54 protein-coding genes and 4 pseudogenes (2 of these 58 running past the window's edge) are annotated in these 56,694 nt (G+C 70.7%); 27 read left to right on the top strand and 31 right to left on the bottom strand.

All coding sequences use genetic code 11. From position 1 onward, the window contains the following. Positions 1–396: the 3' portion of an alkene reductase gene (locus K1T35_RS35255; protein WP_220256066.1), read on the top strand. The gene continues 681 nt to the left of window position 1, outside the view; the window shows 396 of its 1,077 coding nt (coding positions 682–1,077); its start codon lies off the left edge, out of view; its stop codon occupies positions 394–396. A 399-nt stretch (positions 397–795) separates the two neighbouring features. Here K1T35_RS35255 and K1T35_RS35260 read toward each other — a convergent pair whose 3' ends face one another. The 3 genes from K1T35_RS35260 to K1T35_RS35270 all read right to left on the bottom strand — a co-directional run bounded on the left by K1T35_RS35260 (position 796) and on the right by K1T35_RS35270 (position 3,513). Then, entirely contained in the window at positions 796–1,659 is an 864-nt protein-coding gene (locus K1T35_RS35260; protein ID WP_220256067.1) for an oxidoreductase, read from the bottom strand. 70 nt (positions 1,660–1,729) lie between these two features. Beyond that, the gene (locus K1T35_RS35265) at positions 1,730–2,374 is read right to left on the bottom strand and encodes a TetR/AcrR family transcriptional regulator (protein ID WP_220256068.1); all 645 of its coding nucleotides are present in this window, start codon (positions 2,372–2,374) and stop codon (positions 1,730–1,732) included. Between the two features lie 185 nt (positions 2,375–2,559). After that, positions 2,560–3,513, bottom strand: a complete 954-nt coding sequence (locus tag K1T35_RS35270) for an NADP-dependent oxidoreductase (RefSeq protein ID WP_220256069.1) — start codon at positions 3,511–3,513, stop codon at positions 2,560–2,562. An 83-nt stretch (positions 3,514–3,596) separates the two neighbouring features. Here K1T35_RS35270 and K1T35_RS35275 point away from each other — a divergent pair, with 83 nt between their 5' ends. From K1T35_RS35275 to K1T35_RS35285, 3 genes are all read left to right on the top strand, one after another. Then, positions 3,597–4,169 (top strand): TetR/AcrR family transcriptional regulator, encoded by a 573-nt coding sequence (locus K1T35_RS35275; RefSeq protein WP_220256070.1) that lies wholly within the window; start codon positions 3,597–3,599, stop codon positions 4,167–4,169. A 549-nt stretch (positions 4,170–4,718) separates the two neighbouring features. Beyond that, positions 4,719–5,105, top strand: a complete 387-nt coding sequence (locus K1T35_RS35280; protein WP_220256071.1) for a nuclear transport factor 2 family protein — start codon at positions 4,719–4,721, stop codon at positions 5,103–5,105. A gap of 12 nt (positions 5,106–5,117) precedes the next feature. After that, complete coding sequence (locus tag K1T35_RS35285; RefSeq protein ID WP_220256072.1) at positions 5,118–5,903, top strand: helix-turn-helix domain-containing protein; 786 nt, start codon at positions 5,118–5,120, stop codon at positions 5,901–5,903. 516 nt (positions 5,904–6,419) lie between these two features. Here K1T35_RS35285 and K1T35_RS35290 read toward each other — a convergent pair. Beyond that, a complete protein-coding gene (locus K1T35_RS35290) occupies positions 6,420–7,400 on the bottom strand; it encodes an amidohydrolase family protein (RefSeq protein WP_220256073.1) in 981 nt (326 codons plus the stop codon). A gap of 32 nt (positions 7,401–7,432) precedes the next feature. After that, positions 7,433–7,597 (bottom strand): hypothetical protein, encoded by a 165-nt coding sequence (locus tag K1T35_RS49360; protein ID WP_255621071.1) that lies wholly within the window; start codon positions 7,595–7,597, stop codon positions 7,433–7,435. Between the two features lie 200 nt (positions 7,598–7,797). On the opposite strand from K1T35_RS49360, the gene K1T35_RS35300 reads away from it, so the two are divergent. Continuing rightward, positions 7,798–8,253: a MarR family winged helix-turn-helix transcriptional regulator gene (locus tag K1T35_RS35300; RefSeq protein ID WP_220256074.1), complete on the top strand. Its 456-nt coding sequence runs from the start codon at positions 7,798–7,800 to the stop codon at positions 8,251–8,253. Positions 8,254–8,726: 473 nt separating this feature from the next. Here the strand turns inward: K1T35_RS35300 and K1T35_RS49905 are convergent. Then, positions 8,727–9,089 (bottom strand): annotated as a pseudogene (locus tag K1T35_RS49905) (tautomerase family protein); the annotation flags it as partial. On the opposite strand from K1T35_RS49905, the gene K1T35_RS35305 reads away from it, so the two are divergent. From K1T35_RS35305 to K1T35_RS35335, 8 genes and pseudogenes are all read left to right on the top strand, one after another. Then, positions 9,055–9,936, top strand: coding sequence for a LysR family transcriptional regulator (locus K1T35_RS35305; protein WP_220256075.1), 882 nt, complete (start codon positions 9,055–9,057; stop codon positions 9,934–9,936). The pseudogene K1T35_RS49905 and the gene K1T35_RS35305 sit on opposite strands and share 35 nt — an antisense overlap. Before the next feature lie 180 nt (positions 9,937–10,116). Then, positions 10,117–10,275, top strand: a pseudogene (locus tag K1T35_RS35310) (IS630 family transposase); the annotation flags it as partial. A 205-nt stretch (positions 10,276–10,480) separates the two neighbouring features. After that, positions 10,481–11,131, top strand: coding sequence for a TetR/AcrR family transcriptional regulator (locus tag K1T35_RS35315; RefSeq protein ID WP_220256076.1), 651 nt, complete (start codon positions 10,481–10,483; stop codon positions 11,129–11,131). Between the two features lie 710 nt (positions 11,132–11,841). Further along, on the top strand, positions 11,842–12,510 hold the full coding sequence (locus tag K1T35_RS35320; RefSeq protein ID WP_255621072.1) for an NADPH-dependent F420 reductase: 669 nt from the start codon (positions 11,842–11,844) through the stop codon (positions 12,508–12,510). A 7-nt stretch (positions 12,511–12,517) separates the two neighbouring features. Then, positions 12,518–12,688 carry a transposase gene (locus K1T35_RS35325; protein ID WP_220256077.1) on the top strand — a complete coding sequence of 57 codons (171 nt, stop codon included), beginning with the start codon at positions 12,518–12,520 and terminating at the stop codon, positions 12,686–12,688. A 688-nt stretch (positions 12,689–13,376) separates the two neighbouring features. Next, the gene (locus K1T35_RS35330; RefSeq protein ID WP_255621073.1) at positions 13,377–13,910 is read left to right on the top strand and encodes a 2-keto-4-pentenoate hydratase; all 534 of its coding nucleotides are present in this window, start codon (positions 13,377–13,379) and stop codon (positions 13,908–13,910) included. Positions 13,911–13,915: 5 nt separating this feature from the next. Then, a complete protein-coding gene (locus K1T35_RS49365; protein ID WP_255621074.1) occupies positions 13,916–14,152 on the top strand; it encodes a fumarylacetoacetate hydrolase family protein in 237 nt (78 codons plus the stop codon). Continuing rightward, positions 14,149–14,925 carry a 2-keto-4-pentenoate hydratase gene (locus tag K1T35_RS35335; protein WP_220256078.1) on the top strand — a complete coding sequence of 259 codons (777 nt, stop codon included), beginning with the start codon at positions 14,149–14,151 and terminating at the stop codon, positions 14,923–14,925. The genes K1T35_RS49365 and K1T35_RS35335 overlap by 4 nt, the downstream gene beginning before the upstream one ends. A 215-nt stretch (positions 14,926–15,140) precedes the next feature. Here the strand turns inward: K1T35_RS35335 and K1T35_RS35340 are convergent. From K1T35_RS35340 to K1T35_RS35350, 3 genes and pseudogenes are all read right to left on the bottom strand, one after another. Next, positions 15,141–15,755 (bottom strand): annotated as a pseudogene (locus K1T35_RS35340) (IclR family transcriptional regulator); the annotation flags it as partial. Positions 15,756–15,816: 61 nt separating this feature from the next. Then, entirely contained in the window at positions 15,817–17,040 is a 1,224-nt protein-coding gene (locus tag K1T35_RS35345) for a cytochrome P450 (protein ID WP_255621075.1), read from the bottom strand. Positions 17,041–17,058: 18 nt separating this feature from the next. Further along, on the bottom strand, positions 17,059–17,985 hold the full coding sequence (locus K1T35_RS35350; RefSeq protein ID WP_220263046.1) for a PDR/VanB family oxidoreductase: 927 nt from the start codon (positions 17,983–17,985) through the stop codon (positions 17,059–17,061). A 129-nt stretch (positions 17,986–18,114) separates the two neighbouring features. On the opposite strand from K1T35_RS35350, the gene K1T35_RS35355 reads away from it, so the two are divergent. The 4 genes from K1T35_RS35355 to K1T35_RS35365 all read left to right on the top strand — a co-directional run bounded on the left by K1T35_RS35355 (position 18,115) and on the right by K1T35_RS35365 (position 20,449). Beyond that, positions 18,115–18,945 carry an IclR family transcriptional regulator gene (locus K1T35_RS35355; RefSeq protein ID WP_220256079.1) on the top strand — a complete coding sequence of 277 codons (831 nt, stop codon included), beginning with the start codon at positions 18,115–18,117 and terminating at the stop codon, positions 18,943–18,945. 38 nt (positions 18,946–18,983) lie between these two features. After that, on the top strand, positions 18,984–19,460 hold the full coding sequence (locus K1T35_RS49370; RefSeq protein ID WP_255621076.1) for a LysR family transcriptional regulator: 477 nt from the start codon (positions 18,984–18,986) through the stop codon (positions 19,458–19,460). Next, a complete protein-coding gene (locus K1T35_RS49375) occupies positions 19,457–19,984 on the top strand; it encodes a LysR substrate-binding domain-containing protein (RefSeq protein ID WP_255621077.1) in 528 nt (175 codons plus the stop codon). Before K1T35_RS49370 ends, K1T35_RS49375 begins: the two co-directional genes overlap by 4 nt. A gap of 249 nt (positions 19,985–20,233) precedes the next feature. Continuing rightward, positions 20,234–20,449, top strand: a complete 216-nt coding sequence (locus K1T35_RS35365; RefSeq protein ID WP_220256080.1) for a hypothetical protein — start codon at positions 20,234–20,236, stop codon at positions 20,447–20,449. A 197-nt stretch (positions 20,450–20,646) separates the two neighbouring features. Here K1T35_RS35365 and K1T35_RS35370 read toward each other — a convergent pair whose 3' ends face one another. Together K1T35_RS35370 and K1T35_RS35375 are read right to left on the bottom strand one after the other, a co-directional pair. Beyond that, positions 20,647–22,605: a primary-amine oxidase gene (locus tag K1T35_RS35370; RefSeq protein WP_220256081.1), complete on the bottom strand. Its 1,959-nt coding sequence runs from the start codon at positions 22,603–22,605 to the stop codon at positions 20,647–20,649. Positions 22,606–22,684: 79 nt separating this feature from the next. Next, positions 22,685–23,656, bottom strand: coding sequence for a helix-turn-helix domain-containing protein (locus K1T35_RS35375; RefSeq protein ID WP_220256082.1), 972 nt, complete (start codon positions 23,654–23,656; stop codon positions 22,685–22,687). Between the two features lie 182 nt (positions 23,657–23,838). Here K1T35_RS35375 and K1T35_RS35380 point away from each other — a divergent pair, with 182 nt between their 5' ends. From K1T35_RS35380 to K1T35_RS35405, 5 genes and pseudogenes are all read left to right on the top strand, one after another. Continuing rightward, entirely contained in the window at positions 23,839–25,263 is a 1,425-nt protein-coding gene (locus K1T35_RS35380) for an aldehyde dehydrogenase (RefSeq protein ID WP_304940833.1), read from the top strand. A 292-nt stretch (positions 25,264–25,555) separates the two neighbouring features. Then, the gene (locus K1T35_RS35385; protein WP_220263048.1) at positions 25,556–26,869 is read left to right on the top strand and encodes an aminotransferase class I/II-fold pyridoxal phosphate-dependent enzyme; all 1,314 of its coding nucleotides are present in this window, start codon (positions 25,556–25,558) and stop codon (positions 26,867–26,869) included. Between the two features lie 32 nt (positions 26,870–26,901). Beyond that, a complete protein-coding gene (locus K1T35_RS35390) occupies positions 26,902–28,509 on the top strand; it encodes an FAD-dependent oxidoreductase (protein ID WP_220256083.1) in 1,608 nt (535 codons plus the stop codon). 89 nt (positions 28,510–28,598) lie between these two features. Continuing rightward, positions 28,599–29,909: pseudogene (locus K1T35_RS49910) on the top strand (MFS transporter); the annotation flags it as partial. Positions 29,910–29,984: 75 nt separating this feature from the next. Continuing rightward, positions 29,985–30,767 carry an SDR family NAD(P)-dependent oxidoreductase gene (locus K1T35_RS35405; protein WP_220256086.1) on the top strand — a complete coding sequence of 261 codons (783 nt, stop codon included), beginning with the start codon at positions 29,985–29,987 and terminating at the stop codon, positions 30,765–30,767. A 94-nt stretch (positions 30,768–30,861) separates the two neighbouring features. Here K1T35_RS35405 and K1T35_RS35410 read toward each other — a convergent pair whose 3' ends face one another. The 11 genes from K1T35_RS35410 to K1T35_RS35460 form a co-directional block, all read right to left on the bottom strand. Further along, positions 30,862–31,515, bottom strand: coding sequence for an RraA family protein (locus K1T35_RS35410; protein ID WP_255621078.1), 654 nt, complete (start codon positions 31,513–31,515; stop codon positions 30,862–30,864). After that, positions 31,512–32,195, bottom strand: a complete 684-nt coding sequence (locus K1T35_RS35415; protein ID WP_255621080.1) for an RraA family protein — start codon at positions 32,193–32,195, stop codon at positions 31,512–31,514. The genes K1T35_RS35410 and K1T35_RS35415 overlap by 4 nt, the downstream gene beginning before the upstream one ends. After that, positions 32,192–33,391 (bottom strand): ABC transporter ATP-binding protein, encoded by a 1,200-nt coding sequence (locus K1T35_RS35420; protein WP_220256087.1) that lies wholly within the window; start codon positions 33,389–33,391, stop codon positions 32,192–32,194. The genes K1T35_RS35415 and K1T35_RS35420 overlap by 4 nt, the downstream gene beginning before the upstream one ends. After that, entirely contained in the window at positions 33,364–34,392 is a 1,029-nt protein-coding gene (locus tag K1T35_RS35425) for a hypothetical protein (RefSeq protein WP_220256088.1), read from the bottom strand. The genes K1T35_RS35420 and K1T35_RS35425 overlap by 28 nt, the downstream gene beginning before the upstream one ends. A gap of 11 nt (positions 34,393–34,403) precedes the next feature. After that, positions 34,404–35,408, bottom strand: a complete 1,005-nt coding sequence (locus K1T35_RS35430; protein ID WP_220256089.1) for an amidohydrolase family protein — start codon at positions 35,406–35,408, stop codon at positions 34,404–34,406. A 41-nt stretch (positions 35,409–35,449) separates the two neighbouring features. Next, positions 35,450–36,586 carry an ABC transporter substrate-binding protein gene (locus tag K1T35_RS35435; protein ID WP_220256090.1) on the bottom strand — a complete coding sequence of 379 codons (1,137 nt, stop codon included), beginning with the start codon at positions 36,584–36,586 and terminating at the stop codon, positions 35,450–35,452. Positions 36,587–36,626: 40 nt separating this feature from the next. Next, positions 36,627–38,435, bottom strand: a complete 1,809-nt coding sequence (locus K1T35_RS35440) for an iron ABC transporter permease (protein WP_220256091.1) — start codon at positions 38,433–38,435, stop codon at positions 36,627–36,629. Positions 38,436–38,538: 103 nt separating this feature from the next. After that, on the bottom strand, positions 38,539–39,459 hold the full coding sequence (locus tag K1T35_RS35445) for an SDR family oxidoreductase (protein ID WP_220256092.1): 921 nt from the start codon (positions 39,457–39,459) through the stop codon (positions 38,539–38,541). A 33-nt stretch (positions 39,460–39,492) separates the two neighbouring features. Beyond that, entirely contained in the window at positions 39,493–39,945 is a 453-nt protein-coding gene (locus tag K1T35_RS35450) for a MaoC family dehydratase (protein ID WP_220256093.1), read from the bottom strand. Further along, the gene (locus K1T35_RS35455) at positions 39,945–41,327 is read right to left on the bottom strand and encodes a 3-oxoacid CoA-transferase (protein ID WP_220256094.1); all 1,383 of its coding nucleotides are present in this window, start codon (positions 41,325–41,327) and stop codon (positions 39,945–39,947) included. The genes K1T35_RS35450 and K1T35_RS35455 overlap by 1 nt, the downstream gene beginning before the upstream one ends. 12 nt (positions 41,328–41,339) lie before the next feature. Then, positions 41,340–42,212, bottom strand: coding sequence for an amidohydrolase family protein (locus K1T35_RS35460; RefSeq protein WP_255622712.1), 873 nt, complete (start codon positions 42,210–42,212; stop codon positions 41,340–41,342). Between the two features lie 180 nt (positions 42,213–42,392). Between K1T35_RS35460 and K1T35_RS35465 the strand changes: the two genes are divergently transcribed. Both K1T35_RS35465 and K1T35_RS35470 read left to right on the top strand, forming a co-directional pair. Then, the gene (locus K1T35_RS35465) at positions 42,393–43,097 is read left to right on the top strand and encodes a TetR/AcrR family transcriptional regulator (RefSeq protein ID WP_220256096.1); all 705 of its coding nucleotides are present in this window, start codon (positions 42,393–42,395) and stop codon (positions 43,095–43,097) included. 199 nt (positions 43,098–43,296) lie between these two features. After that, positions 43,297–44,544 (top strand): cytochrome P450, encoded by a 1,248-nt coding sequence (locus K1T35_RS35470; protein WP_220256097.1) that lies wholly within the window; start codon positions 43,297–43,299, stop codon positions 44,542–44,544. On the opposite strand, the gene K1T35_RS35475 is transcribed toward K1T35_RS35470, so the two are convergent. From K1T35_RS35475 to K1T35_RS35490, 4 genes are all read right to left on the bottom strand, one after another. Next, positions 44,531–45,640, bottom strand: coding sequence for an amidohydrolase family protein (locus K1T35_RS35475; protein ID WP_220256098.1), 1,110 nt, complete (start codon positions 45,638–45,640; stop codon positions 44,531–44,533). The genes K1T35_RS35470 and K1T35_RS35475 overlap by 14 nt on opposite strands. 103 nt (positions 45,641–45,743) lie before the next feature. Continuing rightward, complete coding sequence (locus K1T35_RS35480) at positions 45,744–47,372, bottom strand: amidohydrolase (RefSeq protein WP_220256099.1); 1,629 nt, start codon at positions 47,370–47,372, stop codon at positions 45,744–45,746. Between the two features lie 70 nt (positions 47,373–47,442). Continuing rightward, a complete protein-coding gene (locus tag K1T35_RS35485; protein ID WP_220256100.1) occupies positions 47,443–48,864 on the bottom strand; it encodes a cytosine permease in 1,422 nt (473 codons plus the stop codon). Further along, positions 48,861–49,031 carry a hypothetical protein gene (locus K1T35_RS35490; RefSeq protein WP_220256101.1) on the bottom strand — a complete coding sequence of 57 codons (171 nt, stop codon included), beginning with the start codon at positions 49,029–49,031 and terminating at the stop codon, positions 48,861–48,863. Before K1T35_RS35490 ends, K1T35_RS35485 begins: the two co-directional genes overlap by 4 nt. Before the next feature lie 98 nt (positions 49,032–49,129). On the opposite strand from K1T35_RS35490, the gene K1T35_RS35495 reads away from it, so the two are divergent. Together K1T35_RS35495 and K1T35_RS35500 are read left to right on the top strand one after the other, a co-directional pair. Further along, a complete protein-coding gene (locus K1T35_RS35495; protein WP_220256102.1) occupies positions 49,130–49,750 on the top strand; it encodes a TetR family transcriptional regulator in 621 nt (206 codons plus the stop codon). A gap of 38 nt (positions 49,751–49,788) precedes the next feature. Beyond that, the gene (locus tag K1T35_RS35500) at positions 49,789–52,077 is read left to right on the top strand and encodes an aminotransferase class III-fold pyridoxal phosphate-dependent enzyme (protein WP_220256103.1); all 2,289 of its coding nucleotides are present in this window, start codon (positions 49,789–49,791) and stop codon (positions 52,075–52,077) included. A gap of 48 nt (positions 52,078–52,125) precedes the next feature. Here the strand turns inward: K1T35_RS35500 and speB are convergent, their stop codons facing one another. From speB to K1T35_RS35525, 5 genes are all read right to left on the bottom strand, one after another. Beyond that, positions 52,126–53,133 (bottom strand): agmatinase, encoded by a 1,008-nt coding sequence (gene speB / locus K1T35_RS35505; protein WP_220256104.1) that lies wholly within the window; start codon positions 53,131–53,133, stop codon positions 52,126–52,128. Between the two features lie 18 nt (positions 53,134–53,151). Continuing rightward, a complete protein-coding gene (locus K1T35_RS35510; RefSeq protein ID WP_220256105.1) occupies positions 53,152–53,712 on the bottom strand; it encodes an MBL fold metallo-hydrolase in 561 nt (186 codons plus the stop codon). A 14-nt stretch (positions 53,713–53,726) separates the two neighbouring features. Then, a complete protein-coding gene (locus tag K1T35_RS35515) occupies positions 53,727–54,482 on the bottom strand; it encodes an amino acid ABC transporter ATP-binding protein (RefSeq protein ID WP_220263051.1) in 756 nt (251 codons plus the stop codon). A 67-nt stretch (positions 54,483–54,549) separates the two neighbouring features. Next, positions 54,550–55,353, bottom strand: coding sequence for an amino acid ABC transporter permease (locus tag K1T35_RS35520; protein ID WP_220256106.1), 804 nt, complete (start codon positions 55,351–55,353; stop codon positions 54,550–54,552). A 4-nt stretch (positions 55,354–55,357) separates the two neighbouring features. Further along, a complete protein-coding gene (locus K1T35_RS35525) occupies positions 55,358–56,227 on the bottom strand; it encodes an ABC transporter substrate-binding protein (protein ID WP_220256107.1) in 870 nt (289 codons plus the stop codon). A gap of 214 nt (positions 56,228–56,441) precedes the next feature. On the opposite strand from K1T35_RS35525, the gene K1T35_RS35530 reads away from it, so the two are divergent. After that, positions 56,442–56,694: the 5' portion of a gamma-glutamyltransferase gene (locus tag K1T35_RS35530; RefSeq protein ID WP_220256108.1), read on the top strand. It continues 1,352 nt past the right edge of the window; 253 of the gene's 1,605 nt are visible here — the first part of the coding sequence; its start codon is at positions 56,442–56,444; its stop codon lies off the right edge, out of view.

The raw sequence follows: 56,694 nt of genomic DNA on the forward strand, positions 1-56,694 counted from the left end.
GGCACCGACATCTACGGCGTCGAGGAGACCGAGGTGCCGGAGCTGTACGCGGCCCTGCTCGCCGAACTCGCCCGCTTCGACCTCGCCTATTTGCACGTGGAGGCGACTGCCGAGGAGGAGGTGCTGGTCGGGCTGCGCCGCGCGTGGCCGGGCAGCCTCATCATGAACCCGGTGGCCCCGGAGAGCCCGAAGCCGACCGACAGGACCGCCGCCGACCACTGGCTCGGCCTGGGCGCGGATCTGATCAGCTTTGGCCGCGCCTTCATCGCCAACCCGGACCTGGTGGAACGGCTCCGCACCGGCCTGCCGATCGCGCCCGCCGACAGGGACACGTTCTACCAGGGCGGCGACGCGGGCTATGTCACCTACCCGGCATACCAGTACACCGCCGCCTGACCGAGCAGGCGTGAAATCCGGGCGGAACGGTGTGCTCCCCGCCCGGACTTCACGCTTCCGCGCAGGCAGCGCCCGGTCTCGCGCCTCCATGGAGCCCGGCTCGGCCTCACGCCTCATCGGGGTCCTGCGCACGGCCAGCAGCAGGCCGTCTCGGCCGGAATGGCGGCGCGGTGCGGGCGACGGTCCCGGGGCCGGCCACGAGAGTCGCCGGTGATGAAGCAGCGGGCGGTCGCGAGGAGGTTCGCGGCCAGGTTCGTCGTTGTCGACATTGGACAGTCCTCGTCCGGTGCGGGTACACGCCGGGTGCGTGATCTGGGTTCAGCCGCAGACCGATCGTGAGGTCGCGCCCGCCGGTTCGACAATCCATGTTGCAGGTGGTGCACCCAACGGCCGACGCAATCAGCCGAGCTGCATCCCGTCCGCGAAGTCGGTGCTCCGCGAGAGATCGGCCCACCGGGCGATCTCCTCGTCCACGTCCATCCGCCCGTTGGTGACCAGACGCAGGGCGTCCGAGCCGAGCACCAGGTGCACCGGCGGCGCAGGCGAGTCGGCCACCGACAGCACGGCCTCCGCCGCCTTGTCCGGGTCTCCGAGCTGCTTGCCGTTGGCGGCGTGCCGGTGCTCTCGCTGCGGGTTCATCACCTCGTCGTAGTCGGGGATCGACCGCTCGGTCCGGACCATCGACCGCCCCGCCCAGTCGGTGCGGAACGAGCCCGGCGCGATCGCGGTGACCCGGATCCCCAGGCCACGAACCTCCTTGGCGAGGCTCTCCAGGATTCCCTCGAGCGCGTACTTGCTCCCGTGGTAGTAGGTCAGCCCCGGCACGGTCATGAGCCCACCCATCGACGTCACCGCCATCAGGTGCCCTCGCCTGCGCTCCCGCATGAACGGCAGGGCCGCCTTGAGCGTGGCGACGGCCCCGAACACGTTCACGTCGAACTGCCTGCGCATCTCAGCCATCGGGGACTCCTCGAACACGCCCTCGTGCCCGTATCCCGCGTTCGCGATGACGACGTCGATCGGCCCCACCGCGCGCTCGACGTCCGCCACGGTGGCGAACACGGCGTCGTCGTCGGTCACGTCGAGCAGCCGGGAGACGGCCCGCCCGGGCGTGCCCGCGGCGAGCCCCTCGAAGCGCTCGGCGTCCTCGGGGCGCCGGACCGTGCCGACCACGATGTGGCCTGCAGCCAGGAACCGTCGTGCGAAAGCGTGTCCGAACCCGGAGCTCACCCCGGTGACGAGAAAGGTCTTCTGATCCGCCATATCTTCACGATACGCAGTGTCGAGGAAAATCGACACTGCGTCGAGAGTGAAGTGGGTCGCGCCGGTCGGACTAGTCAGCCGCGGGCAGGACGGCGAGCCAGATCCCGATGCACACGTCGCCGACGTGTGTCAGCGCGGCACCTCGCACTCCCTCGACGTGCGCCCCCTCGACGTACGCGCGGTAGAAGGTCCGCTCCGTCATCCAGCAGAGCGCGCGGGCGACCTCCGGAGCCGATCCGGGGCCGTCGGCGGGCATGTCCGTGCGGTCGAGGATCTCGGTCATCGCCGCCGCGTAGCGCTCGACGGTCGACGCCCAGACGACCCCGATCTCGGGGATGACGGCACCGAGCTCGACCGCAGCGCTCATGATCCGCCCGTGTGCGGCCCACGAGCGCTCGGTGTTGCGCACCGCCCGGACGATCGCCTCCCGTGGAGCGAGCTGCGCGTCGGCCACGACCGACGTCGCGTCCTCGGAGATCTCGGCGACGGTCCTGCGCACGAGGGCCGTGAACACCTCCTGCTTCGAGGCGAAGTAGAAGTACAGCGCGTTCCGCGCGATCCCCGCCCCACGGGCGATCGCCTCGACGGTGATCCCGTCGAAGCTCTCCACCTCGAGCAGCTCCTCCGCGGCATCGAGGATGGCCTTCTCCCGCAGGTCGCCCTTGGTCGGCGCATCCCGGCGTCGTCGACGCGGCGGAGTCTCGGCACTCGGCATCCGATCATGCTAGTTCGACTCGTCGGCGATGACGTTGTCCTGATCCTGGGGCAGCAGGAGGCTCTGGGACCTGCGCGAAGCTCCATCCGTCGGCCGTCTTCGTGAACGTCCAGACCACGTCGAACCAGTCGTCCGGCCAGTCCTTCGGCGGCGGTACGTCTCGCCTGATCAGGCCAGCAAGGCGATCACAGGACGAGCATGAGTTTGCCGCCGGGCCGCCGGGACTGGCTGAGCTTCGCCGCCTCATGGATCTGGTCGAGCGTGTAGGTGCGGGCGACCGGTACGGCCAGGACGCCTTCGCCGGCCAGGCGGGCGAACTCGTCCATCCGGTCGTAGCGCATGTCGATCTGCGTGATCCGGGCACCGAGCTCGGCTGCGGCGGCGAAGTCCGAGACGGTGAGGACGCGGTCGGGGTCCCCGGTCAGCTCGATCAGGTTCGGCAGCGAGCCGCCGGCCGGGCTGACCTGGTCGGCGCGGTCGACCCGGCCGCCGGTCGGGGCCGTGTCCAGGGCGCGGTCGACGCGGCCTCCGGCCAGTGCGGTGACGCGTTCGGCCATGCCGTCGCCGTAGGCGGTCACCTGGGCGCCGGCCTCTTCCAGGGCGGCGGCCCGCGTCGGCCCGGCGGTGGCGATCACCCGGACGCCCCGGTTCAGCGCCAAGCGCACCGCCGTCTCGCCCACGGTGGAGCCCGCGCCGTGGACGAGCAGCAGCTCATCCGGCTGGACGCCGAGGTCGTCGAGCGCCTGCCACGCCGTCTCGGCCGCCATCGGCAGCGCGGCGGCCTGCTCGGCGGTGACGCCCTCGGGAATGCGTGCCCAGGCCGCCATCAGGGCGTATTCGGCGGCCCCTGCCGTCGGGCCGTCGAAGGTCGCCGGGCCGAACGCGCGGTCGCCGATCTCGACGCCGATGACGCCCTCACCGAGCGCGTCGACGGTGCCCGCGACCTCGAGGCCGAGCCCGCGCGGCAGCGGCGGCAGCTGGTCGGCGAGGAGGCCGTCGACCACCGCCCAGTCGGCCGGGTTCAAGCCGCACGCCCGCACGGCGATCCGGATCTCGCCGGGTCCCGGCTCCGGCGTCGGGACGTCGCGGAGCACGATCGCGTCCGGGGACCCGAATCGGTCGAACTGAAGAGCTTTCATGACGGCCTCCTGGACGATGACAGCATCTGTTGTCATCGACCGTACATCGCGATGACAGCATCTGTTGTCATAGGCTGGCGGGCATGCCGAGATGGGAGTCCGACGCGCAGGGCCGGCTCGAGCGCGCAGCGCTCGAGCTGTTCGAGACGCAGGGGTTCGAGCGGACGACAGTCGCGCAGATCGCGCGCGCCGCCGGTCTGAAGGAGCGCTCCTTCTACCGCTACTTCACCGACAAGCGGGAGGTCCTCTTCGCCGGCAACGAGCTCGAGGCCCACCTCGTCGCCCGGGTCGAGGCGGCCGACCCGGGCCACACGCCGATCGAGGTCCTGCTGACCGCGCTCGGGAGCGCCGACGAGGTCTTCCGCTCGCGAGAGTTCCTGCTGCGCCGTGTCAAGGTGATCGCCGCCAGCCCGGCACTGGCCGAGCGCGATCTGATCAAGCTCGCCCACGTCGCCGACGCGCTGGCGCCGGCACTCGAGCGACGCGGCGTCGATCCCGGCGAGGCACGCTTCGTGATCGATGTGGTGATGGCGATCTCCCGGCGCGCCACGTCTCTCTGGCTGGTCACCCCGGAGGCGACCTTCTCCGAGCTCGTCGTCCAGGCCGCCGCCGAGCTATGCGAGGTGGCCGCGCCGCTGGCCCCCACGGCCCGCTGAGTCCGCCCGCGGCCCTTCTCCCGCTTCAGGCCGGGGCGAGCCGGAGCAGCGCCGCGGTCTCCTCGACGTCGGCGACGGGCAGATCGAGGCTGCGCGCCATTGCGACGGTCCGTTCCACGAGCGGATCGCTCCCCTCGCTCAGCTCGCTAGCGACCTTCTATCTGAACCGCACGAATCGATCGGGACCATATTTCGGGGAAGCGTTATCGGAGGGACCGAGCAGACCGGTCGCTGGGCGATCGATGCGCGTTTCAATCGGCACGTGCTTGTGGAACGTGTGCGGAAGATCGAGCGCTTCTCATCGCGTATCACAGTCACTAGGCTGGACGCACAGGTGCTGCTTCGCCAACTCCCCAGCGGCTTCGCAGCTGATGGTCTGAACACGGCTCCCAGTGGGTTTGCGGCGGACGCAGCAGGAAGATGCGCCACGCGCTCCGGAGGGGCCAGGGTGGCGGAGCCGCAGTCGCCTTGCCAGCAGAGGCCGTGCAGCAGCAGGTGGTACAGCTTGGCCCTGGTAAGGCGGCGACCACGCGGATAGCGTGATCAAGCATGAGCAATTCTTTGGTGGAGCGCTTGGTCGGTGCATTGAACAGCCACGACCTCGATGCTGTGTCGTCTTGCTTCGGCCCCGACTTTTCGGGTGAGTGGCCGGCCCATCCGGGCCGGGGCTTCCAGGGGCCGGAGCAGGTGCGCCGGAACTGGGAGATGATCTTCAAGATGTCGCCGGAAATCACGGTCGCGATGACGAACGCGGTCGAGGTTGGCGACGAGGTGTGGGGTGAGTGGCACTACACCAAGGCGGCTGGCCAGGACCTGCGCGGCGTCATCATCATCACGGTACGTGACGGCCTGATCCGCCGGTCGCGGTTCTACATGGAGCCGATCGACGTTGCGGATGCTGCGGTCCCGGGCGGACCACGTCTCGCCCGCGACTGACAGAATGGGGCCGTGCGGCGGGACGACGACTTCGGGACCGCGCTGCGGGCACTGCGACAGCGGCTTACACCAGGTGAGGCCGGGGTGCCGGCGTCGTTACCCGCCGTTCGGCGCGTGCCCGGCCTGCGCCGGGACGAACTCGCCGGCCTTGTGGGCGTCTCCGAGGAGCATGTGAAGCGCCTGGAGCAGGGCCGACGTCGGCCGTCGCAGGGCGTGGTCGACGCGCTCGCCAGGGTGCTACGGCTGACCTCAGCAGAGCATGCCCGGCTGCGTGCGCTGGCTGGGTTCGCCGCGTCTCCCGAGCCGGACGGCATGGTTCCGCGCGAGATCACGACGACGGCCCGCCGGATGCTGGACCGGCTGACCGAAGTCGCGGTCTGCGTCTGCGACGCGAGCTGGACGGTGCTGGCAGCGAACGAACTCTGGCACTCGGACGTGTGCACGGTGCCGGACACGCCAGGGCGGGAGCGGAACGTGGTCTGGCGAGCGTTCACCGAGACTGGCCCTTCGGTGTTCCATGCGCCCGAGCGGCTGGCCGGGTTCCGCGCCGCCGTCGTGGCTGAACTGCGCGATGCGGCCCGTCGCTACCCTGCCGATACTGAGCTGTCGTCGATGATCAGCGACCTGCACGCCCGGAGCCCGGAGTTCGTCCAGCTCTGGGACGCTCCGCCCTTTCAGGGGGGTCACGCGGACCGGCTGCGTGTGCCGAGTCCGATCCACGGCCACCTCGATCTTGACTTGGACGTGCTGACGCTCAACGCAGGCGACCTGCGGGTCGTCGTCTACAGTGCGGCCTAGTACGGCAGTAGCCGCCATTCGAGAGGTGACCTCGGATCCCTCGGGAACGAGAACATCCATCGACGCAGTGGATCATCAACTCCCACGTGCGCCATCACACCCGCGCCAACGAGGCGGCAGCGTTTCCGCAGGTAGCGACAGCGATGGGTGTTATGCCGGTTCGGCATGCCGAGGTGCCGAGCGGGACATGGCGCTCGCGTAGCCATTTCCAGTTGACTGTGGACTGTGCCGCAACCGTTCGTGATGGAGGTCCGGCTCTTCCTGAGGCCGGAGTGCAAGGGCGAGCGAGGCGATGTACGCGGCGCCCCGGCAGGTCACGCAACTGACACCGCTCCACAACAGCGACGCCCCCGATCCGAACGTGCCGGCCTGACCCGAGTTCGCGGTCCCGACGCGATTCGGCCGATCGGCATCGGACCCGCCAAGCCCTCGACGCTCGGTGTCCACGACGGGTCCGGGCTCTCGATGACCCTGCCTCCCTGCCGAGCACACGAACCTGCGCTTGGCGCCGCAACTTCAGATGTCGATGCCGTACAACGATGCGGCGTTGCCCGAGGAGAACTTCTCGCGAGCCGAATCGGAGGAGAAGTGCCCTAGGAAGGAATTGATGTCTTCCGCGGTCGGGTGCTGGAAGGGGTAATCGGTGGAGAAGATCAACCGGTCGATCGTGGTCACCGACAGGGCGTGGTGCAGCAGCGCCGGGTTGAGCATACCGGAGGCCGTGATGAAGAAGTTCGACCTGATGCATTCCGCCACTGACCGTTGCAGACCGGCGACGCGAGAAAGACTGCCGGCCCGGTCCAACCAGAACAACAGCATCTCCCCCCAGTGGCCGAGCACGACCTGGAGGTCGGGATGCCGGTCGAAGGTGCCTCGCAGTATCAGCCGCAGTGCCGCGGTCGCGGCGTCCAGGTGCCATCCCCAACCAAAGGTGGCCAGGGCGAGGTCGGTCATGGGATCGAAGCCGCGGTAGGACGCGTCGCGAACGGCCCGCGACGGCAGCTGAGGATGGATGAACACGGATTGACCGAGTTCGGCCGCAGCCGCGAAGAAGTCGTCGTAGAGGGGGTCGTCGAGGAAGACGTCACCTGATCGGCCGTAGACCATGGTGCCGACGTGACCAAGGGCCGCCGCGCGTTCGAGCTCGCCGGCGACGTCTTTCGGTGAGGACATGGGCAGGGTGGACAAGGCCCGGAACCGGGACGGGTGGCGGCGGACGGCTGCGGCGGCGACGTCGTTGGCGCTACGACTCAGCCGCAGGGCGTCGGTGGAGGGCAGCGGCTGGGTGCCCGGCGGGGTCAGGGCGAGGATCGAGACGTCGATGCCCTGTTCGTCCATCGCCGCGAGCCGGCCCGAGTCCAGGTCCTCCAGGCGCTGCTGGTGGTCGCCCATCTCGTTGAAGGCAAGGCTCTCGTCACGAACCTGCGGTGGCAGGGCGGTGAGGGCGGACGTCAGGTCGGGCATCATCCAGTGTTCTTCGATCGCGATGAGCGTCATAGCTGCGTCACTGCTCCTGTCGTGGTGGTGGTTCAGCCGACGGGCTTCGGCGGGTTGATGGGGTCGCGGCGGGGACCGTGGAACGGGTCACCACCGAGGCTGACGAGCGGCGAGACGAGCGCCGCGAGCCCGAACTGGGCCGCGCCCAGCACGGCCGATCCGGCGCCGACGGCACCCGGGACCGCATTCAGGGCCATCGCGGTGGCCGGGCCGAGGATGAACCCCCAGTGACGAAACCGCGAAGAAGATCGGCAACGGCAGCCAGGCGACGTTGACCGGCGACAACGCCAGGGCGAGCACGAGGAGGAGCGGGACGGTGATGGCGTTGCGAATCGGCGGTCACCCTGTCTCCTGTCAAATGACAGCTATCAGTTGACAGCAAAGATACCATGATCGGGTGTCCGAAGCGCACGCGGAACGGTTGTTCGAGCTCGCCGACCTGATCCTGGCGGTCGGCCGGCTGATCTACGCGTCCAAGGAGTTCCCAGCCGAGTCGTGGACGCCGCTGGAGAGCGCAGTGATGCGATTCATCGACCGAAGCCCGGGCACGACGGCCGGCGCGGCAGCCGAGGCGACACGGCTCATCTCCAGCAACTTCAGCAGGGCGGTGCGGGGCCTGGAGAAGAAGGGCATGGTGCGCCGCGAAGTCGATCAACACGACGCTCGGCGAGTACGCCTCTACCCCACCGCGCGGGCCCACGACAACCTGAAGCGTCTGCACGACGTCTGGAGTCGCCTGCTCGACGGCATCGTCTCCGACCCCAACGAGATCGAGGCCGTGAGCTCGACCCTTCGGCGGATCGAGACCGAACTCCTCGCGCGAGCACGGCACGGCGCTGGACGGGTCGAGTAGGCAGTCGGGATCCGGGGTGGTGATGTTCTTGCTGGAACCCGATCGGGCCAGGTCGGACTTGGCCAAGCGGGCGGACCGTTCGACCCGGTAGAGGTCATGGGTGGAGCCGATGTGATCGATCCCGACCACCCGTCGGCCGCGTTTGTGCACGACACTGCCGTCGCGCGCTCCGGGCACCCGGCCCGCGCTCTCACCGACGTGGGCCGGGCGTCTCCTCCTGCGGCGTGGCATAGAGGGCGCCGGGCAGGGCGAGCGCCTGGCCGCTGTCGCCGCCGGGGTCCGCGTGGATAGAAGGCCGCGGTGAGCCGGAGGATGCCGGTGGCAGGAGCGGCCAGACGTACGACGTTTGAGCGCCACCCGCGCTGCTTGCTCAGGCGCGACCCACACGGCTTTCGGCAGGGACGTCGGTCATGCGCGCGTCGTAGCCGGGTTTCGGGGTTGACGACGCGGCCGGCGGCCCACCAGTTCTCGCGGGCTGTTTCGAGGACCACCATCATGATGTCTTCTTCGGGGACATCGGCGGACAGCCGGAGGTTGCTGACGAGTTCGTTCTTCTGCTCGGCTGTGCGCTGGTTGAAGGACAGCTGGATGAACATGGTGCGCTCGCTGCGCGGCAGGCCGAACACGACCGACTGCATGTGGAAGTTGTCGGGCGTGACCTCGTGGAAGACGTGGAACTGGTCGTCCTGGGGGACCTTCAAGACGTCGACCATGGCTTTGTGGATGGCGGTGGAGACGTTGCGGCGGTGGGCGGGAGTGGTTCCCTGGCGGAGGTAGGACGTCACGCTGGTCGGGCTGCGGGTGCTGCGCGAGGTGACCGAGCGAGGCACCTTCACGGCCGCGGCCCAGGCGCTGGGCTATACGCAGTCGGCTGTCTCCCGGCAGGTCGCAGCCCTGGAGCAGGCCACCGGCGTTCGGCTGTTCGACCGCTGTTCTGGCGGTGTGCGGCCGACCTCGGCGGGCCGTGCTCTGCTGCGACACGCCGTGACCGCGCTGGATGCGTTGGACGCGGCCGACCGGGAGCTGCGCGGTGCGGAGGACGACACCGGCCCTGTGCGGCTCGGATTCTTCCCCGCCGCAGGAGCGGTGCTCGTGGCCCGCGCCCTAGCAGCCCTACGCCAGCAACTCCCCCGCACCCGGGTCATGACCCGGGAGGGCACGACCCCATCGCTGGTGCGGTCGCTGCGCACCGGCACCCTCGACCTCGCCCTGCTGTCCTCCCGGCCACCGCACCGCTCACCCGACACCGACGATCCACCCCTGCGAGTGGAACCGTTGCTGGACGACCGCCTGGTCCTGACGGTGCCTGCAAGCGGCCAGTTCGCCGACCGCGCCAGCCTCACCGCTCAGCACCTCGTTGGTGAGACGTGGATTGGCAGCCCAGCCGGCGTTGACGAGCCGCTGCTCGGCGTCTGGCCGGGCTTGCCCGGAAGGCCCCGCATCCACCACGCCACCCGAGACTGGCTGACCAAACTGCACCTCGTCGCAGCCGGAACAGGCATCACCACCGTTCCCTCGACGTTGCTGTCCGCTATCCCGCCCGGCGTCCGCCTCATCAGCATCGACGACCTTCCCGAGGAACGACGCCGCGTAAGCCTCGTTCGCCTGCCCGGGCCCACCACGCCGCCGACTCGAGCCCTCGTCCACGCCCTCCGCCAACACGCGGCCGACCTCGCCCAATAGCCCGCCGGACCACCAGCCCGACCTCCCCCACCCGGACTGATCGCCCCGCACCGTCCGGAAAATCTTGAGCAAAGGCCCTCGTGGCCTGCGTGGCGCCGAGCTTGAGCCGCATTCGGCTCTGCTGTCACCGCTGTCGGGTCACCGCAGCCGTTCGGCCAACCCGTTTACGAAAACGCCGGTCGACAGCTGACCGACAAAGCATTACGCCGCGGCACGTTCCACTCCGTGCCCGATCTGATCGCCAGGATCGAGGAATACGTCGCCGCCCACAACGACAATCCCAAGCCGTTCATCTGGACCGCGACCGCCGACGAGATCCTCACCAAAGTCGCCCGCGGGTCCACGGGCTGCGGCTCGGGCGTCACGTCAGTCATCAGGTGCTACCTCCATGATCGGAGTTACACCGTTGTTCTTACGGTCCCGCTATGGGGAGGCCGCTGCCGTCCAGGCCGCCAGTTTCCCTTTCGCCGCTGGTGGGCTATCTTAAACGGATCGGTGCCCCGCATACGTGGAGCACTGCCCCACTTGCGAGGTTGGGAGGCATATGCGAGCCGACGCCAGGAAGAACTACGACCGCCTCCTCATGGTCGCGCGCGACGTCGTGACTGAGGAGGGCATAGACGCGTCGCTACGTGACATCGCACGCAGAGCGGGCGTCGGGCTCGGCACGCTCTACCGTCACTTCCCGACGCGGGAGGCGCTGCTCGAGGCGCTGATCCGCACGAAAGTCGACAAGTTGACCGCCCAGGCGGCCACGCTCGAAACGTCGGACGCACCCCAGGAAGCCCTCGTTTCATGGCTCCGCGGATGCGTCGCGATCTCACACGAGTTCCGGGGCGTTACGGCGCTGCTGATGGCCGCCATCGAGGACACGGAATCCGCACTCAATGCTTCGTGTGTTGAGCTGCACGAGGCAGGCGCGCGGCTCCTCGAGCGCGCTCAGGCGGGGGGCATAGTACGGGCCGACATCGATGGCACTGACCTGTTCGCGCTGGTCGGGGCGCTTGCGTGGCTCTATGACCAGCCCTCGCTCGCGCAACGCGCCGATCATCTCTTCGGTGTGATCTCGGGCGCGATCCTGACCAGTCGGGCAGTCAGCGGCGTCGGTGAGAAAACCCTCAGGTCCGCGTCTGAATATCTTCGCGACGAGCGAGTTAGTGGATCACAAACCTCAGCGGAGTTGGGCGCCAGGTAACGCCAGTACCGAATCGAGGCGCTGTTGCCGTCAAGGTCGCTCCCTGGAGAGGGCTAACCCCGGACACTGAGGCGCCTTTCTTGACTGCCGCCGCCATTCGGTGCGGACCTGGGGCCGTATGGTCTCTGGTCGTAGCGGGCGAGGTGCGCCGCCGTCTCGTTTGATGCACACTTCGCTGCGCAGAACGGCGATGCCGCCGGGAGCGAGACCATCCCCCACGCCGGCCCGGCCGGGTCAGGCAGCACCGGGTCCAGGGCCAGCGCCCGACACCACCCCGTGAACGCCACCCGCACCTGCTCAGCCTGCTGCGCGAGGCCACCGGCTGGTGCGGCACCTGTTCCCGCCCCCGGCCGGGCAAGAAGCCACCCCAGCCGTGTCGCGGCTGCGGCCGGGTGCTGCGCCATGCCGGGCTCGGGTTGTACTCGGCGTGCTGGCAGCGCAACCCGCACCGGCCCGTCGTCCAGGGCGAGCGGCTCGCGGCCGGGCGGCGTCAACGCCGCATCGACGCCGCCCCCGCCGCCCTGCGGCCGGCCGTGGAGTCGTGGCTAGCTCGTCGGTCCTTGCATATCGGAGCACTGCTCCGTATATTAGGGGCACTGCTCCGTTTAGACCTCAGGACCGCCGCCCTGAGCCTGAGGTGGCCTCATGGACGGTGCCCGGACATCGATCGGCCGTGGGGCCGACAGGAAATCTGGAGTGACGCAGAAAATATGACGACTGTGGGATTCATCGGAAGCGGACACATCGGCAGCACCATCGCGCGACTCGCCATCGCGGCAGGCCACCAGGTCGTGCTCAGCAACTCGCGCGGTCCCGAGACGCTCGCGGACACGGCCGCAGGACTGGGGCCGCGGGCGTCCGCGGCGACGAGCGGGGAGGCCGCGGCGGCCGGTGACATCGTCGTGGTCACGGTGCCTGTCAAGTCCTTCCCCAACTTGCCCGCCGCGCCACTGGCCGGGAAGACGGTCATCGACACGTGCAACTACGGCCCCGAGCGTGACGGGCACATTCCCGAGCTCGACAGCAAGTCGCTCACCTCGAGCGAGCTGCTGCTGCGGTACCTCCCGGACGCCATGGTCGTGAAAGCGTTCAACAACATCTTCTTCAAGCACCTGCTGTCACTCGCCCGCCCCGCGGGAGCGGCCGACCGCTCGTACCTGCCGATCGCCGGGGACTCCGCGCCGGCGAAGGCGGCGGTGACCGAATTCATCGAATCCATCGGGTACAGCGCGGTGGACGTGGGACCGCTGGCCGATAGCTGGCGGCAGGCGACGGGCACGCCGGTGTGGGGAACCCCGTACGGGCCCGCCTCGAACGAGAAGGGCCAGCCGGTCGGCCTGGACGCCATCCGCGTGGCACTGGCCACCGCAACGCGGTAACCGCAAGTTGGCGCGGGCGCGGCCGTACCGTGGCTACGCCTCGGCGCTGCGCACCAGCCTGCCCGACGCGGTCCGGGTACTGGAGGCGTTCCATGTCGTGCGGCTCGGGTTCGCAGCCGTCGACGACGTTCGCCGCCGCATCCAGCACGACCAGCTCAGGCACCGCGCTGATCGATAGGGCCGCACCGGCGACCCGCTGTTCGGGATCCGGCGGCTGCTGCGGCGCTACGACCCGACTCGGCCGACACCTGCCCTGGGTCACCGCCCAGGGCACAGGACACCATCAAGTCGGCCACCGACATCATGCACGGAGCTTGGACTGGGTTCATCACCAACGGCTCGCCGGAAGCGAGTGGGATTGCCTGGCCTCCATACACGTCGCTTGAGCCTGCGTACGCAGTACTGAGCACCACCTGCAGCACGGCGAAGGAACTGCCCACCCCTTGGCGCACCTGATTCCCGAGCCGCAGCCGGACTGAGTGACCGTACCGGTCGGGCGAGCACCGGATATGCCGGCAGCCTTCGGTCCGAGTGCGGCTCCTCCAGGCAACCTGCCGCCGGCGGAAATGGACCAGTCGGTCGAGCGCGGGCCTCGGTTGCGCCGTCATCGTGCCCGAGCTTCCCCATTCCACCTATTGAGTCTCTCTCCCGGTCGGACCGAGCTGATGCGACAGTCCCACGCATGCAGCAGCAGAGGATCCCGGTCGCCATTCTCGGCCCGGGGAACATCGGCACCGATCTGCTGACGTCGGCTACGACGCCTGGGTGGGCTACCACGGCCACCAGAACATGAGCCTCGGCGTCGCCAACTCCGTCATCGCCCACGAGAACCCGGCCCGCGAGCAGACCGCCCAGGAGAAGACCGCATGAACACCGTGCCCGAGAGGGCGCGCGCCCTCTACGACGCCCGCCGCACCCGCACCCCCATCCCGCCGTTCACCGACGCCGAGCCGGACCTCGGCATGGCCGACGGTTACGCGATCCAGCAGGAGCTCGTGCGGCTCCTGCTGGCCGACGGCGACCGGATCGTCGGGCACAAGGTCGGGCTCACCGCCGCGCCCATGCAGAAGGCACTGGGCATCGACACGCCCGACTACGGCCCGGTGCTGGCCTCCACCGTCTACCGCACCGGTGACGCGATCCCGCTGGAGGCGTTCATCTCGCCGAAGGTCGAGGCCGAGATCGTCTTCGTCCTCGGCGAGCGCCTCGAGGGCCCCGGGGTCACCGTCACCGAGGCACGCGCCGCGATCGCCGGCGCGGTCGCCGGCATGGAGATCATCGACTCCCGGATCGCCGACTGGCGGATCAAGCTCGCTGACACCGTCGCCGACCTCGCCTCCAACGGCGCCATGGCCACCTCGAGCCGGATCGTCCCCTCGACGATCTCGACCCCCGGCTGATCGGGATGACTCTGACCCGCAACGGCGAGCTGGTCGACACCGGGGCCGGAGCCGCCGCGCTCGGCGACCCGGTCGCCGTCGTCGCCTGGCTGGCCAACACCCTGGGCGAGCACGGCGTGGCCCTGGAGCCGGGGCACCTGATCCTGACCGGCGCGCTGCACGCCGCCGTTCCGATGACCCCGGGCGACGTGTTCCGGGCCGAGTTCGACCGGCTCGGGCCGGTCACGGTGAGGGTCGCATGAGCAGGAACGTCCCGGTGAACGTCTCCGAGCTGGCCGGCCGGCTGAGCAAGGCCGTCGCCGACCGCATCGCCATCACCAAGCTGACCGACGATTTCCCCGGGCTCGACATTCTCACCGGCTACCGGGTGCAGGGCGAGCTGCGCGCCGCCGCCGGGGTTCTCGCCGGTTGGAAGCTCGGCGTCACCTCGCGCGCCAAGCAGGCCCAGGTCGGGGTGTCCAGCCCGATCTACGGCTTCCTGCCCGCCGCGGGCGCGGTGGACCTGGGCGAGCCGCTCGACACGTCGGTGCTCATTCAGCCGCGCTGCGAGCCGGAGATCGTGTTCATCCTCGGTCGCGACCTGGAGGGCGCGCACGTCACCGCGGCCGACGTGCTCGCGGCGTCCTCCGGGGTCGCCGTCGGGATCGAGGTCCTCGACTCCCGGTTCGTCGACTACGACTTCACCATGGCCGACGTGGTCGCCGACAACACCTCGGCGAGCCGGTTCGTCGTCGGCGCCCCCGTCGCGCCCACCGGAATCGACCTGCGCCTGGTCGGGGTCGTGCTGGAGAAGAACGGCGAGGTGGTCGCCACCGCCTCCGGCGCCGCGTCGCTGGGCCACCCCGCGGCCGCGGTCGCCTGGCTGGTGCGGCAGCTCTCCGCCGACGGCGAGGGGCTCGCCGCCGGGCAGATCGTGCTGTCGGGCGGGCTCACCGCCGCGGTCCCGGTCGGCCCCGGTGACGTCGTTACCGCGTCGATCGACCGGCTGGGCGCGATCGAGCTCGCCGGCCGCTGAGCGGCTGTCTCCGACCTGCGCTGACCCGCCCCCCGGCTGCTCAGCGCAGGTCGGCCCACGACAAGCGGGCGAAAACCGGATTCCGTGCCGCCTCCCGTCCCAGCGCGTTCGCCGAGGTCTGCACCGCCATGCCCAGCTGCACCGCCGTCGACGTCGCCGACGTGCGCCGTCACCGACAGCGCGGCGATCACCGTTCCCTGTGGCGTGATCGGAGCTGCCGCGCACAACACTCCGGGCCCCGACTCCTCGCACTCGTACGCGACGCCGCGCTCCCGGATCGCCGCCAGCTCGGCGCGCAGCGCGGATTCGTCGGTGATCGTCGTCGGCCCCAGAGCCGGCAGGCCGTCGGCCACGACCGCGTCCACCACCGTCGGCTCAGCCCACGCCAGCAGCGCCTTGCCCACCCCAGTGGCATGGGCCGGCAACCGGCCGCCCACCCGCGACCCCATGGGCGGGGCGGCCCGGCTGCGCAGCTTGGCAACGTAGACGACCTCGGTGCCGTCGAGCACGGCCAGATGGACGGTCTGACGGGTCGCGTTGCGCAGGTCCGCCATGTTCGCCAGCGCGAGCTGCCGCAGCTCCCGTGGCCGAGCGGCCCGCTCGCCGAGCTCGAAGAACCGAAGGCCCAACCGTACGTTCTGCCCCGAGCGCTCCAGGAACCCGTGCTCGACGAGCTCGGTGACCAGCCGCGACGCGGTGGCCTTCGCCAGCCCGGTCCGGCGCGCGATCTCACCGATCCGCAGCTCCGTGTCCTCGGCGCCGAACGCGTCGAACACGCTCGACACCCGACCGATCAGCGACACCGGAACGTCTCGCTCACTGGAACGCATCCCCTAGTGTCCCGAACCGGAAGTCCGGTGCATAAATCGGCGGATCCAGGTTTCCGCTGGGCTAGAGGCGGACGCGGACGGGGACGCTCTCCCAGGCCCGCAGGGTGTTGTTGTGGTGCCGCACGGTCGGGCCGGCGAGCTCGATGCTGCGCACCCGCCGGGCCAGGGCCGTGAGCAGCGCCTCGGCCTCGAGCCGTGCGATGTGCTGGCCGATGCACTGGTGGAGCCCCATCCCGAAACCGACGTGACCGGAGGGGTCGCGGGACAGGTCGAACGAGTCGGGGTCGTCCCAGCGCCGCGGGTCGCGGTTGGCCGCCCCGAGGAACATGAGGATCTTCTTGCCCTCCGGGACGACGTGGTCGCCCACGCGGACGTCGACGGTGGCCGTGCGGAAGAAGGTCTGCACCGGTGACTCCCATCGAACCGCCTCGTCGAAGGCGACGCGCGCCAGCGACGGCTGCTCGCGCAGCCGCTGCCACTGCTCGGGGTTGGTCGCGAATCCGTAGAGCACAGCGGACAGGCCGTGCACGGTCGTGTCCACGCCCGCCGTCAGGAGCGATCGGACGATGAGGGGCGCCTGCTCGGGGGTGATGTCGCCGCGGTCGGCCGCTGCCCAGATCTGCGCGCCGAACCCCTCGTCGGTGAGCGCCTCGCGGGCGCACTGGGCGCTGACCCACCCGGACAGTTCGGCGATCCGCGGCGCGCCCTGCGCGACGAGGTCGTTGCTCGGGCCGAAGGCGTTGAACGCGAAGTCGCCGTAGGGCAGCAGGTTCTCCCGGCCTTCCTTCCCGATGCCTACGGCGTCGGGGAACACCCGCAGCGGGAACGCCTCGGCCAGTGCGCCGACCGCGTCGAACTCCTGGGTGTCGAACTCGTCGCCGCCGGCCACGAGGTCCGCGACGAGTTGCTCGGCGTCGGCGAGCCACTGCTCGCGCAGCCGGCGCAGGGACCGCGGACCGATGATCTTGGTCAGCACCCTCGCCGGCGCGTCGTGGTGCGGGGGGTCGGCCTCGAGCAGCAGGCTGGGCGGGCGCCACGGCTTCTCGTAGCGGAAGTTGGACAGTCCCACGCCGGCCGCCGACTGGAAGTCCTGCCAGTTGACCAGCGCGGCGTGCACCTGCTCGTAGCGGGCGAAGGCGTACACGTCGTAGCGCGAGAGGTGCACGACCGGCCCGGCGTCGCGCAGCTCGGTGTGCAGCGGCAGCGGGTCCTCCAGCACCTCGTGGCTGAAGGGATCGGTGTCGTTGGTCGGCAGCGTGGTGCCAGAGCCCAGGATCGCGGTCACGGATACGCCCCTTTGCGGTCAGAGATCGAGAACGAGACGGTCGCTGCGGGCACGGGACACGCAGATGAACATGCAGTCGCCTGCTCGGCGCTCGTGGTCCTCCAGCAGGGCGTCGCGGTGGTCGGGCTCGCCGGCGAGGACCGTGGTCTCGCAGGTGCCGCAGATGCCCTGGCGGCAGGAGGACAGCACCTCCACCCCGACCTTCCCGACGGCTTCGAGGATCGTCATCTCGGGCGGAACGGTCACAGTGACCCCGGTGCGGGCCAGCTCCACGTCGAACGGGGCCCGGCGGACGGCGGCAGGGGGCTCGTCGCTCACGAACCGTTCGGCGCGCAGGGTGTGCGGGCTCCGGTCGGCGCAGACACCGTCCATGGCCGCCAGCAGCGGCGCGGGTCCGCAGGCGTAGATCTTCACGCCCGCACGGGGTGCGCCGAGGAAACCGGGCAGGTCCAGCAGGCCGAACTCGTCCTGCGGAACGACCTGCACCCGATCGCCGTAGCCCGCCAACTCGTCGAGGAACGCCATCGACGCCCGACGACGGCCGCCGAAGAGCAGGCGCCAGTCGGCGCCGAGCATGTCGGCCTGCCGCACCATCGGCAGCAACGGCGTGATGCCGATACCGCCCGCGACGAACAGGTAGTGCTCCGAGGGGACCAGCGCGAAGTTGTTCCGGGGACCGCCCACTTCGACCGGGTCCCCGACCGCGAGCTCGTCGTGCACGTAGGCGGATCCACCGCCGCCGGCCTGCTCGCGCAGCACCCCGACCCGGTAGGTGAACGGGTCCCAGCGGTCCCCGCACAGGGAGTACTGGCGGGTCATCCCGTTCGGCAGCAGGAGATCGATGTGGGCCCCGGGCGCCCAGTCCCGCAGCCGCAGGCCGGCGGGTGAGGCCAGCTCCAGCGTCACCACGTCCTCGGCCACCAGTTCCTTGGCGGTGACGCGCAGGGGGGCGACGTCGGCGGAGACCGCGCCCTTCTCGGTGCCGATCACACCCGTCAACGTGTGGATCACTCGACCTCCTGGTTGTTGCCCGAAGAGTCCGGCACCCCGCCCCGGCGACGAAGCCCGTTCTCAATGGACGAGAAACCTGCGACACTTGCCGATGTGCCGCGCGCCGCCACCGGGGAGTCGTCCCTCGCGCGCGCTGTCCGGATCATCGCCGCGTTCACACCCGACGAGACGTCCCTGCGCGTGTCCGAGATCGCCCGCCGGACCGGCCTGCACGTCGCGACGGCATCCCGGCTCGTCGCCGAGCTCACCGCCCACGGGCTGCTCGAGCGGGGGCCCGACCGGGAGGTCCGCGTCGGGGTCCGGCTGTGGGAGCTCGCAGCCAGGGCGTCGCCGACCCGGTCGCTGCGCGAGGCGGCCCTGCCCTACCTGGAGGACGTGCACGCCGTGGTCGGCCACCACGCCCAACTCGGTGTGCTGGACGGTGCGGACGTGCTGTTCCTCGAACGGCTGTCGGCACGCGATGCGGTGATCAACTACACCCGGATCGCCGGCCGCATGCCGCTCCACATCTCCTCGTCCGGGCAGCTGCTCCTCGCGCACAGCCCGCCGGAGGTGCAGGAACGCGTCCTCCGGGCACCACTGCAGCGCTACACCGCCGACACGATCACGACTCCCGATGCACTGCGGGCGACGCTGGCCGAGGTACGCCGACGCGGCTACGCCCTCACGGAGGGCCACGTCCACGTGGACGCGACCGGGGTCGCCGTGCCGGTGCGGGGCGCCCTGAACGAGGTGGTGGCAGCGCTGTCCGTGATCGTCCCCAACGACGGCCACGCGGAGGCCTGCGTGCCGGTACTCCTGGCCGCCGCCCGCGGCATCAGCCGATCACTCACCGCCGCTGCCACGAAGGCTCCCTATTCACGACACCCCGGCAACCCCCGACTGACCGGATAGACCGGCGCTGACCGCCCATCCGGCTACCATCCGGCAGCATGGTCACGGGGCCGGCAATGGGGGCGGGCAAGCTCCTCGACGGCCGTTTGAAGTTTCGGCACCTGATCCTGGCCGACGTTCTCACGGCTCGGGGCAGCGTGGCCGGGGCAGCCGCAGCGCTGCACGTGACCCAGCCCGCGGTGACCCGAGGGTTGCAGGAGCTCGAGCGGGTCCTGGGCGTCGAGCTGTACGAGCGTGGCCCCCGCGGCGTGGAGGCCAACGAGCTGGGACTTGCCTTCACCGAGTACGCCCGGGCCATCCTCGCCCAGGTCAACCAGGCCGAACGGCACCTCGACGAGATCCGCAACGCGACTCGGGGGAGGGTGGTCATCGGCACCCACGTGGCCGGCTCCAACCTGCTGCTCCCGCGAACCGTGTCCCGCCTGAAGCGGGAGCGGCGGCTGCTGACGATCATCGTGCGGGAGGGGACGCCCAGTTCCTGCTGGAGGAGCTCGCCGCTGGGCGGGTCGACATGATCCTCGGGAGGATCAGCGGGCCCACTCCGGAACACACCCGGCGGCATGCACTGTACGAGGAGGAGGTCCGGATCATCGTCCGTGATGGGCACCCGCTGACCACCCGTGCTCGGATCGACCTGTCCAACCTGCTCGACCACACCTGGATCCTCCCCGGGGCCGAGACCACCCTTCGGATCGAGCTCGAGGAGTACTTCGCGCGGCACGGCCACGAGTTCCCCGTCGACCGTGTCGAGGTGACGGCCCATCTCGCCGTCCTGCGGCTGCTCATGGAGACCGACATGGTGGCCGCCCTGCCCGGCCTGGTCGCTTTCGAGCCCGGGCTCACCGCCCTGCCACTCGAGCTGGACGGCGTACGGACGTTGGTGGGAGTGACCGTGGCCGAGGGACGGCGTCTCAGCCACGCCGCGACGGCCATGTTCGCTGCGCTGGGCGAGGAGGTCGAGAGGGTGGAACACCCGGGATTCGGGCTCGCCGCGGGAGCATCCGGCGCGAGCGCCGGTCCCACCATGACCCCGCGCTGAGCCGCCGCGGGCATGGGTCGCGCGCTTTTCGGCATTGGTCGGCCCTCTCGGCCTCACCTAGCGTCACCGTCATGCCCCATCGAGAACGGACGCCGCAGAGCCCACCGGTGAGCAAGGTGCTCGACGGCAAGGCCACCCCGCGGGGGGCCTATCCGCACGTCAAGGTGGTCGGCAACCTGGTCTTCGTGTCGGGCACCAGCAGTCGACGCGCCGACAACTCCCTGGCCGGCGTGCAGGTCGACGCGCGGTGTGGGTTGGGCCGCGGCCATGGGGCGGGTGGGCTCGATCGTCGGCCCCGCAGCCGGCGGGATCCTGCTGGGCCTGCAGGGCCGCGCCCAAGGCATGGTGCTCGCGGCCCTCATCCCCGGGGCGCTCGCCGTGGTGGCCCTCGTCGTGGTCGCCCCCCGGCTGCGGGCCCGATCCAAGGATCACACAGGGATCGCCGCCGCCACGGATCCTCGCTAGGGCGTCTGCCACCGCTGCGGCGATCAGGCCAGATGCTGCTCCCGGCGAGGCTCCGGCCACCGCCGCTCCGGCCACCGCATGGACCAGCCCGCTCGCTCCGCGCGGCCGCCGTTCCTCACCGCGGCTTGTCGCTACAGGAATCTCCGATCACGCTCAAATCAGGTCGGGCACCGAAAGCCGCCGTACTTGATGAATGCTTACGTCGCGCGATCGTGACAGGCAGCGGATGTGCCGCCGGGCAGGTCGAGGGCCGGGTTTCGGTCGCAGAAACCGCTCGGCTTGAGGCTGAAGCCGGAGTAGTCGACCGGCATCACCGGCCAGTCCTCAGGGCGTGGGACGTGCGTCGGCCCGAACACGTGCCAGAGCACGACGTCGGTGTCCACGATCGAGCGGTCCGCCGCCGTCCAGGCCGGCAGCCCAGCACCTCCGGAGTGCTGGTTGGGTCGCTCGCCCGCGGGGTAGCGCTCGGACTCGTCGAAGCGGGTGATCCAGAGGTGCCGGCGGGCGAAGGCGGCCCGCTGCGCGACCGTGGCCTCCGGCTGGGCGAGCAGGGTCGGCCCCGGGTGCGGGTGCAGGTGGTAGGCCCGCGGCGCACCGACCGCGTTGCGGGTGCTCGGGTTGGAGATCCGCCAGACCCGCCCGACTGCGGGATCGGCCATCCGCACAGCCTCTGACTCCGACCTCAGCGGCGTCGTGCGCGTGGTGAAGGCGTTGCCGTGGGGGTTGTCGGGGCCGGTGGGCACGCCGACCATGTCGATCTCGTGCACGGAGTTGCCGCTCCCTGCGATCTCCACGTCCAGACGGGCGCAGAACAGGTGCTGGTGGAAGGGGGCGAACAGACCTCGGGCGATCTCGCTGGCGTGCGGGTTCGCAGTGCCGGGATGCCCGCCTGCGGTGAACACGATGCCGGTCGCCTTGACCTCGAGCTCGATGGATCCGTCGAGGTAGAAGTACCAGAAGAAGCCGTAGTCGTAGTTGCCGATGGTGGCGAAGAACGACACGACGAAGCGTCGCGACCGGCGGGTCTCCACCGCTCCGGTGAGCACGTTGGTGTGCTTCCAGAGGATCCCGTAGTCCTCCTCGTGCATGCAGATCGCCTGCGGGATACGCACGGGCCTGCCGTGATCATCCGCAACGACCGCGTCGAGGTAGTGGATGACTCCAAGGCAGTCGCACCCGAGCCGCAGCGAGTTCGCGTTCTTGCCGAGCAGGTACTCGCCTGCGTCGAAGTAGCTGATCCAGTGCCGGAAGGGCGAAGGGTCGCCGTAGGGGACGACCATTTCCGGAACCGACGCCCGGTACAGCACTGGGAGCGTCTCGCCGTCAGTGGTGAACCCGACCTGGTGCAGCGTGAGGCCCTCGCGCGCGTTGAACCCGACTCGCAGCTCCCAGTTCTCCCAGCGGACAAGGGATCCGGCCACCGTGAAGCTGGGCCCCTCCGGCTGGGTGATCTCGATCGGCTTGAGGGTCGTCCGGGCCGGCCCGACCGATGCCGGGTCGAAGTTCCCGTCCGCTGCAGGAACAGGGACGTCCCCTGCGTCCTCGACGCACAGAACCTCGCTCGAGATCACGTCCACGTCCGCGATCAGGCCCTCGACCGGGTGCGCCCACGGGCTGTCCTCGACGTGGTCCCGCAGGAAGGTCAACCCGCGCAGGACCCGGCGTCCCTTCTCCCGCGGTACGTCGAAGAAGCCCGGCGACAGCGGTGCGACGAAGGTGAGCGAGGTGTCGGTGACACCCCGCCGGGCCATCGCAGCCTGCCAGTGCGGGTCGGCCTTGATCAGGTCCGCGCAGCGGTCGTATTCCTCGAACAGCACCGGCGGCTGGCCGTAAGGCGCCTCGGTGGGGTCCACGTCGGTCCACGACTCGACCCGTGCGCCGTCGAAGTCGACCAACACTTCGGCGATCGCCCCTGTCGCCACGTCGAGGAGGGTCGCTTCCACCCGGCGCGGCACGGCGTCTCCCGGCCGGTGACGACGAACCGTGTCCTTGGCCGGCTCGCGCAGCAGCAGCGAGGCGAACCGGGTGCTCGGTGCCAGGCGACCGGTGGACTCCAGCACGGCGCGGGCTCGGGTGACGTCGGAGGCCGTGAGCGGGTCGAGAGGGTGCGCGACCTCGACGTCCTCGGCCCGTGAGCGCGGCGTGGTGACGGTCATGGCGACAGTGTCGAGCGTGGCGACGGTGCGGTCTTGACCAGGTCGGACCGGACGTTGACCGGACGCGTACACCTTCACCTCAACGGATCGGCACCCGCCCCGTCGCCGCGGCGCGGAGGTCACAACCCTGGACGCGCCACTCGCTCGGGGTCATTCCGAAGGCGGCCTTGAAGACCCGGCTGAAGTGTGCGGCGTCCGGGAAGCCCCACCGCGCGCCGACCGCGGACACCGAGCGGCCGGCGTGCAGCGGATCGACGAGCTCCTCCCGGCACCGCTGCAGGCGACGTCCGCGGATCCACCCTGTGACCGTGTGCCCCTCGGCCTTGAACACCTTCTGCAGGTGCCGCGTCGAGACGTAATGCGCAGCAGCGATCGGTTCCGGCCCGAGCGTGGGTTCGGCCAGGTGGGCCTCGATGAAGGCGCGGACCCGCAGCGCCAGAGTGCGGTGCTCGTGATCGGTGTGCCCGAGCTGCACCGCGAGGCGTTCGGTCAGCGCCGTGGCCACCATGTCGAGCACGGAATGTGTGAGGCGCCCCCCACCCGGTGTCATGAGGGCGTCGAGGTCGGACGCGATCTGCCCCAGCATCCGGCACACCAGCGGTCCGACCCCGTCGTCGCAGGCGAGGTTCGTCCCGACGACGGTGGCGATGTCGGACGCGGGAACCTGCAGGTTCTCGTGCGGGAACATCAGTACCAGCGAGCTGAACGGCGCGCTCGACTCGAGCGAGTACGGGCGGGTGCTGTCGTAGATGGCCAGATCACCCGGCCGGAGCACGACCCGGTGGTCGTCCTGGGTCAGCAGCTGGCTGCCGGTGAGCTGCAGGCTGACCTTGAAGAACGGCCCGTCCGTGCCGCGGGCGAGGGTCGCGGTGCGCAGGGCGCGGTGTGGGTCCGCTTCGATGGTGCTGAAGTGGACGCCGCCGTTCTCCGCAGTCTGGATGCGCCCTCGGAACGTCCCGGGAGCCGCCTCGGCGCGCAGCGGCACGAAGGACGTCGAGACCGCGTTCCGCCACTCGTCGACGGACTCGCAGGTGAGGGTCCGGGTCGGCATCGATCGGCCTCCGCATATCAGAACGGCGTCGCCCAGTTACGCACACACTTCAGGCGTTCGTCCACAGCACAGCCGGCGTGCGCCGCTGGTCAAGACGGTTCCGGGTCCGGGGGCACATCCTCTTCGAACGTGCCTCGGGCCGCCCGTCAGGCCGGGCCGGGTCGCCGACGAAAGGACACCCTGTGCGCGTCGAGATGCTCATCGACGGCCGATGGACAGCCGGCACCGGCACCTTCGCGACGCACGACCCCGCTACCGGTGAGGTCATCGCGAACGTCGCCATGGGCACCCCGGCGGACGTCGACGCGGCGGTCTCGGCGGCCGCTCGGGCCTTCGAGGACCCCAGCTGGTCCGCGCTCTCGCCCGCGGGCCGGGCTCTGCTGCTGCTGCGCCTGGCCGACCTGCTCGAGCAGAACGCCGACGAGATCGCCCGGCTCGAGACGACCGACCAGGGGCAGCCGCTCCCCGTCTCCGCCGGATTCTCCGTGCCGAACGCCGTCGAGCACCTGCGCTACTACGCCGGCTGGGCCACGAAGATCACCGGTGTGACCACGCCGGTCTCGGTCCCCGATGTCGACCACCGCACCCACCGCGAGCCCCTCGGGGTCTGCGGGCTGATCACGCCGTGGAACTTCCCCCTGACGATCCTGGTCTGGAAGCTCGCGCCCGCGCTGGCTGCGGGCAACACCGTCGTGGTGAAGCCGGCCGAGCAGACTCCGCTGTCCACCCTGCGCCTCGCCGAACTCGTCGAGGAGGCCGGCTTTCCCGCCGGCGTGGTCAACGTCGTGACCGGCGGCCCCGACGTCGGGCAGGCACTGGTGGCACACCGCCGGGTAGCCAAGATCTCCTTCACGGGATCGACCGAGGTCGGACGCGAGATCGCTGCGGTGTGCGGGCGCGACCTGCGGCGAGTCTCCCTCGAGCTGGGTGGCAAGACCCCCAGCATCGTCACCGCAGACGCCGACGTCGACCAGGCCGTGCAGGGCAACCTCGCCGGCGGGTTCCTCAACTCCGGTCAGGTGTGCGCCGCCTACAGCCGCCTCTACGTCGACCGCCGGCGGGCCGATGAGTTCGTCGACAAGCTCGCCAGGGCAGCGTCGGAGATGCGGCTGGGACCCGGGCTCGCGGACGGCACGGAGGTCGGGCCACTCGTGTCAGAGGAGCAGGTCGTCCGCGTGGATTCCTACGTGCAGATCGGGCGCGACGAAGGCGCCGAGGTGGTCACCGGTGGGGAGCGTCCCGGGATGGCCGGCTACTTCTACCGGCCGACCGTGCTGGCCGGCGTGACCCAGGAAATGCGTGTCGCCCGCGAGGAGATCTTCGGTCCGGTCCTGTCCGTCCTGACCTACGACGACCCGGACGAGGTCGTCGCACTTGCCAATGACTCCGACTACGGGTTGGCCGCGGTGATCTGGTCGCGCGACATCGGTCGCGCCAACCGCATCGCGGGGCAGGTCCGGGCCGGAACGGTGTACCTCAACCTGCCGCCGGTGATGGATGCCGCTGCCCCTTGGGGCGGCATGCGGTCGTCCGGGGTGGGACGGGAGATGGGCTGGGAGGCCGTCGCCGCGTTCACCGAGGTCAAGAGCATCTGGACCGAGCGGTGAGCGACGTGGAGGCACACGAGGCGGCGGTACTGTCCGGGGTCCACACCGACCTGTGGATCGGCGGCACCTGGCGGGAGAACCACGGAGGTGCCCGCTTCCCGGTCGTCGACCTTCTCGCTCGCGACCGACGGCGACCGCCACACGCCGTTCAAGCTCGGTGAGCAGGTCTGATGCCGGCGCCACAACCCCAGGAGCACCCATGACCGCCGAGTCACCCCTTCGCGCCGGGCCCGCCGGTGCGCAGCAGCTCGGACACCACCTACAGGACGCGGTCGGCGAGATCGCCCGGTGGATGGACGAGTTCGGACCCTATGCACCGCACGGCTCGCTCGACGTCGACGCCACGGCGCTGGCCGGCGCGCACGCCGAGCTGACCACGAGGCTGCGGGACAACTACCCGTTCTTCCACCCCCGCTACATCGGGCAGATGCTCAAGCCGCCGCACCCGGCCGCGGTGCTCGGCTACGTCACGACGATGCTGATCAACCCGAACAACCACGCGCTGGACGGCGGTCCGGCCACGGCCCGCATGGAGCGCGAGGTGGTCGGGCAGCTCGCCACGATGTTCGGGTTCGGCGAGCACCTCGGGCACCTGACCAGCAGCGGCACCATCGCCAACCTCGAGGCGCTGTTCGTGGCGCGCGAGCTGCACCCGGGAAAGGGCATCGCCTACAGCGCCGACGCCCACTACACGCACAGCCGCATGTGCCACCTGCTCGGGGTGACGGGGCACGCCGTGGCCACCGACCGGGCCGGCCGGATGGACCTCGATGCGCTCGAGGCGCTGCTGCGCACCGGCTCGGTCGGCACGGTCGTGATGACCGCCGGCACCACCGGCCTCGGAGCGATCGACCCGATCGACCAGGCCGCGGAGCTGTGCACCCGTCACGGCGCGCGGATCCATGTCGACGCCGCCTACGGCGGGTTCTTCCGGCTCATCGCCGACGACTCCGCCGACGGCGTGGCGGCCGCGCCGTTCCAGGCCATCGCCGACTGCGACTCGGTGGTCATCGACCCGCACAAGCACGGCCTGCAGCCCTACGGCTGCGGTGCGGTCTTGTTCCGGGACCCCGCCGTGGCGGCGCACTACGTCCACGACTCGCCCTACACCTACTTCACCTCCGACGACATGCACCTCGGGGAGATCTCCCTGGAGTGCTCACGTTCCGGCGCATCGGCGGCGGCGCTGTGGCTGACGCTCAAGCTGCTGCCGCTCACCCCCGAGGGGCTCGGCGCGGTCCTGCGCCCGGGCCGCCGTGCCGCCCTGCGCTGGGCCGAACTGCTCGCGGCCTCGACCGAGCTCGCGGCCTACCAGGCACCCGAGCTCGACATCGTGACCTACCTGCCCCGCCGCGATCGGCTCTCGGATGTCGACCGGAGCTCCGGCCGGATCCTCGACGCCGGCATGGCGCTGCGGTCGGACGAAGCCGTGTTCGTGGCCACCTACGACGTGACGGCCGACGCCCTGGCTGCGCGGGGGCACACGGTCACCGCGGACGTCGGGCACGGGCGCGTCCTGCGCAGCGTCCTGATGAAGCCCGAGACCGAGACCGTGCTACCGCAGCTGCACGCGCGGATCGAGCAGCTCAGCCGCGACGCCGGCTGACCCACTCCGACCGGCCCGGAAGGAGACCGCAGGTGACGGACGCCACGACCGACCACGACGTCATCGTCGTCGGATCGGGTGGTGCGGGGCTGGTCGCGGCGTGTGCCGCAGCGGACCGGGGCGCCCGCGTCCTGGTCCTCGAGGCCGCCGACCTGCTCGGCGGCACGACCGCGCTGTCCGGTGGCCAGATGTGGATCCCGGGCACCCGCCGGATGCGGGAGGCCGGCTATCCCGACGACCGCCGAGACGCGCTGGTCTACCTGAGGCAGGTGACGCTCGGCGGCACGCCCGACGAGCAGCTCGAGGCGTTCCTGGACAACGGTCCCCGCCTCGCCGATTACCTCGAACAGGAGCTGGGCGTCCCACTCGCCGCCGTGGCCCGCGACGACTACCACCCCGACTGGCCCGGTGCGCGCTTCGGCCGGTCGCTGGAGCCGATGCCGGTCCCGACCGATGACCTGGGCGAACTGCGCGACACGGTCGCGACCTCGCCCGCCCGCGGGCCGCTCACCGGGGCCGAGTCCCGTACCGGGCTCGACCCGCAGGTCCTGCGCCAGCGGCGGGCCACCGGCGTCCGCACACAGGGATCGGGACTGGTCGCGGGCCTGGTCGCCGCCGGCTTGCGGCGCAGCGTCGAGTTCCGGACCGGGCACCGGGTGGTCGGCATGGCCGACGGTGAGAACGGCTGGTCCGTGACCGCACGCCGTGCCGACGGCACGCAGGTCCACCTGCGGGCAGCGGGAGCAGTCGTGCTGGCCTGCGGCGGGTTCTCGCACGACGCCGGGCTGCGGCGCGACTTCCTGCCCCTGACCGAGATCCTGCCGCTGGGTGTGCCCACCGCCGTCGGTGACGGGATCCGCCTGGGCCTCACGGCAGGGGGGCACCTACGCGGGATGTCCGAAGCCTGGTGGACGCCCGCCACCCGCGTCCCTTCCACGACCCCCGGCGCTCCCGCGGCGGCGCGCAACGTAGTCCGGGAGCTCGCCTGTCCCGGCTCGGTGCTGGTCAACGCCGCGGGCGAGCGCTTCGCCGACGAGGCGAGCTCCTACAACGACCTGGCCAAGGCGTTTCTCGCGTTCGACCCCGCCACCCACACCTTCCCCAACGCCCGGGCCTGGCTGGTGCTCGACGCACGCTTCGCAAGCCGGTATCCGGTCCCCGGAGTGGCCGCTGCCGACCCGGTCCCGGACTGGTTCGTCACGGCGCCGGACCTGCCGTCGCTGGCCCGCAAGCTCGGCGTCCCCGAGCACACGCTGACCCGCACGGTGGCAGCGATGAACGACCACGCCGATCGCGGCATCGATCCCGAGTTCGGCCGCGGCGGCAACGGGCACGACACCTTCAACGGCGACAGCACCCACGGCCCCTGCCTGGGCAGGATCGAGACCCCACCGTTCCACGCCGTACCGATCACCGTGGGCATGAACGGCACGAAGGGCGGGTTGGTGACCGACGCCCGTGGCGCCGTGCTCGACGCGGCCGGTGGCGTCGTGCCTGGGCTGTTCGCCTGCGGCGAGACGGCGGCCGCTCTCATGGGTCCGGGATATGCCGGGAACGGCGCGTCGCTCGGCCCCTCCCTCACCACCGGACTGGTGATCGGAGAATCCGCAGAAATCCGGGACCGGTCGTCTTCAGCGTAGTCGAAGGAGCACGTCATGGCCTCAGCAGAAGTACCCGCCGACACCACGTCACGCCCGCCACAGCCATCGCGGAGAATCATTCTGGGTGCTTGCTTCGGACACCTGGCTGAATGGTACGAATTCGGTGCCTACGGCTACCTCGCAACCGTACTCGGAACACTGTTCTTCCCGAGCGTCGACCCCACGGTCTCGCTCCTGTCCGCGCTCGCCGTCTTCGGTGTCGCGTTCGTCGCCCGTCCCTTCGGTGCGATCGTGTTCGGACACCTCGGCGACCGGTTCGGCAGGCGCGCGATCCTCGCGACGACGATCCTGCTGATGGGCGGGGCCACGGTCACCATCGGACTGCTCCCGACCTACGCCTCGATCGGCATCGCCGCGCCCATCCTGCTGATCATCTGCCGGCTGCTGCAGGGCCTGTCCGCCGGCGGCGAGACCTCGGGCGCCGCCACGTTCCTCGCCGAGTCGGCACCCCCGGCAAGCGCGGCCTGTGGACCTCGAGCATCCAGGCGATCGGCATCGTCGCGTTCGTCACGGCCGCGACGCTCGTGGCCGTGCTCAACGCGAGTCTGGGCGCCGAGGCAATGGCGGCGTGGGGTTGGCGAATCCCCTTCCTGCTCGCCCTCCCATTGGCGCTGACCGGTCTCTACCTGCGCTTCAAGGTCGAAGAGACCCCGGCGTTCCAGGCCGCCTTGGCCAAGGAGCAAGCGAGCAGCCTGCAGAAGGCCCCGGTCGCGGAACTGCTCGCCCGCCACAAGAAGCCGCTGCTGTTCCTGATCGCGATCGTGGGCGTGGAGGCGGTCGCCTCCTACGTCGCCAAGACCTACCTGCCGACCTACCTGGTCTCCACGATCGGCCTCGGCACCACCCCGGCGCTGCTCTCGACCTCGGCCACACTGCTCTTCGCGGCCGCGCTCGTACCGTTCTACGCGACACTCAGCGACCGGATCGGCCGCAAGCCACTCCTGCTGTGGGGCACCGTAGCGCTCGTCGTCGTGTCGATCCCGGCCTTCATCCTGATCAGCAGCGGCAGCCTCGTGGGGGCCATCGTCGGTCAGATCATCGCGATCATCCCAGGTACCGCGATCTCGGTCTCCGTGGTCGTCATGCAAGCCGAGCTGTTCCCGACCCGGGTCCGCTACTCCGGAGCCGCGCTGGGCTACAACACCGCATACGCGCTCTTCGGCGGAACCGCACCGTTCGTCGCCGCCGCGCTCATCTCCGCATTCGGGACCAAGCTGATGCCCGGCTACTACCTCGTCGCCTTCGGCCTGCTCGGCCTGCTCGTCATCGCCCGGCTGCCCGAGACGTTCCGCCGGGACATGCTCGACGTCGACCAGCCGTGGGCCGCCGACAAGGCCAACAAAGCCGACGAAGCCGACGCGACTGTGACCACACGCTCCTGACCACTCCACCCGGCGAGCACCAGCCGACGCGCAGGCCCCCACCCCACCGCCAGACCCCGAGGGTTATCAGATGTGAATGCCACCCCTGCACGTTTCACCCGACGAGTCGTCCTCGCCACCGGCGCCGCCGCCGGACTGGGGCTGGCCGCGGCGCGCCAGTTCGCATCCGAGGGCGCTCGACTGGTGCTGGTCGACTGGGCCGAGCAGCCGCTCGAGGATGCCGTCGCGGAGCTCACCGATGCCGGCGCCGAAGCCGTCGCGGTCGTCGGTGACGTCTCGCTCGCCTCGACGGCCCGGGAGGCCGTGCGCGTGGCCCTCGAGACCTACGGACGCGTGGACGTCCTGTTCAACAACGCCGGCATCGATCCGCTGGAGGCAACCTCGCTCGCCGAGACCGAGGAGGATGTCTGGGACAAGGTCATCGACGTCAACCTGAAGTCGGCCTACCTGTTCGTCCGGGAATGCGTCCCGATCATGGCGGCCGAAGGCGGCGGGTCGATCATCACGACGGCGTCCTCTGCGGGCACGAAGGCCTCACCCCGCGAGGCGGTCTACGGCATCTCGAAGGCGGCGCTCATCGCGTTGACCCGTTCGGTCGCCCGGGACCACGCACACGAAGGGATCCGAGCGAACTGCGTCTGCCCCGGATTCCTGGAGAACATCGTGAACGACCGCAAGGCGAGCATGACCGAGGAGGCGGTCAGAGCCCGCTCCGCCCGGGCCGCGGAGCTGGTACCGATCGGCCGCGAGGGGACCTACGACGAGATCGCACGCTCCATCCTGTTCCTCGCCAGTGATGAATCCACCTACACCACCGGTGCGTCGTTGCTGATCGACGGTGGGTGGCTCGCCTAGCCCGACTCACCGATGGATGGGGTTGCACGCCACCCCTTGCTGCGCGATGCGCAGCTGGTGCAGGAACGGATGCGCGATCCCCGCTGAGCGGGCCTCACGGCTGCACCTCCCGGCGCTGCAACAGGTGGTAGCCGTGGCGGACGCGGGCCTCGGCCAAGGTGGTCCCGGACAGAACGTCGGCGATGATCGCGTCCTCGCGCTCGGCGATCGCGGTGGAGATCTCGAGGACCTGCTCCTCCTTCGCTCGCGGCACGGCGAGCACCCCGTCGGCGTCGCCGAGCAGCAGGTCGCCGGCGCGCACCTGCACGCCGCCGACCGAGACCGGCCGGCCGACGTCGGAGACCTCCACCCGGTCCTTGCCGGTGCGCATGAACCGGCCTCGGCTGTAGATCGGGTAGCCGACGCCGATGGCGCGTTGGACGTCACGGCAGACACCGTCGATCACCGTGCCCGCGACCCCACGATCCGCGGCCATGGCCGTGAGGATGTCGCCCCACACGGTGCAGTCGGTGCGCCCGCCGTTGTCGAGCACCACGACCTCTCCCGGCGCCACCTCGTCGAGGTAGTCCCCGACCGTGCCCGGCGGCGAACCGGCGGTCAGGTACCGGACGGTGAACGCGCGCCCGCACAGGCGGGCACCGTTGTGGAGCGGCGCGATGCCCAGCATCGAGCCTGGGAAGCCGAGCCGGTCCAGCGCATCGGAGACGGTGGCCGCCGAGAATCGCGCGAGGGGGTGCGGGCCGCTCACGACGTCGTTTCCTCGACCGTCGGGAACCGGCTGTCGTGCATCACCTCGGTGACCGGCTGTCCGGCTCGCACGGCCTCAGCCATGCCGGCCTCGCGGGCCACGACGCGCTCGGCGAGCCCGAGCACGCGCTCGAGGTCACCGGCGGGCACGAAGACGACGCCGTTGCGGTCGGCGAGGACGTAGTCGCCCTGCTCGACGATGACGCCCGCGACCTGAACCGGCTCGCCCATCGCCAGCTGCACGATCCGGCCGCGCGCGCTGACCGGGACGACGGCCCGGCCGAACACCGGGAAGTCCTGCTCGTCGCACTCGGCGATGTCGCGCATCGCGCCGTCCACGACCACCGCGCCGATCCCCCGGTGGGCGGCGGCCAGCGTCAGGATGCCACCCCAGCACGACACGTCGACCCGGCCGTTGTTCGCGATCACCAGCACGTCGCCCGGCTCGGCGGCCTCGATGGCCGCCGTGGCGATGTGCTCGGTGGGACCACCGGACTCCGGTGGTCCGGCGAGCACGGTGCGCACCCGACCGGCGACGGGTCCCGGGACGGCCCACAGCGGCGTGAGGCCGGTGGTCGCGCCGGCGAGGCCGAGCGTGTCCAGGGCGTCCGACACCGCGCACGTGTCGAGGGCGCGCAGCCGGCCGAGGAGGGGTTCGGCGGCGTACGGCACGTCCGTCACCCCGATCCAGCCCTGGCGAGGTCGGAGACCGGCGCCGCCTCCTGCCCCGACGATTCGCCAGGCAGCGGCACCACCCGGGCGGTGGGCACGCCGAGCGCGACCTCGCGGCCCACGCTCAGCTCGTCCGGCCCGAAGCGGTCCAGCTCGCTCTCGTCCACCTGGGCACGCACCAGCTCCCCGCCGATGTCGACCAGGACGCGCACGCAGCTGCCCAGGTAGGTGCGCGAGCGCACTCGCCCGGTGAAACTGCTCGACACCCCTTCGACCGCAGGTGGGGGAACCTGCCCGTCCACGCGCACGTGCGAGGCGCGGAAGGCGACGGCCATCGGGGTGCCCGCCGGTCCGGGCGGACGACCCGCGACCCGAACCGCGGCCGTCGCCCCGGCCAGGTCGACGACGTACCCGTCGGCGGCCACGTCCACCACCGTGCCCGAGAGGAGGTTCTGGAACCCCATGAAGTCGGCGACGAACGCGTTGGCCGGGCGGGTGTAGAGCTCCCGCGGGCTGCCGACCTGCTCGATCCGCCCCGCGTTCATCACGACGACCCGGTCGGCCAGCGCGATGGCCTCCTCCTGGTCGTGGGTGACGTAGACGGACGTGGAGCCGAGCGCGTCGTGCAGCTCCCGGATCTGGGTGCGCATCGACAGCCGCAGCTTCGCGTCCAGGTTGGACAGCGGTTCGTCGTACAGCATCAGGGCGGGCCGGTTGACCATCGCCCTCGCCAGGGCCACTCGCTGCTGCTGGCCACCGGACAGCGACGTCGCCATCTCGTCGGCGCGGTCGGCCAACCCCACCTGTTCCAGGATCTCCAGTACCCGTCGCCGCGCCTCGGCCTTGCCGACCTTCGCCAGTTTGAGCGGATAGCCGACGTTCCCGCCCACCGTCATGTGCGGCCACAGCCCGTAGCTCTGGAACACCATCCCGACGTCGCGCTTGTCCGGTGGCACGAACGTGGCACGAGCGGCGGAGAACACGACCCGCTCGCCGATGGCGAGCTCGCCCCGGTCGGGTGCCTCTAGCCCGGCCAGGCAGCGCAGCGTGGTCGTCTTCCCGCAGCCGCTGGGGCCCAGCAGCGTGACGAACTCGCCGGGGGCGATGTCGAGGTCGAGTTGCTCCACGGCGGCGACGCCGCCGAACTCCTTGATCAGCCCGGTGATCGTCACCCCGCTCATGCGGCCGCCCCCGCTGGCTGCCATGCGACGAAACCCATGCCGCACCCGGTGCCGGCCTCGGAGCGGTAGCAGGGCAGGTAGTCGACGACGCGAGCGCGCAGCCCGTTGCCGGCGACGGCGGCGCCGACCACGATCCAGTTGCGCATCTCGGATGTGCCCGAGCGGAGCAGGCCGGCCGGGAGCCCGCGCAGGTAGGCGGCGTCGTCGTCCTGCAGGGCGGACAGGAACCGCCGGTCGAGCTCCTCGTCCACCACGAAGTGGCTCAGCCCGCCCGAGGCGACCACCCCGACCGTGTGATCGCCGGGAAAGCTGCGGATCGCGGCTCCCAACGCCACGCCGAAGTCGTGGCAGCGGGCCGGCGACGGCGGGTTCGGTTCCCAGAACGTGTTCACGAACACCGGCACGATCGGGATCTCGGCCGTGCCGCCGAGCATCTGCTGCAGCACGAAGCCCCACCCGTGCGGGATGCCGTGGTCGCCGTACCTGCCCGCGGGCAGCGTCCGGGAGGCTCCCGGGTCGAAACCCGCCGCGCTCGTCTCCCGGATCAGGTGCAGTGCCAGCTCGCTGTGACAGCGCCGGACGGTGCTCTCGGCCGGCACGTTCGCCACTTCCGCGATGGCCAGGCCCGGCGGCATCGCATCGAGCGCCTCCTGGGTGAACGGCTCGTGCGCCACCGTGTCCCCCCAGTAGACGGCGAACGCAGGCAGCAGCTCGTCGGTGAACGTCTCCTTGTGGTCGCTGCTCACCACGACCAGGACGTCCACGCCCGACTCCCGCACGATCCGGCCCAGCTCGTCGATCGCCGCGCGGGCGCGGGTGTGCCGCTCACGCCGGCGCTGCAGGTCGCACTCGTCGGCGAACGCGGCACCCCGCAGCCGGGACAGCTCCTCGAACGAGTGGTCGGCGCCGCGGTAGGCCAGGACCGCGTTGGCCCGATCGGCCCGCGCGCGCTGGCCCCACTCCTCGGGAGGAGTGGACAGCTGCGGCGCGTGCGAGGTTCCGATGCCGAGCCCGAGGTGTGCCATGGGTGCTCCCGTCAGCCCTGGATCCGGAACAGGTCGCGGGCGTTGGACTCGAACAGCTGCTTGCGCTGCCCGTCGTCGAGCCAGTCGATGTCCTCGATCAGCAGGTGGATGTCGTCGATCCAGCGCCCGGTCTCCGGGTCCCGCATCGACCCGGTGCCGGGCTTCTCGGTGCCGAACAGGCAGCGGTCGACACCGACGGATCGCAGCAGCAGCTCGATCGAGTCGCGGGTGTAGAGGCAGGTGTCGTAGTAGAGCCTGCGCAGCTGCTCGGCGAACGTCGTGCCCTTGCGCAGGGCACCGGGCTGGAAGCGGCCCCGCTGGTACGGGACCGCGCCGCCACCGTGCGACACGATGATCTTCAGGTCCGGGAAGTCGTCGAGGACGGACGAGTTGAGCAGGCCGATGACGGCCAGCGTCTCCTCCTGGATGAAGTGCAGCGAGTACGTCTCGCGGGCGGGCGGGCGGCAGCCGGCCGAATGGATCAGCACCGGGACGTCGAGCTCGCACACGGCTTCCCAGACCGGGTACCAGAACCGGTCGCCGAGCGCGGGCGGCTGCGCGCTGCCCTCGTACGGGTCGGGGTTGAGCATCGCCCCGACGAACCCGTGCTCCTGCACGCAGCGCCGGAGCTCGGCCGTCCACCGCGCGGGCTCCAGCTCCATGCTCTGCGGGAGCCCTGCCACGCCCCGGAAGCGCTGCGGCTCCAGCCGGCAGGTGCGGGCGATGACGTCGTTGGTCTCCTGGGCGAACCACTCCACGAGACGGCCCTGCTCGCTGTGCATCATCTGGTAGGGCCGCGGCGAGATCAGCTGCACGTCCACGCCCGCGTCGTCGAGGTGAGCGAGGTGGGACTTGCCGCCGAAGCTCTTGTTCGGCTCGGTCAACGCCGCGCGCAGGGTGTCGTCGGTGACGCCCGCGCTGCCGCGGCCGTGCGCGCCGCGGTGGGCGAGCAGACCCGCCTTGTAGGCGTAGAGCGACTCGGGAGCGCTGACGTGGCCGTGGATGTCGATCTTCATCGATGCCTCCGTGCGTCGAGGGTCGGTCCGGGGTGACGAGCTCAGCTCGCGACGCCCCATGCGTCCTTGACCCGGGCCAGGTTGGACGAGGAGATCCGGCCCACCTGGTCGATCGGGAACGGCTTGAGCAGGTCCAGCTCGTTGACCGACGGGTAGCCGCCCGGCGCCGGGCCGTTCGGCATCAGCGGGTAGTAGCCGACGTCGGCGGCAGCCTGCTGGCCCTCCGGCGTGAACAGCCACGTGATCAGGAGCTTGGCGGCATCCGGGTTCGGCGCGCCGTCGAGCAGGCCGAGGTAGTGCGGCGAGATGTGCGCGCCACCCGCGGTCGGGAAGACGAACTCGACCGGCGCGCCCTGCTCCTTGTCCCGGACGTAGAAGCTGTAGGGGTAGAAGGGATCGAGGGCGAACTGGCCCGTGGCCACCGCGCTGCCCGCGACCGCCCCGGACGCCTGTAGCGCGATCTCCTGCCCGGCCAGGCCCTTCAGGAAGGCGTCGTCGTAGCGCCCGTCCCACAGCAGGTGGCTCAGTGTGCCGAAGGAGCCGCCGTTCCTGGTGGTCTCGTCAGCGGTCATCTTCCCGCGGTACTTCGGGTCCAGCAGGTCGGCCCATCCCTTCGGTGCCTCCTCCGGCGACATCAGGTCCGTGTTGTAGACGAAGCCGAACGTGCTGCCGCTGGCGGCGATGGCGTGGCCGGTCGGCTCGGCGAAACCGGGGTCGAGGCCCTCGGCGGTGACCGGACGGAACGGGACGTACTTGCCCTGTGCGATCTGCGGGGCCACCGAGGTGTCTCCGGCCTGCACCATGTCGGCGACGTGCTGGCCGCTCGCGAACTCCGCCTGGATCTTGGCGTCGGCTTCGGGGCCGACGATGTAGACGGGGGTGACGTCGATCCCGGGGAACCGCCCCGAGAAGACCTCGTAGACCGGCTCCTTGTCCTTCTCCCCGGGGCCGTAAACGGTGACCGTGGTCCGGCCGGAGTCCTGGGCCGCGCGGTAGAGCTCCTGCATCGCGGTCACGGCCGCCTCGCCGCCGAGAGCCTGCGCATCGGCCGCGCCGACCGCGCCCTCGCCCGCCGCGGAGACGGTCGGGACATCACCGCCCCCACCGCCTCCACACCCGCTCACGGCGAGCACTGCGACGCATGCGAGCACTACCGGGGGCAGGTGCGTCCTTCGCATGTCCTGTCCTTCCGTCGTGGGGCGTGGACCCGGCCGCCGCTCAGCGCGCGCCGACGGGTTCGGGCGTGGCGGCTTCGGTCGGCAGTGGTGGTGGGCCGCCCGTGGCCGGGCCGATGCGGCGACGCAGCAACCGGGACAGCCCGCCCATCACGACCAGCCCGGCCAGCAACGCGCCGAGGACGATGACGAACAGGGCGGCCGCCCTGGACGTCTGGCCCTGCGTGTAGAGCTCGTAGACCAGCAGCGGCACGGTGGGGTTCTGCGCCGAGGACAGCATGATCGGGATCGCGAGGTTCCCCGAGATCACGATCGCGACGACGAACCAGCCTGCGACGAAGCTGGGCATGATCAGCGGCAGCACGATGCCGACGAGCATCCGCATCGGCGCGGCCCCGCTCACCCGCGACGCCTCCTCCAGCTCCCGGGTGATCTGCGCGACCGCGGGTTGGACCGCGCGGGTGGCGATCGGCACGGCCGCGACCACCAGCCCGGTCAGCACCACCACGACCGAGCCGTAGAGCGCGCGCAGCCCGGGGATGCTCACGTACGTCCACGCCATGCCCAGGCTGAGCACCACCCCCGGCACCGCCCACGGCAGCCAGGTCAGCAGCTCGAGCACGCGACGCAGCCGGGACTCGTGGTGCGCCATCGCGTAGACGATCAGCAGGGCGAGTGCCATCGCGAGCAGCCCACCGACCAGGGCGACCAGCAGCGTCGTACGCAGGGCGGTGACGGTCTGCCGGTCCTCGAACAGCGCCTCGTAGTTGGCAGGCGAGTAGGCCCCCGCACCGCCGAAGAACGGCTGCAGGCTGCCGAGCACCAGCTGGAGCATCGGCAGCACGATCGCCAGCAGCAGGTACCCGACGACGAACACGCTGCCGAGCCACCGCCACGCCCCGATGTCCCAGACCTCGGTGCGGTAGCCCCTCCCGGACACCGTCGTGTAGCTGCGCCGCCCCAGCACCTTCCACTGCAGGGCCACCAACGCCAGCACCACCAGGACGAGCAGCAGCGACAGGGCGCTGGCGCCCCCGTAGTCGGCCGGCGTGCTGTTGGTGATCTGACCGTAGATCTGGGTGGAGAAGACCGCGATGCCGGCGGGCGTTCCCAGGAACAACGGAACGTCGAAGGACTCCAGCCCGATGACGAAGTTGAGGATCACGACCCCGGTGATGGCCGGGGCCAGCACCACCAGGTCGATCCCGAGCAGGGTCCGCAGCCGGCCTGCGCCCGACACCTGCGCGGCCTCCTCCAGGCTCCGGTCGACGGCTCGGAACGGGCCGAGCAGCAGCAGGTATGCGAACGCCGCGCCCTTGATCATGGCCACCAGGAACAGCCCGCCCCACGAGTTGGCGTCGAACAGGACGCCCTCGGTGCCGGTCAGGTCGCGCCATGTGGTGTTGAGGAGCCCGATGCGCGAGTTGCCCAGCATCCCCCAGCTGATCGCGTAGAACAGCGGCGGGAGCGCCACCACCAGCACCATCGCCGGCGTCACCAACCCCCGCATCGGGGTGTTCGTCCGGGCCACGAGGAACGTGAGCGCCAGTGCGACGACGGTGGCCAGCAGGGTGCCGCCACCGGAGAGGAGCACCGAGTTGAGCAGGGTGGAGTACGAGACCGGATCGGTGTAGGTGCGAACGAAGGCGTCCACCGACCACTGTGCCGGCAGCCCGGGCGGGGCGTTGCGGAATGCCCCGACCGCCAGCATCGCGATCGGCACGGCGAACAGGAACACGCAGACGGCGATCAGCGGGAGCATGCCGCGGGCCGTGGTGAACGGGCCCGTGCTCGGCATGCGCGTCCGGGTGGCCGGATCGGGCCGGGTCAGCCCCGCGCTCGGTTCGGTCATCGGGCTCCTCATCGCTGGTTCGCCACCTGGACCTGGTGGCCGACCATAGAACAAAATTCGCTCTAGAGGACCTGGCCTCAAACTAGTTCCCTTATACGGAATGTCAGTTGCGGCGATTCGCCCCGCCGCCGGGCACCGGCACCTGATAGGCGTCGGCGACCAGCTTGCGGACGGTGGGGCCCAACTCGACCGGGTCCCAACGCGCGCCCTTGTCCGCGGTCGGGCCGTGCCGCCAGCCCTCGGCGACACCCACCGACCCGCCGCCGACCTCGAAGACCTGACCGGTGACGTCAGCGGATTCGGTGCTGGCCAGCCACGCGACCAGTGGCGCCACGTTGTCCGGGCTGCGCGGGTCCCACCCGTCGCCCTCGGTGGTGGCGGCACCCCGTCCCAGGGTGGCGGTCATCCGGGTTCTCGCGACGGGCGAGATGGCGTTGGCGGTCACGCCGTAACGGCCGAGTTCGCGTGCCGCACCGATGGTCATCGCCGCGATGCCAGCCTTCGCGGCGGAGTAGTTCGCCTGCCCCGCGCTGCCGTACAGCCCGGCCGGGGAACAGGTGTTGATGATCCGCCCGTCGTTCGCAAGGCCCGCCTTGTGGCGGCCGCGCCAGTGGATCGACGCCCACCGGGTCAACGAGAACGTGCCCTTGAGATGGACCCGGATGACCGCGTCGAAGTCGTCCTCGTCCATGTTGAACATCATCTTGTCGCGCAGGATCCCGGCATTGTTCACGATCACGTCGAGTCCGCCGAAAGCGTCGATCGCGGAGTCGACGATGCGTTTCGAGCCGTCCCAGTCGCCGACGTCCTCCTGGCAGGCGATCGCCTCACCGCCGGCATCGGCGATCTCGGCGACCACTGCTCGGGCTGCCGATCCCGACTCCGGGGAACCGTCGAGCGCGACACCGAGATCGGCGACCACCACCTTGGCGCCCTGCCTGGCGATCTCCAGGGCCTCGGACCGGCCGATACCGCTACCTGCGCCGGTCACGACCACCACCCGGCCCGCCAACAACTCTCCCACGAGAAGTCCTTTCCCAGCCCGTTGTCCCGCGTTTCAGAGCGTGTGCCGAGCGATCAGTTCGGCCACACAAGCCGGCTTGGAGCCACCCTCGACCTCGACGGTGATCTGGTTGATGACGTGCAGTGCGCCCGGGGAGACCTGCTCCATCGCGAGGTTCTTCACGCGTGCGCGGATCCGCGATCCCACCGGCGCAGGCGCGGGAAAACGCACCCGGTTCAGCCCGTAGTTGACCGTCATCTTGACACCGTCCGGGCGCGGACTGAGCCCTCGCCCGAGCCACAACACGAGCGACAGGGTGAGGAATCCGTGCGCAATGGTGCCGTGATACGGACCGTCTTTGGCCCGCTCCGGGTCGACGTGGATCCACTGGCGGTCCTCGGTCGCCTCGGCGAACCGGTCGACGCGCTCCTGGGTGATCTCGAACCATTCTCCGACGCCGAGCTCCTGGCCCTGCTTCTCGAACAACACCGCGAGTCCGTCACTCATCACATTCCTCCTGCACCGTTGCGCACGCCGGCCGCTGGAACGTCCATCTCGGTCAGCGCCCAGACCTCCTCTGCCGTGAAGCCCGGCGCCACCGAGTCGATGGCGAGGACACCGTCGCGGCGCCGGAACACCGCCAGGTCGGTGACCACGATGTCCACGCACGCCTTGCCGGTCAGCGGGAAGGCACACCGCTGCACCAGCTTCGGCTCACCGTTGCTGCCGCGGTGCTCCATCAGCACCATGACCGTTCCACCGGAGGCGACCAGGTCCATCGCACCGCCGATCCCACCGCCGGTCATGCCAGGGACGGCCCAGTTCGCCACGCTGCCCTCGGCGTCCACCTGGTAGGCGCCGAGCACCACCACGTCCACCCGCCCCGAGCGGATCATCTCGAAGGACGTCACGCTGTCGAAGTAGGAGATCCCCGGACGCGGTGTGACGGACACGCCGCTCGCGTTGAAGACGTCCGGGTAGAGCTCGTCGTCGTCGACGATCTCGCCGTAGCCGAGGATGCCGTTCTCGCCCTGCAGGATGATGTCCCGGTCCTCGACGAACGACGAGAGGTGGCTCGGGATCCCGAGGCCGAGGTTGACGTAGCTCGGCTCGGGCAGCAGATCGGCGGCCTGCTCCGCGATCTGGAGCCGGGTCCGGCCCGGCTTGCCGTTGTACTCGCGCGCGATGTCGGCCGGGCGCCGGTGCAGCCCGTACTTGGGCAGTGTGTTGGCCACGGTCTTGCGCACCACCCGGGCCACGAAGATCCCCGGCAGGTCGATGCGTTCGGGCGGGAGCTCGCCCGCCTCCACGATCTCGTCGACCTCGACGATCGCCACCCGCGCCGCCTTGGCGAAGCTCGGGGCGAGATGCCGGTTCGCGCCCCTGAACTCGACGTTGCCCAGCCGGTCGGCGCGGTGCGCCGTGATGAACGCGTAGTCGACCCGGATCGCGGGCTCGAGCAGGTAGGGCTTGCCGTCGAAGCAGCGGACCTCCTTGCCCTCGGCGATCGGGGTGTTCAGCCCGGTCGGGGTGAAGATGGCGCCGAGCCCGGCGCCACCGGCACGGAGTCGCTCGACCAGGGTTCCCTGCGGCACGAGCTCGAAGGTCATCGCACCCGTGGAGAGCAGCTGGTCGGTCGCACTGCTCCGCCCGCTGCGCGCGGTGAACGACACGATCAGGTGGCGGACCCGGCCGCCCTCGACGATCGGATCCGCACCCGGCGGGAGGCCATTGGCCACCAGACACAGCTCGCGGCTGCTGCGTTCGCGCAGCGCAGCAAGCAGGCTGACCGGCGCGCCGGCGCTCTGCCCGAACCCGGACACCGCGATCGACGCGCCGTCGTCCAGATCCGCGAGCGCGGCAGCAGGGGACTCGTAGACCTTGTCCATGGACCGGCCGCCTCAGCGCTCGCCGAGTCCGAGTAGCCGGGCCGCGTTCTCCTTGAGGATGAGGGGGCGCACCTCGGGCTTGATGTCGAGCTTCTCGAAGTCGGCCAGCCACCGGTCCGGGGTGATCATCGGGAAGTCGGACCCGAAGAGGACCTTGTTCTTGATCAGGCTGTTGGCGTACTGGACCAAGTTGGCGGGGAAGTACTTCGGCGACCAGCCCGACAGGTCGATGTAGACGTTCGGCTTGTGCACCGCAACGGCCAAGGCCTCGTCCTGCCACGGGAACGACGGGTGGGCGAGCACGATAGGCAGGTCCGGGAAGTCGACTGCGACGTCGTCGAGGAACAGCGGGTTCGAGTACTTCAACCGGGTCCCGCCACCACCCCGGACTCCGGCACCCGCGCCGGTCTGGCCGCTGTGGAAGAGCGCAGGCACCCGAAACCCCTCGAGCACCTCGTACAGGGGGTAGTACTCCCGGTCGTTCGGGTAGAAGGCCTGGCCGCTCGGGTGGAACTTGAACCCCTTGACGTGCAGCTCCTCGATCAGCCGGCGGGCCCGATCCACCGCGACGCGGCCCGTCCGTGGGTCGACACTGGCGAACGGGACGAGGACGTCCGAATGCTCGGCGGCCTGTTCGGCGACCTCTTCGCTGGTGACCGCGGGCAGCCTCCCGGTCGCGGTCCGCGCATCCACGGCGAAGGCAACACACGCGATCTTGCGCTCGCGGTAGTACGCGGCCAACTCCGGCACCGTGGTCGCCCGCGCCTCGGTCCGGAAGTAGCGCGCCATGGCCTCCGCGTGCTCCGACGGCGGCTGGGCCGGGGCGTTCACCGACGCCGACACGTGGGTGTGCACGTCGATCGCGACGATCTCGTCCAAGTCGATCACTGGGACCGGGCCTCCCCTTCGAGGGCATGCGCGCAACGCTCCGACCACCTGCCCGAACCCTATTACGGACGATTTTCGACTGCAATAGCCCTCCGTCATACCGGAACCCGGCCACCCGCCCGGTCCGGGGCGCGCCCACGGCAGGATTCAGCAGCGACGCGCCGCTAGCATCGGGGCGTGCCAGACCCTGCCGGCTCACCACTGCCGGACCCGACCGACGCCGATCGACCGGCCGCGGCGCGGGTGGCCGACAGCGGGGCCGTCGAGGCACAGGTCCGGCGCGGCCGGCGCCGCGACCCCACCATCGACACCCGCGTCGCCAACTCCGTGATCGAGATCTACGCCCAGTTCGGATGGGCCGGGCTCACCTTCGACGAGGTCGCCCGCCGGGCAAAGGTCGGCAAGGCCGCGCTGTACCTGCGCTGGGCCTCGAAGGAGGATCTGCTGCTGGACAGCATGGCGAGCGTGCATGTACGCCGCATGCCACACGACCGCCACGACCTTCGCACCGACCTGGCCGCCATCGGGCACTCACTGCTGGCCTTCTACAGCAGTCCGCGGGGACTGGCCTACCTCCGGATGTACGTGGAGTCCCGCTACGTACCCGGCCTCGAGGACCGCTGGCGCAAGCAGCACACCACGCCGATATTCCGCCGGGCCCGCTCGCTCATCCACGAGGCCGTCGCCCGGGGGGAACTGCCGGAAGGGACGTCACCCACCATCGTGCTCGACGCCCTGATCGGCGCCATCACCAACCACGTGCTCTCCACACCTCCGGAGCTGTTCTCCCAGATGCAGGCCAATGGGCCCGCGTACGTCGAAGCACTGATCGACTTCGTGCTGGCCGGGGCCCGTGCCTCCGGCCGGGCCGTACCCGACTGATCGCGGCGCGCCGGCCTGCCGTGACCAATCGGAGCAGATTCGACGCTCAGGAATTCTCGGCGGAGATGTTGCGGACAGCCGGACATGCCGGGGTAGCGTCCGGCGAGGTGTCCTCGGCCACGCGCCCCGCACCGCGATGACGGGGACGGTTTGCCCACACCCCACCCGTCGGATCGCGACGACACCGCCGGAGGTGCCCGTGCCCGCGTTGTCCCAGCTGGTCGCCCTGGAGCAGGAGCACCTGCGCCGCCCGGCCGACGTCTACGCGCAGCTGCGCGAGCTCGGTGTGCACTACGCCCCGGAGGTGGACGCGTTCGTGGTGGCCCGGCACGACGACGTCGTGCACGTGCTGCGCGAGCGCCACACGTTCTCCTCGCGGAACACGGTGGGCCGCGAGCTCCCGCCGGCCGACCCGAGCAACCCCAGTGCGCCGCTGTCGCCGTTGTTGCTGCTGTCGGACGACCCCGAACACGGGAAGCGGCGTTCGATCGTCAACCGCGCGTTCACCCCGATGCGGATCGCTTCGTGGGAACCGCAGGTTCGACGGGTCGCCGCCGAGCACGTCGATCGGTTGCGCGGGCTCCGCGAGGTCGACCTCGTCCGCGACCTCGCCGCGTTGCTGCCGGTACGCGTGATCAGCCTGGTGCTGGGCGTGCCGCAACAGGACGTCGCCCGGTTCCGGGCCTGGTCGGAGGAGATCACCCGCTCGGTCGGCAACCACGGCGGTGATCCGGTGCGCCGAGAGCAGGTGCAGGACGAGTTCACCGGCTACCTCGGCAGGCTCCTGGACCGGTGGGACGGACAGGTCGACTCCAGCGTGCTGTCCCAGATCGCCGCCGCCGAGCGGGCGGGCGAGCTGACCCGCCGGGAGTGCGTCCGGTTCGTCGCGGAGCTACTGGTGGCCGGAAACATCACCACGACGCACCACCTCGCCAGCAGCGTCGCGTTGCTCGCGAGCCGACCGGAGCTGTGGGACCGGCTGCGAGCCGAGCGCGCACTGGTCCGGTCGTTCGTCGAGGAGTCGTTGCGGCTGGAGGCGCCGATCCAGGGCTTCTACCGGCTGGCCACGGCCGACACCGAGATCGGCGGCGTGGCCGTCCCGGAGGGTTCCCGGGTGTTCGTGCTCTACGGGTCGGCGAACCGGGACGACGAGGCCTGGGACGCCTGCCCGCACCTGAAGCTCGACCGACGGGGCGCCGCCTCCCACCTCGCATTCGGCAAGGGGGCGCACGCCTGCATCGGCTCGTCCCTCGCCCGTCTGGAGGGCCGTGTCGTGGTCGAGGAGCTGCTCGACCGCGTGGAGTCGCTCGAGCTCACGGTGCCCGTCGACGAGCTGCCCTACGGGGCGAGCTTCATCAACCACGGCCCGGTGAGCGTGCCGGCGCGCCTGGAGTTCCGCGCGGCGGCCCCGCGATCGACGCCGCGGCAAGCGCCTACGGGCGGGTGATCCGGGCCGCTCCTCTCCGAGCCGCCCCGACGTCCAGCGCGAAGACCCGCTCGGCGTTCGTCTGGAAGAACTGGCGCTTCTCGTCCGGTGACAGCGGCAACGCGTCCTGGTCGCGGACCTCGTCGAGCTCGTACTGGTAGGGGTAGTCCATCGCGTACATGACGTGATCCGGCCCCAGCACGTCCCGGCAGAACAGGATCGCAGGCGCCCACGGCATCCCGCTGGTGGTGACCCACACGTTCTCCCGCAGGTAGTCGCTCGGCCGACGCGCCAGCGGCCGCATCGTCTCGTACCGGCCGGCGCGCACGCCGGCCGCGTGCATGTAGTCGAGCCGGTACAGCCAGAAGGGCAATGCCTCGCCGAGGTGACCCACGACGAGCTTGAGCCGCGGGAACCGGTCGAAGACCCCGGCTATCACGAGTCGCAGCAGGTGGAGCCCCGTCTCGACGGAGAAACCGTAGATCGCACCCTCCAACCCCACGTCCAGGAACGGCTGGATCATGCCGCGCGACGGCGTGTTCGGATGCAGGTAAACCGGGGTGTCCAGGGCTTCCGCCGCCTCGAAGATCGGCCAGTACTTCGGGTCGTCGAGGTACTCGCCGTTCGTGTGCGAGTTGAGGATCACGCCCTTGAAGCCCAGGTCGTGACCGCGGCCGACCTCCTTCGCCGCGGCCTCCGGATCCTGCGGTGCCACCGCGGTCAGGCCGGTGAAGCGGTCGGGACGCGCTCGGCACGCATCCGCCAGTCGATCGTTCGCCAGCGTCGCCATCGCCACGGCGGTGTCCCGGTCGAACGCCTGCGTACCCGGCGCGGTGAGCGAGAGGACCTGATGATCGATACCGGTTCTGTCCATGTCGGCCACGCGCTCGTCGCCCAGGTCGACCAGCCGTCGCCGGATCGACGCGGGCCGCTCGCTGCTGCTGAACGCGTAGAACCCGCCCCACATGCTCAGGAAGCCAGGATCGCTGTTCGTGCCCTGCTCGGCCATGTCCCGCCACCGCGAGAGCAGCTCCGGGATGACGAACGCCTCCTCGGTGGCGATTCGCAGGTAGCCACCGTCCAGATTGCTCTCTTCCACCGCTCGCCCAGTCGGCATGGATCCTCCGCATCGAGGTGACGGTCCCGCCGGCTCGACGGCAACCGCGAGCTCACGCTATGAGGAGATTCCGTTCAGCAACAAGGATGCCCCAGGAAGTTCCCTATAGAAGAATCTCAGTGACGCTCTGGGACCCACCGACCGTCCTGCCGCCAACCACGGTCCGGAGGATCTGTGCGTCGAGGAGTGCCTGCGGGCCCTCGGTGAACGGGTCGCGGTCGAGGACCACGAGGTCGGCGAGCAGGCCCGCCTCCAGCCGGCCTTGGTCGGCTGCGACGCAGGACCATGCCGCGTCGGCGGTGGCGTGGCGGATCGCGTCGGCGAGCGGGAGCGCGTAGCGCGGCACGTTCGGGGGCAGCGCGGGGTCGATCGCGGAGCGCCTGGTGGCCGCGACGTACATGTTGCGCAGCGGGTGGTAGTGCGCGGTCGGGGTGTCGGTGCCGAACGCGAGCGGCGCGCCGGCATCGGTGAACTCGGGCCACGGGTAGCCGCGCTCGACGCGTGAGTCGCCGAGCATCGCGCGCCAGTTGTCCTGGATCGCGGGGTCGGCGTGCACGGGTTGCATCGACGCGGTGACGCCCAGGCGGGCCAGCCGCGGGATGTCGGCGGGGTCGGTGTACTCCAGGTGCTCGATGCGGTGCCGCCGCGGACGCGGCCCGTTGACCTCGGCCACGTGTTCGAGCGCGTCGAGCGCGATCCGGATCGCCTTGTCGCCGATCGCGTGCAGGGCCACCTGCAGCCCGGCGGCGTCGGCCGCCGCGACGACGGGCGCGAGGGCCTCGAGGTCCCAGATCGGGTCGGCGTTCGCGCCGTTGGCGTACGGCTCGGACAGGGCGGCGGTGCAACCGTCGATGACGCCGTCGACGATCAGCTTCACCCCGGTGACGCGCAGCCATGCCGATCGGTACCGCTCGGCGAGCGCGGCGGCCTCGGCGACCTGGGCCAGGTGGTCCGCGGGCGAGCCGCTGCGGGACACGAGCCAGTGCGCGGCGATCCGCACGGTCGAACCGCCGGCGCGCTCGGCGCGCGCCATCGCGGCGAGCGCGGCGCCGTCGAGCGCCATGTCGACGGCCCCTGTGACACCGCAGCCCGAGTACGCGGACATCGCCGCGGCCAGGTGCGCGTTCCGGTCGGTGTCGGTGGCGACGCCGGCGAGGAACGGCCAGACGAGCTCGTGGAAGGCCGTCTCCACCAGATGGCCGGTCGCCTCGCCGGTGGCGTCCCGCACGATCGAACCGCCCACCGGATCGGGGGTGCCGGCGGTGACGCCGAGCTCGCGCAGCGCGGCGGTGTTCACCCAGGCCGAGTGGTAGTCGGCGGCGTCCAGGTACGCGGGCCGGTCCGGCACGATCGCGTCGAGCAGCTGCCGGGTCGGCACCCCGCCGGGCACCGCGGAGAACGACCACCCCTGCCCCAGCACGCGCGGCGCGTCGGGGTGCTCGTCCGCCCAGGCCCGCAGCCGGCGGGCGATCTCGGGGAGGTCCCGCGCGCCGTGCAGGTTCGCCCGCAGCTCGGCCGCGCCGCTCATCAGCAGGTGTGCGTGCCCGTCGACGAAGCCGGGCAGCACCACTCCCCCGTCCAGCTCGACGACCTCGGCACCGGCACCTGCGGCCTCCCGGGCGTCCGCCTCGGTGCCGACGTGGGCGATCCGGTCGCCGACAACGGCCACCGCGTCCGCCCATGCCGGCTCGCCCGCGGTGAACACCCGAGCGCCGGTGTATACCGTGCTCATCGCTCGGCCTCGCTGCGCTCGGCCGGCGCTTCGCGAAGGCGCTGTGACATTGATTCGCTCGCAAGCTCGCTCATCGATACCCACCCTTCCCGGCGGGCACCACGACCAGCCGCGTGAACGCGTAGTGCAACACCCCGGCGACGAGGAACGCCGGCACCGATGCGCTCGTGTAGCGGAAGAGCGACGACGCCTCGTAGGTCAGCGGGTTGAGCAGCAGGTAGTAGGTCAGCGCCCCGGCGCCGACGGCGACGAACGCGAACGGGTTCACGCCACGCCAGTACGAGTACCTCGACACGCCCTCTGCCTCGTACAGGCCTCGTACGTGCAGCGTGCGGCGGCGCAGCAGGAAGAAGTCGACGAGGTGGACCCCGCACAGCGGCGCGAGCACCAGCGACACCCAGGCGATGAACTTGAAGAAGTTGTCGTACAGCACGCCAGGCCAGAACACGACGGCCGCGGCGGGGGCGAACAGCAGCGCGGCGAGCACCGACCACGGCAGCCGGTGCGCCGGGCGGCCGATGGCGCGCAGGACCGCGAGGCTGCCCGAGTAGGTCTGGCCGACCATGCTGGTGAGGTTCGCGAACCCGACGAACAGGAGCGCGAGCACGCCGAGCACCGCGCCGCCGAGCGGCACCATCCACACCGTGGGGTCGGCGTCGCCGAGCACGAGCGCGGCGAACGTCCCCACCATGCTCGCGACCACGCTCGCCAGGAACAGCCCGATCAGGTTCGGCCAGAACGCCACCCGCTGCGTCGTGGTCAGCCGGGCGAGGTTGCCCATGATGGTCCACCACGAGAATCCGGTACCGAGGCCGATCTCGATGGCGATCATCCAGTCGAGACCGGGATCGCCGAACGGCTGCAGCGGCGGCGCGGCCGCCAGCTCGCCCCAGGGGTGCTGCACCAGGATCAGCACGAGCATCGCGACCGACATCACCGCGAGCAGCGGCGCGACGATCTTGTTGATCCACTCGATCGACACCGGACCCTTCACCAGCACCAGCCACGAGGCGACGATCGCGACGAGCGCCATCGCGATCACCAACCCGCCATTGGGGTCGAACGCGGTGCCGGCGACGGCGTTGATCACGTTGACGATCGCGCGACCGCACATCACGGCGAGGATCGCGTTCCAACCCGCCGCCGCGAGCGGGAACAGCACGAGCACCAACGCCCGGACGCCGTTCAGCCCGAACACACCCCGCAGCCCGGTGTACTGCTCGACCCCGTACTTGCCCGACGGGAGGCAGGAAGCGAGCGCGACGAGGACGACGCCGATCAGATTGCCGATCACGCCCGCCGCGATCGCCGTCCTCGCCCCGGCGAACAGCGCCACGGTCCCGCCGGTGAGGAACGCCCAGGTCGCGATCGCCAACCCGACGTTCACCGAGGTGAACGACCAGAACCCCCAGATCCGCTCACCCCTGAGCGTGGGCAGCCCGGTGAACGCGGCGTCGCCCTCGACCGGCGCCGCCTGCCGCGGAGTGCTCATGCCGGGTACCCCCACAGCCACATCGCGACCACGACGACCACCACGCCCACCGCGAGCAGGATCAGGTCGACACGCGGCAGGTCCGCGCGAGCCGGATCGTCGTACGCAGGGTCCTCGATCGTCGCGAGCCGGCGGCTCAGTTCCGCGTCGTGCCAGTCGGTGTTCATGTCGACCACCCGTCTCGAGCGCAAACTATCTAAGATAGTTCGGAGACAGTAGCCTGTGGGCGACTGATCCGGAAGAGCCGACGAGGAGGAGCCTTCGCGTGGGACGCAGAACCGATCTCGCTCTGAGCCGGGAGAGCATCGCCCGCGCTGCGCTGGCGATCTTCGACGAGGACGGCGCCGCCGCCGTCACCACGCGGAACATCGCAACCCGGCTCGGCGTACGGTCGCCGTCGCTCTACAACCACGTGACCTCGAAGGACGAGATCCTCGACGCCGTGACCGAGCTGATCGACCGCGAGATCGACAACTCTCCGCTCGCCGATCCGGACCTGCACCGAGGGCTCGCCGGGTTCGCCCGCTCGTACCGGCTGGCGTTCCGGCGGCACCCCGAGGCGCTCACCGTGATCGCGCTCCGCGCCATCGAGACCGACGTCGCGCTGTCCGGGTACGACACCACGCTCGGCGCGCTCCAGCGCGCGGGCTGGAGCCCCGCCGCCGCGCTGGAGGTGATGGCCGCGCTGGAGTACATCGTGCTCGGGTCGGCGCTGATTCCGTTCACCAGAGGCTTCGTCCGGACTCCCGGCGACTACGCCGGCCGCTACCCCGCACTGGCGCGCTCGCTGGCCGAAGCCGAGCTCGACGCCGTCGACGACCGCGGGTTCGAGCTCGCACTGGGCCTGTTCCTCGACGGGCTCATCGATCGCGGACCGGCCTCCTGATGCCGGCGACGGGACACCGTGCGGCGGTGGAGGGGACGATGCAGACGGGTCGGCCGCGGCAGACGACGACCGGGGCCGCCGCACTGCTCGGTGAGCTGTTCGGGGTCGCCGCGGACGACGCGCGGGACCTCGGCAGCGAGCGGGACCAGGCGTTCCTGGTGCTGTCCGCCGGGCGCCCGGTGGCCGTGCTCAAGGTGTCGAACCCCGCTGAGGATCCCGAGGTCCTCGACATGGAGGCCGCCGCAGCGCTGCACGTGCACCACATCGACCCTGCGCTGGGGGTGGCCCGGCCGTGGCCGGTGCCGGGCACCCCGGATGCCTTCCGCGCCCGGTGGAACGACGGCGGGGACGTGTACTGGGTGCGCGCGTACGACGTCCTCCCCGGGACCGGCCGGGTCGACCCCACGACACTCGACGACCGCGCACTGCGCATCTGGGGCAGCACGTCGGCCCGGCTCGGTCGGGCCCTGCGCGGGTTCAGCCACCCGAAGGCCCACCGCACCATGCTCTGGGACGTCCAGCACGCCGCCCGTGCACGGGACCTGCTCGGGTACATCCCGGACGACGAGCGGCGAGCCGCCGTCGAGCGGGTCGTCGACCGGTTCGACGAGGTCGTCGTCCCTGCGTGGCCGCGGCTGCGCGCGCAGGTCGTGCACGGTGACCTCACGGTGGACAACGCACTCACGGCCGCCGATGGCACGATCACCGGGATCGTGGATTTCGGGGACATGAGCCACGCGACGCTGCTCACCGATCTCGCGTCCCTGCTGGAGTCGCTGGTGTGCGGGCGGTCCGGCGAGGAGATGTTCCGCGCCGCCCGGCTCGTGATCGACGGGTACGAGCGGGTGACCCCGCTCGAGCCGGAGGAGGTCGACCTGCTCGGGGAGGTCTGGGCGGCCCGGGCAGCACTGAACATCGCGATCAGCGAGTGGCGGGTGGCGCAGGGGCTGGAGGACCCGGTCTTCGCGCGGCGCTACAACGACCCCGCCGCGGCGACGATCGCCGGCTTCGAGGCGGTCGGCTGGGACGGCGTCCGCCGTCAGCTGGGGGGCAGCCGGGTCGAGGCCCCGACCGCCCGGTTGGTGCAGCGGCGTGACGCCGTCTTCGGTCCCGCCGCCGAGCCGCTGTTCTACCGCGAGCCGGTGCACGTCGCGTCGGCGGAGGGGGTGTGGATCACCGATGTGACCGGCCGGCGGTACCTGGACGGCTACAACAACGTGCCGTGCGTGGGGCACGCCCACCCGCGGGTCACGGCGGCGATCTCCCGACAGGCGCGACTGATCAACACGCACACCCGCTACCTGTCCGAGCCTGCGGTGGAGCTGGCCGAGCGGCTGGCCGCGTCGTGCCCGCCCGGTCTGGACACCGTGCTGCTCGTGAACTCGGGGTCGGAGGCGAACGACCTCGCCTGGCGGCTGGCTCGCGCCGCGACCGGCCGGGACGGGGCGCTGTGCACCGACTTCGCCTACCACGGCCTCACCGAGGCCGTCGCCGCCGTCTCACCCGAGGTGTGGCTCGATGGGCGCAGCCCGGATCACGTGGCGACCTGGACGCCGCCCGACCCCTACCGGGGCACGGCCCTCGGTGAAGAGTCCTTCGAGGCGGCACTGGAACGGCTGCGGGTCAGTGGGCACGAACCGGCGGCCGTGTACCTGGACACCCTTCTCACCAGCGAGGGCATCGTCGACCTCGACCCGGCGTACGTCCGCGCGCTGCACCGTCGGGCCAAGGCGGCCGGCGCGCTGTGGGTCGCCGACGAGGTGCAGTCCGGCCACGGGCGCACCGGGGAGGCGCTGTGGGCGTTCTCCCGCTTCGGCATCGAGCCGGACGTCGTGACGCTCGGCAAGCCGATGGGCAACGGACATCCGGTCGCGGCGGTGATCGCCCGCAGCGAGGTCGTGCAGGCCGCGGCCGGTCGGACGGTCCTCTTCAGCACGTTCGGCGGCAACCCGGTCTCCGCCGCCGCGGCCCTTGCGGTGCTCGACGTCATCGACGACGAACGGGTGCTCGACCGGGTCCGCCACACCGGCGAGACGCTGCGTGCCGCCCTGCGGGAGGTGGCAGGCCGCCACCCGGCCATCGGCGACGTCCGGGGGGTGGGGCTCGCGGTCGGCGTCGAGATCGTCCGCCCCGGCGGCACGGAGCCAGACCGCGCGACGGCGGTCGCCGTCCGCGACGGGATGCGCGACCGCGGTGTGCTCGTCGGCACGACGGGCCGGGCCGGCAACGTGCTCAAGATCCGGCCGCCGCTGGCCTTCACGCGGACCGAGGTGCCCGTGCTCGTCGACGCCCTCGACCGGACGCTCGCCGAGCAGCCCGGCCCGTAGCGACGTCCGGCCCTCGGCGTGCCGCGTCTGCCGGACCACGCAGCAAGATCAGTCCCTCTCGTCGAGCACCGGCCGGGCGGGGTCCCAGCGCTCGCCGGGCCCGCGTTGCCATGCCATCCCGCTGAGCGCCTCCAGGACGACCCGGTTGGCCAGCGCCGCGGTGATGTCGGCGTGGTCGTAGGGCGGGGAGACCTCGACGACGTCGAGGCCGACCACCGGCAGCTCCATGCAGATGCGCCGGACGGCGTCCAGGAGGGCGCGGGCCGACAGCCCGCCCGGTTCAGGGGTGCCGGTGCCCGGGGCGTGCCCGGGGTCGCACACGTCGATGTCGACCGACAGGAAGACCCCGTCGCACTCGTCGGTCGCGATCGCGAATGCCTCGTCCAGGCAGGCGGTGAGCCCCCTCTCGCCGATCTCGGTCATCTCGAACGAGCGCATCCGCTGGCGCGCCATCCACGCCAGCGTCTCGGGGCCGGGCCAGTAACCGCGCAGGCCGATCTGCAGGAACCGGTCGCCGCGCAGTGCCCCGGACTCGATCAGCCGACGCATCGGCTGTCCGTGGCCCCACAGCGACCCGAACTCGATGTCACCGGTGTCGGCGTGCGCGTCGAAGTGGATCATCGAGACGCGGCCGTGACCGCGGTGGTTGGCCACGCCCTTGGCGTCGGCGAATGCGATCGAGTGGTCCCCGCCCAGCACCACCGGGACCGCGCCGCTGCGGGCGACGGTGGTGACGGCCTCCTCCAGCGCGGCGAGGCTGCCCTCGATGTCCCCGGAGTACATCTCGACGTCGCCGGCGTCGACGACCCGCAGGTCGGCCAGCGCGTCCACGCGCAGTGGGAGGCTGGGCCGGCTGCCGTCGTGCGGCAGGTAGTCGGTCATGCGGATGGCCTGCGGCCCGAAACGGGTGCCCGGACGGTGCGAGGTGCCCCCGTCGAACGGCGCGCCGATGATGACGACGTCGGCGCCGGCGTAGGTGCCGGGTTCCTCGAGCGTGCAGGGGTCGACACCGAGGAAGGTGACGTCGGGGCCGTACATCGAGCCGTAACGGGGCATGGTTCTCCGGTCGGACGTTCAGCGGACCCGGCCGGGCGGCGCGAAGGCCGCGCCGTGACCAGGGATGATCAACATCGGTTCCATCGCGAGGAGCCGCTCGCGAGATGCCTTCAGCTGGTCACCGTCGTGGGCCAGGGGGTCGTCCTGGGGCCCGTCGGCGCTCCACCACAGGTGGGTGGCCGCAACCAGGCCGGTGTCGGTCGTGACCAGAGTCGTGATGTCCTCGGCGGTGTGTCCGGGTGTGCGGATCAGCCGGACGGAAGGCGACAGCTCGAAGCCGTCGGCGTCGCGGTCCTCCCAGACGTCGCCGTGGTAGATCGCCCAGTGGTCGTGGAACCGGGCCTCGGGGAACAGCGCGGCGTTGAGGGTGTGGTCGGGATGGTGGTGGGAGAACACCACGTCCGTCACGTCGTTCGGATCGATCCCCAGCTCGGACAGGGGATCCAGGATGAGCCCCCGGTGGGCGACCATGCCGGGGTCGACCACGATCGTCACATCAGTGTCGCGGATGAGGGTGACGGTGCCCGCGACCCGTTCGGCGGCATATCCGGTGGTGAGGACGTCCACAGTTGCGGTCATTGCTGTTCCTTCCGTCACTCGCTCTCGATTCGACGCAGGAAAGCACGGGTTCGATCGTGTTCGGGGTCGGCGATGAGTTTGTCGGGCGTCCCCTCCTCGACGATGACGCCGTGGTCGAACATGATCAGCCGGTCGGCGGCCGTACGCGCGAAACCCATCTCGTGCGTGACGACGATCATCGTCATGCCGTCGTCCACCAGCTCCTTCATCACCGCGATCACCTCGCCGACCATCTCGGGATCGAGCGCGCTGGTCGGCTCGTCGAACAGCATCAGCTCCGGCTTCATCGCGAGCGCACGGGCGATGGCGACGCGCTGCTGCTGGCCACCGGACAGCTCGGACGGCCGCGCGGACGCCTTGCCGGCGAGACCGACCCTCGCGAGCAAAGTGTGGGCCTGCTCCCGCGCCTCCGCCTTCGACACGCCCAGGACGTGCACCGGGGCGGCGGCCACGTTCTCCAGCGCGGTCAGGTGCGGGAACAGGTTGAAACGCTGGAAGACGAAGCCGATGTTGCGCCGACGTTCGGCGACGACTCTCGGGCGCTCCTCCACCGGCCGCCCCGGACCCGGCCGGTATCCCACCCGGCTGCCGTGGACGAGGATCTCCCCCTCGTCGATCCGCTCCAGGTGGTTGAGGCACCGCAGGAACGTCGTCTTGCCGGAACCGGACGGTCCGATCACGACAACGACCTCGCGGGCCCGGACGTCCATGGAGACACCGTCGAGGACCCGGATGTCGCCGAAGCGCTTCACCACCCCGCGCGCGGACATCACCGCCGACGGGTCGGCCGGCCCGGTCAGGTCGTGCACTGTGGTTGCCTTCGTGAGCGGGTCCATCTCAGCGCGCTCCCCTGCCGGCGAGTGTGGTCCTGATCCGGTCCGAGCCACCGACGAGGCGCGTCCGGAGCGACGGTGAGGCGACCGCCCGGCCGGGATCGGCGAGCTTGCGCTCGATGTAGCGCTGGATGAACGACCAGATCGTTGTCAGGGCGAGGTAGCAGCACGCGGCGACGAGGAAGATCTCGAAGGTCTTGAACGTCGCGGAGTTGATCGACTGCGCCGTCAGGAACATCTCCTGCAGGCCGATGACCGACAGCAGCGACGTCGATTTCATCATCAGGTTGAACTCGTTGCCCAGCGGCGGGACGATGATGCGCAGCGCCTGGGGTAGCAGGACGACCCGCATGGTCGTCGCCGGCGTCATGCCGAGCGCCTGTGCCGCTTCCGCCTGGCCAGGGTCGATGGCGTCGAGCGCGGCGCGGAAGATCTCGGCCATGTACGCCGCCTCGTTCACGGCCAGCGTGAGGATGGCCGCCTGCACGACGCCGAGTAGGACGACGCCGCCGATCTGGATGTCGGTGAACCGGTAGAAACCCGCGGCCGCGAGGCCGTTGTAGACGATGACGAGCTGCACGAGCAGCGGCGTGCCGCGGATCAACCAGACGTAGCCGCCGCCCGCCCAGCGCAGTGCCCCGAAGCGGCTGCGCTGGGCCAATGCGATCACGAGACCGAGCACCACCCCGAGCAGCTGCGCGATCACCGAGATGTACACGGTGCGCCACAGCCCTTCGAGGAACACGCCCGAGGGCGACAGCAGGTTCTGCCAGAAGAACGTCCAGTCGAAACCGGCTCCAGGGGTCACGTCGTCACCCTGCGAGGGAGATGTCGTCGCCGGTCAGGTTCCACTTCGCGAGGATCGCGGTGTACATGCCCTTCTTCTGGACCGCGGCGAGCGCTTCGGTCAGCGCGCCGTGCAGGGCCTGCTCGCCCTTGCGCAGCGCGATGCCCACCTTGATGCGGTTGAAGGGTTCACCGGCGAGCCGGAACGTGCCGGGCTGCTGGGTCATCACGTACGCGGCGGTCTCCAGCGTGGTGCCGTAGCAGTCCACGAGGCCGAGCCGCAGTTGCTGGAGGGCGTCGCTGTCCTTCGTGAACTGCCGGATGTCGACGGCGGGCCGACCGGCGGCCGTGCACTTCGCGGACTGATCGGTGAGGTAGCCGACGACGGTCGTGCCCGTCTGACCGGCCGCCTTCGTGCCGCACAGGTCGTCCACGCCGTTGATCGCGGTGTTGCCGCTCGCCACCACCAGCGTGTTGGACGCGTACATGTACGGGACGAAGTCGACCACCACCTCCCGCTCCGGCTTGATGTAGAGCTGGCTCATGATCGCGTCGCACTGCCTGGCCTGCAGTGCGGGGATGATGCCGTTGAAGCTGGTGTTGGCCCAGTTCGCCCGGACACCGAGCTCGGCGGCGAGCGCGTTGCCGAGCTCGATCTCGGCGCCCACCGGGGTCTGGGCCGCGTCGTAGAAGGTCAGCGGCGGGGCACTGATGTCCGAGCAGTAGGTGATCTGTCCGTCCTGCACGAGCGTCCCCTCCGGGACCGTGACCGATCCCGGCGCGGGCGCGCTCGGGGCAGCCGGACTGCCGCACCCGGCGAGGGCCACGACGGTCGTGATGACGGAGCCGGCCAGCACGTATGCCGCTCGGCGGGACGGGGAGTGCGACCTGGCCATACCGAGCTCCTTCGCGCGTTCCCACTGTTGCGGGAGACGTAAGTCGATGCCATAGTCGATGCCGTTGACTAGAGGGCAAGTTAGGGCGAGCGGTCCGCAGGAGTCAAGGAATCCGCTGTAACGGGAATGTTGCCCGGCAGACCCGGCCCTCTTCCCGTCACCCACGGCACAGGGCCGTGCCTCCCCATCGCGGAAAGGACGATCAACTGTGCGCATGAACCGGCGGCTCGTCGCGAACGGATCACGATGGGCCGTGGCCGCGCCCCATGCGGCAGCGAGCGACGCGGCGGCCGAGGTGTTGCGGACCGGCGGCAACGCGATCGACGCCGCTCTCGCCGCGGCGGCGATGCTGACGGTGGTCTACCCCAACCAGTGCTCGATCGGCGGCGACCTGCTCGCGCTGGTGGGCACGGCCGGCGGGGACGTCCGCTTCGTCAACTCCAGCGGGCGGGCACCCCGGGCCGTCG

It is taken from the genome of Pseudonocardia sp. DSM 110487, from assembly GCF_019468565.1.
Lineage (GTDB): Bacteria > Actinomycetota > Actinomycetes > Mycobacteriales > Pseudonocardiaceae > Pseudonocardia.

Excerpts from the sequence above, each read along its gene's own strand:
- K1T35_RS35455 (WP_220256094.1), bottom strand. The coding sequence starts at position 41,327 with ATGGACAAGGTCTACGAGTCCCCTGCTGCCGCGCTCGCGGATCTGGAC.
- K1T35_RS35480 (WP_220256099.1), bottom strand. The coding sequence starts at position 47,372 with ATGAGCACGGTATACACCGGCGCTCGGGTGTTCACCGCGGGCGAGCCG.
- K1T35_RS35440 (WP_220256091.1), bottom strand. The coding sequence starts at position 38,435 with ATGACCGAACCGAGCGCGGGGCTGACCCGGCCCGATCCGGCCACCCGG.
- K1T35_RS35385 (WP_220263048.1), top strand. The coding sequence starts at position 25,556 with ATGGACGAGTTCGGACCCTATGCACCGCACGGCTCGCTCGACGTCGAC.
- K1T35_RS35425 (WP_220256088.1), bottom strand. The coding sequence starts at position 34,392 with ATGGCACACCTCGGGCTCGGCATCGGAACCTCGCACGCGCCGCAGCTG.
- K1T35_RS35330 (WP_255621073.1), top strand. The coding sequence starts at position 13,377 with ATGAACACCGTGCCCGAGAGGGCGCGCGCCCTCTACGACGCCCGCCGC.
- speB (WP_220256104.1), bottom strand. The coding sequence starts at position 53,133 with ATGCCCCGTTACGGCTCGATGTACGGCCCCGACGTCACCTTCCTCGGT.
- K1T35_RS49365 (WP_255621074.1), top strand. The coding sequence starts at position 13,916 with ATGACTCTGACCCGCAACGGCGAGCTGGTCGACACCGGGGCCGGAGCC.
- K1T35_RS35500 (WP_220256103.1), top strand. The coding sequence starts at position 49,789 with ATGCAGACGGGTCGGCCGCGGCAGACGACGACCGGGGCCGCCGCACTG.
- K1T35_RS35475 (WP_220256098.1), bottom strand. The coding sequence starts at position 45,640 with ATGCCGACTGGGCGAGCGGTGGAAGAGAGCAATCTGGACGGTGGCTAC.
- K1T35_RS49370 (WP_255621076.1), top strand. The coding sequence starts at position 18,984 with ATGGTCACGGGGCCGGCAATGGGGGCGGGCAAGCTCCTCGACGGCCGT.
- K1T35_RS35375 (WP_220256082.1), bottom strand. The coding sequence starts at position 23,656 with ATGCCGACCCGGACCCTCACCTGCGAGTCCGTCGACGAGTGGCGGAAC.
- K1T35_RS35320 (WP_255621072.1), top strand. The coding sequence starts at position 11,842 with ATGACGACTGTGGGATTCATCGGAAGCGGACACATCGGCAGCACCATC.
- K1T35_RS35270 (WP_220256069.1), bottom strand. The coding sequence starts at position 3,513 with ATGAAAGCTCTTCAGTTCGACCGATTCGGGTCCCCGGACGCGATCGTG.
- K1T35_RS35490 (WP_220256101.1), bottom strand. The coding sequence starts at position 49,031 with ATGAACACCGACTGGCACGACGCGGAACTGAGCCGCCGGCTCGCGACG.
- K1T35_RS35450 (WP_220256093.1), bottom strand. The coding sequence starts at position 39,945 with ATGAGTGACGGACTCGCGGTGTTGTTCGAGAAGCAGGGCCAGGAGCTC.
- K1T35_RS35280 (WP_220256071.1), top strand. The coding sequence starts at position 4,719 with ATGAGCAATTCTTTGGTGGAGCGCTTGGTCGGTGCATTGAACAGCCAC.
- K1T35_RS35315 (WP_220256076.1), top strand. The coding sequence starts at position 10,481 with ATGCGAGCCGACGCCAGGAAGAACTACGACCGCCTCCTCATGGTCGCG.
- K1T35_RS35370 (WP_220256081.1), bottom strand. The coding sequence starts at position 22,605 with ATGACCGTCACCACGCCGCGCTCACGGGCCGAGGACGTCGAGGTCGCG.
- K1T35_RS35355 (WP_220256079.1), top strand. The coding sequence starts at position 18,115 with ATGGACGAGAAACCTGCGACACTTGCCGATGTGCCGCGCGCCGCCACC.
- K1T35_RS35510 (WP_220256105.1), bottom strand. The coding sequence starts at position 53,712 with ATGACCGCAACTGTGGACGTCCTCACCACCGGATATGCCGCCGAACGG.
- K1T35_RS35485 (WP_220256100.1), bottom strand. The coding sequence starts at position 48,864 with ATGAGCACTCCGCGGCAGGCGGCGCCGGTCGAGGGCGACGCCGCGTTC.
- K1T35_RS35335 (WP_220256078.1), top strand. The coding sequence starts at position 14,149 with ATGAGCAGGAACGTCCCGGTGAACGTCTCCGAGCTGGCCGGCCGGCTG.
- K1T35_RS35515 (WP_220263051.1), bottom strand. The coding sequence starts at position 54,482 with ATGTCCGCGCGCGGGGTGGTGAAGCGCTTCGGCGACATCCGGGTCCTC.
- K1T35_RS35525 (WP_220256107.1), bottom strand. The coding sequence starts at position 56,227 with ATGGCCAGGTCGCACTCCCCGTCCCGCCGAGCGGCATACGTGCTGGCC.
- K1T35_RS35260 (WP_220256067.1), bottom strand. The coding sequence starts at position 1,659 with ATGGCGGATCAGAAGACCTTTCTCGTCACCGGGGTGAGCTCCGGGTTC.
- K1T35_RS35435 (WP_220256090.1), bottom strand. The coding sequence starts at position 36,586 with ATGCGAAGGACGCACCTGCCCCCGGTAGTGCTCGCATGCGTCGCAGTG.
- K1T35_RS35290 (WP_220256073.1), bottom strand. The coding sequence starts at position 7,400 with ATGACGCTCATCGCGATCGAAGAACACTGGATGATGCCCGACCTGACG.
- K1T35_RS49360 (WP_255621071.1), bottom strand. The coding sequence starts at position 7,597 with ATGGCCCTGAATGCGGTCCCGGGTGCCGTCGGCGCCGGATCGGCCGTG.
- K1T35_RS35275 (WP_220256070.1), top strand. The coding sequence starts at position 3,597 with ATGCCGAGATGGGAGTCCGACGCGCAGGGCCGGCTCGAGCGCGCAGCG.
- K1T35_RS35265 (WP_220256068.1), bottom strand. The coding sequence starts at position 2,374 with ATGCCGAGTGCCGAGACTCCGCCGCGTCGACGACGCCGGGATGCGCCG.
- K1T35_RS35430 (WP_220256089.1), bottom strand. The coding sequence starts at position 35,408 with ATGAAGATCGACATCCACGGCCACGTCAGCGCTCCCGAGTCGCTCTAC.
- K1T35_RS35420 (WP_220256087.1), bottom strand. The coding sequence starts at position 33,391 with ATGGCAGCCAGCGGGGGCGGCCGCATGAGCGGGGTGACGATCACCGGG.
- K1T35_RS49375 (WP_255621077.1), top strand. The coding sequence starts at position 19,457 with ATGATCCTCGGGAGGATCAGCGGGCCCACTCCGGAACACACCCGGCGG.